This is a genomic window from Micromonospora reichwaldensis, from assembly GCF_031845925.1.
Classification (GTDB): domain Bacteria; phylum Actinomycetota; class Actinomycetes; order Mycobacteriales; family Micromonosporaceae; genus Micromonospora; species Micromonospora reichwaldensis.
On record NZ_JAVRFL010000050.1, the window covers coordinates 1 to 43,473 of the forward strand.

Below are 43,473 nucleotides of genomic sequence, written 5' to 3' on the forward strand. Positions count from 1 at the left end.
GCCCCGCTGAGGTTCACCAGCCCCGGGCGCGCCACTGGGGCAGCGCGGGGCGTTCCGCGCCGAGCGTGCTGTCCTTGCCGTGACCCGGGTAGAACCAGGTCTCGTCGGGCAGCCGGTCGAAGAGCTTGTGCTCGACGTCGTCGATGAGCGCGGAGAACCGCTCCGGATCCTTGTCGGTGTTGCCGACCCCGCCGGGGAAGAGGCTGTCGCCGGTGAACAGGTGCGGCGACCCCGCCGGGTCGCGGTAGAGCAGCGCGATGGAGCCGGGGGTGTGGCCCTTGACGTGGATCACCTCCAGCGCGCAGTCGCCCACGGGCACGCTGTCGCCGTCGGCGAGCGTCCCGGCCTCGATCGGCAGCCCGGCCGCGTCGTCGGCGTGCACCAGGGGGCGGGCGCCGGTCTTGGCGACCACCTCCTCCAGCGCCACCCAGTGGTCCATGTGCTGGTGGGTGGTGACCACCGTGGTCAGCCCCGCGTCGCCGACCAGTTCGAGCAGCCGGGGCGCCTCGTTGGCGGCGTCGATCAGCACCTGCTCGCCGGTGGCCCGGCAGCGCAGCAGGTAGGCGTTGTTGTCCATCGGGCCCACCGACACCTTCGTGATGGTGAGCCGGTCGAGCTCGCGTACGGCCGGCGCGCCGCCGGGCGTGACGTCTCCGCTGTAGGTCATGAGGTCGTCTATATCCATTCCGGTGGTTGCGGCAGGGGGCCGTCGGGGGTGACGGTCAGCACGGTGCCCGGGCTGCGGCCGATCAGCCAGGCGGCGAGTTCGGGGGCGGCACCGGTGACCGTGGGCGCGGCGGTCCGGTCGCCGACGACCAGTTCGTGCCGGCTGCCGTCGAAGCGCAGCACCATCGGCGGCACGTCGGCGCGGCCGGCGAGGTCACCGACCACCTCGTGCAGCAGCCGGTGGCCGAACGCCTCGGGCCAGTCGGCCGGCCGGTAGCCCGTGTCGAGGTCCACGTGGTGCACCTCGATCTCGCGCAGCCGGCCCCAGACCAGCATGGCTGCCGGCCAGGGGCCGCGCCGCGTCTGGACGGTGGCCGCCCACGCCTCGACCGGCATCGCGGCGACCGCCTCGGCGAACCGGACGGCCGAGCGGCGCAGGTCGTCCAGGTGGGCGGCGGGCGGGCGGGTGGCGCCGGCCTCGATGTCGGCGTCCCGGGCCGCCGCGGAGGCATACATCGCGATCGGCTCGCCGGTGCGGGCCGCGACGAGCAGATTGACGAAGCCGTCGGCGTTGCGGGCCAGATGGGCCAGGACGTGCCCCCGGCTCCACGCCGGCAGTAGCGAGGCGGCGGCGAGGTCGGTGTCGTCGAGGGCGGCGGCGGTCCGCAGCAGACGGTCCGTGGCCGCGTCCACCTCGCCCGTCAGCAGAAGCGGATCCGTGGTCACCCACCGACCCTATCCGCCGGGGGACTCCGCGTCGTCGGGGAAATCGCTTTCGGCGCGTCGCGGCGCGTCCTACCGTCGGCGTGGAACGCGGCACCGGACGGCGGGGAGGTGGTGACCATGCCGGCAGCAGCACGCGTGCGTCAACCGCTCCGACACCGATGAGGATGCCATGACCATCGACCTGACCGCCCTCGGCTGGGATGCCGAGCGGGCGGCACACGTACCGCGACGCGGCGGGCACCGACCGGGCCGGGTGGCCCGGGTGGACCGCGGCGTCTGCACCGTGCTCTGCGCGGACGGCCCGGTCCGCGCCACCCTGGGCGGGGCGGTCCTGGCCGCCGCCGCCCGCGACCTGACCCGTCTGCCCTGCGCGGGGGACTGGGTGCTGCTGGGCACCTGGCCCGACCGCAACGTCACCGTGGAGGCGGTGCTGCCGAGGCGCACCGCCCTCGTCCGGCGGACCGCCGGCAAGGACGCGAGCGGCCAGGTGCTGGCCGCCAACCTCGACGCCGCCGCCGTGGTGGAGCCCGTGCACCCCGAGCCGGACGTCGGCCGGATCGAACGGCTGCTCTCCCTGGCGCACGAGTCCGGCGCCCGGCCGCTGGTCGTGCTCACCAAGGCCGACCTGGCGGCCGACCCGGAGGCCGTCGCGCGCCAGCTCGCCGGGATCGCCCCCGGGGTGCCGGTGCTGGCCGTCAGCGCCGAGCACGGCACCGGGCTCGATCCGCTGCGCGCCGAGGTGGCGCCCGGCCGCACGCTCGGCCTGCTCGGCCCGTCCGGCGCGGGCAAGTCGAGCCTGGTCAACGCGCTGGCCGGGGCGGCGCTGATGCCGACGCAGGCGATCCGGCGCGTCGACGGCAAGGGGCGGCACACCACCACCTGGCGGGCGCTGCTCCCGGTGCCCGGCGGCGGCGCCGTGCTGGACACCCCGGGGGTACGGGCGGTCGGCCTGCTCGACGGCTCGGCGGGGCTGGACCGGGCGTTCGCGGACATCGCCGAGCTGGCCACCGGCTGCCGGTACGCCGACTGCGGGCACGACGGGGAGCCCGCCTGCGCGGTGCGTGAGGCGCTGGAGACCGGCGAGCTGCCGGCGCGGCGCTGGGAGAGCTGGCGCAAGCTCCAGCGGGAGCTGGCCTTCGAGAGCCGGCGGCGGGAGGTCCGGCTGGCCGCGCAGCGGCGTGGCGGCTGGCGCGCGGGCCGGCGGCGGGCGGCCCGCCCCTGACGGAGGTAGGCACGGGCGGGACCGGTCGACGACCGGTCCCGCCCGTTTCTTCAGGGCGCTGCGGACCGGCTTCTTCGCCCGCTGCGGATCGGCTTCCTCGGGCGCTGCGACCCGCTTCCTCGGGCGCGGCGGACCGGCTTCCTCGGGCGCGGCGGACCGGGCTGAGCTGGGGGAATGTGCCGGCGAGGGAAGTTGTCGTACCTCGGGGCTAGAGTTGCCGAGGCGCCTTTCTGCGCGCCCACAACCACTCAGACAACCGCTCAGACCAGCCTTGGAGCGGACAATTCCTCCTCATCTTCTTCACCCGGGAGTACACGGACAGTGGCCGACCGACTGATCATCCGTGGCGCGCGCGAGCACAACCTGCGTGACGTCAGTCTCGACCTGCCCCGGGACGCCCTGATCGTGTTCACGGGGCTTTCCGGGTCGGGCAAGTCGAGCCTGGCCTTCGACACGATCTTCGCCGAGGGGCAGCGCCGCTACGTCGAGTCGCTGTCGTCGTACGCGCGGCAGTTCCTCGGCCAGATGGACAAGCCGGACGTCGACTTCATCGAGGGCCTGAGCCCGGCGGTCTCCATCGACCAGAAGTCCACCTCGCGCAACCCGCGCTCGACGGTGGGCACCATCACCGAGGTCTACGACTACCTCCGGCTGCTCTTCGCCCGCATCGGCGAGCCGCACTGCCCGGTCTGCGGCGAGCGGATCTCCCGGCAGACCCCGCAGCAGATCGTCGACCGGGTCCTCGCGATGACCGAGGGCACCAAGTTCATGGTGCTCTCGCCGGTGGTGCGCGGCCGCAAGGGCGAGTACGTCGACCTCTTCGCCGAGCTCCAGGCGAAGGGCTACGCCCGGGCCCGGGTCGACGGCGTGGTGCACCCGCTGACCGAGCCGCCGAAGCTGAAGAAGCAGGAGAAGCACACCATCGAGGTGGTGATCGACCGCCTCACCGTCAAGCCGAGCGCCAAGCAGCGGCTGACCGACTCGGTCGAGGCCGCCCTGGGCCTGTCCAACGGCCTCGTCCTGCTCGACTTCGTCGACCTTCCCGAGGACGATCCGGACCGCGAGCGGCGCTACTCCGAGCACCTGGCCTGCCCCAACGACCACCCGCTCGCGATCGAGGACCTGGAGCCCCGGGTCTTCTCCTTCAACGCGCCCTACGGCGCGTGCCCCGAGTGCACCGGCCTCGGCACCAAGAAGGAGGTCGACCCCGAGCTGCTCGTCCCCGACCCGGAGCGCACCCTGCGCGAGGGCGCGATCCAGCCCTGGTCGACCGGGCACAACCTGGAATACTTCCTGCGCCTGCTGGAGGCCCTCGGCGCGGCCGAGCACTTCGACGTCGACACGCCCTGGCGGGCCCTGCCGTCGCGGGCGCAGAAGACGATCCTGCACGGGTCCGACGAACAGGTGCACGTGCGCTACCGCAACAAGTTCGGCCGCGAGCGCTCCTACTACACCGGCTTCGAGGGCGTGGTGCAGTGGATCGAGCGCCGGCACACCGACACCGAGTCGGAGTGGTCGCGCGAGAAGTACGAGGGCTACATGCGCGACGTGCCCTGCGCGGCCTGCGGGGGCGCCCGGCTCAAGCCCGAGGTGCTCGCGGTCACCCTGGCCGGCAGGAGCATCGCCGAGGTCTGCAACCTCTCCGTCGGCGAGGCCGCCGACCTGCTCGCCGGCATCGAGCTGACCGACCGGCAGAAGCTGATCGCCGAGCGGGTGCTGAAGGAGATCAACGCCCGGCTGAAGTTCCTGCTCGACGTCGGCCTCGACTACCTGTCCCTGGACCGCCCGGCCGGCACCCTCTCCGGCGGCGAGGCGCAGCGCATCCGGCTGGCCACCCAGATCGGCTCCGGCCTGGTCGGGGTGCTCTACGTCCTCGACGAGCCGTCGATCGGGCTGCACCAGCGCGACAACCACCGGCTGATCGAGACCCTGGTCCGGCTGCGCGGCCTGGGCAACACGCTGATCGTCGTCGAGCACGACGAGGACACGATCCGCACCGCCGACTGGATCGTCGACATCGGCCCGGGCGCGGGGGAGCACGGCGGCAAGATCGTGCACAGCGGCTCCGTGTCGGCGCTGCTGGAGAACCCGGAGTCGGTGACGGGGGCCTACCTGTCGGGCCGCCGGTCGATCCCGACGCCGCAGGGGCGCCGCGCCCAGACCCCGGACCGGGAGCTGGTGGTGCACGGTGCGCGCGAGCACAACCTGCGCAACCTGACCGTGTCGTTCCCGCTGGGCCAGCTCATCGCCGTGACCGGGGTCAGCGGTTCCGGCAAGTCGACGCTGGTCAACGACATCCTCTACACGGTGCTGGCCAACCAGATCAACGGCGCGCGGCTGGTGCCCGGCCGGCACACCCGGGTCTCCGGGCTGGAGCACGTCGACAAGGTGGTCGGCGTCGACCAGTCGCCGATCGGCCGCACCCCGCGCTCCAACCCGGCCACCTACACGGGGGTCTGGGACCACGTCCGCAAGCTCTTCGCCGAGACCACCGAGGCCAAGGTCCGGGGCTACGGTCCCGGCCGGTTCTCGTTCAACGTCAAGGGCGGCCGCTGCGAGGCGTGCTCCGGCGACGGCACCATCAAGATCGAGATGAACTTCCTGCCCGACGTGTACGTCCCGTGCGAGGTCTGCAAGGGCGCCCGCTACAACCGGGAGACCCTGGAGGTGCACTACAAGGGCAAGACCGTCTCCGACGTGCTGGAGATGCCGATCGAGGAGGCGGCCGAGTTCTTCTCCGCCATCCCGGCCATCCACCGGCACCTCAAGACGCTTGTCGACGTCGGCCTCGGCTACGTCCGGCTCGGCCAGCCCGCGCCCACGCTCTCCGGCGGCGAGGCGCAGCGGGTCAAGCTCGCCTCCGAGTTGCAGAAGCGCTCGACCGGGCGGACGGTCTACGTCCTCGACGAGCCGACCACCGGCCTGCACTTCGAGGACATCCGCAAGCTGCTGATGGTGCTCGAAGGGCTGGTCGACAAGGGCAACACGGTGATCACCATCGAGCACAACCTCGACGTGATCAAGACGGCCGACTGGCTGATCGACATGGGCCCCGAGGGAGGTCACCGGGGCGGCACGGTGCTCGCCACCGGCACCCCCGAGGAGGTCGCCGAGGTGCCCGGCAGCCACACCGGCCACTTCCTGCGCCAGGTGCTCAGGCTCGACGGCGACGCAAAGGGCGCGGCGGCGGCCACCTCCCGGGCGGCCAAGGCCAACGGCACCAAGTCCACCCGCCCCCGAAAGGCACCGGCCGGAGCGCGCTGACCGCACGCTCCGCAGGTCGCGTGGCCCCGGGCAGTCGCCCGGCCACGCCGTCACGGGGCGGATCGCCGACGGGGTCATCCGGGCGGGCCCACGGCCCACCCCGGGTGGCCCCTCGGTCGCCGATCAGGTGAACCGTCGGGCAGAGTGATCCGTGTACCCGAGTGTGGCCGCGGATCATGACCAGGCGGCGGCAGCCGAGAGAAGGGCGAGGCATGAGTGACGATCAGGGGCTGACCGGGCCGGCGACGCGGACGCGACGCGCCCTTCTCACGGGCGCGGGCGCGGTCGGCGCGGCGGTGGTCCTGGCCGCCTGCGGCAGCGACGACTCCGGTGACGGGGCGGCCCCGACCAGCGGCGGTCCGGCGGTGCCCAGCACCGGTGACGCCGGCGGCGGCGACCGCGAGGGCGCGCAGTCGCTGGCCCGTACGGCCGACATCCCGGTCGGCGGCGGCACCGTCTATCCCGCGCAGGGCGTGGTGATCACCCAGCCGCGCGAGGGCGAGTTCAAGGGGTTCGACTCGATCTGCACCCACCAGGGCTGCCCGGTGACGAACGTCGACGGCGGCACCATCAACTGCACCTGCCACTTCAGCAAGTTCTCGATCGAGGACGGCTCGGTGAAGGGCGGCCCGGCCACCAAGCCGCTGCCGCCGAAGAACGTCAAGGTCACCGGCGACCAGATCTCGCTGGCCTGACCCGTCGGGTGCGGCCGGCGTCCCGAACCGGGCCGCCGGCCCCGCTCAGTCCGCGGCGGCGCTCGCGTCGACCGCTGCCGGCCGCTCGACCGCCGACGGTCGCTCGCCTGCCGACGGTCGCTCGCGCAGGGCGGCCGGCGGCAGGCTCCGCTCCAGCAGCAGGATGCCGGCGACGCCGACGGCGTTGAGCAGCGCCAGCACCAGCCAGGGCGCGGCGGTGTCGACCTCGTACAGGGTGCCGAAGAAGGCCGGCGCGACCATCGAGGCGAGGGCGAAGGAGTACTGGAAGGCCGCCAGGTAGCGGCCCCGGGCGGCGATCGGGGCGGCGGCCGCGGCCAGCGCGGCGGACGCCGGCGCGTGCACCAGTTCCGCGACGGTGAACAGCAGCGTCGCCGCGACCAGCAGCGCGGCCACCACGCCGAGGCGCCCCGGGCCGAGGGTCGCCATGGCGAGGCCCCAGAGCATCCAGAGGGCGGCGGCCAGCGCGACCGCACGGGTGCGGCGGTGCTGCGGCAGGCGGGCGCCGACGGGCGCCGACAGCAGGGCGACGAGGAACGCGTTGCCGGCCAGGACGGCGGAGGTCAGCCAGGCGGGGCCCCGCAGGTCCGTGAGCATCATCGTGGGCAGGGCCAGGCCGAGCATCATGGTGCTCAGCGCGAAGACGGTGTTCAGGCCGATGAGGGCGAGGAACGGGCGGTCCCGCAGCAGCGTGGCGTACCCGCCCCGCCCGGATCCCGCCGGGCGGTCGGTGGCCGGCGGGATCCGCACCCGGGCGGCGATGAGCACCGCGGCGAGGGCGAAGCAGGCCGCCGCCGCGTAGGCCACCGCGCGGTAGGTGCCGGCCCGCCCGTCGGCCACCACCACGCCCGTGGTCAGGCCCCCCACCGCCAGGCCGGCGGTACGGGCGCCGTTGCTGATCGCGTACCAGGTGTCCCGGGCCCAGCCGCCCGGGCTGCCGTCGGCGTAGTCGGCGACCGCCGTGAAGACGGCGGACCAGAAGAACCGCACGCCGACGGCGACCAGCGCCGCAGCCACGAAGACGCCGACCGGCCCCCGCACCCAGGCGTACGCCAGATAGCCGGCGGCCTGGAGCAGCTGGGAGGCGACGACCACCGGCAGCGCCCCGAACCGGTCCGCCAGCGATCCCGCCCACAGCGGCACCGGCAGGGTGAGCACGGTCGCCGCGCTGAGCAGCACCCCGAGCAGCGCCAGGGGCACGTCGGTGAGCCGCAGGAAGTACACCAGCGACAGGGGCAGGAAGAGCCCGTTGCCGATCGAGTCGACGGTGAGCGCCGCCACGAGGACGGCGCCCCCTCGACTGCGCCCCGCGGGGTTCGCGCCCATGTCCCCGTGCTCCCCCCCCCCCGTATCGGCCGGCCAGGGGCGGATGGTAGCGGGGAGCGATTCCGGCGGGCACCGGAGTTTCGGGTTGCCGGGGGCCGGCGGGCGGGGCGGGGCGGGGACGCGGCGTCCGGGGAGCTGTCGGGGGTGCGGACTAGGCTTGCTGCCGTGGCTGACCCCTCGACCTACCGTCCCGCGCCCGGCACCATCCCGGAGTCACCGGGGGTCTACCGGTTCCGCGACGGCACGGGCCGGGTGATCTACGTCGGCAAGGCGAAGAACCTGCGCAGCCGGCTCAACTCCTACTTCGCCGACCTGTGGGGCCTGCACCAGCGCACCCAGCAGATGGTCACCACCGCCGAGTCGGTGGACTGGGTCACCGTCGGCACCGAGGTCGAGGCGCTCCAGCTCGAATACACCTGGATCAAGCAGTACGACCCGCGTTTCAACGTCCGCTACCGCGACGACAAGTCCTACCCCTACCTCGCGGTCACCCTCGACGAGGAGTTCCCCCGGTTGCAGGTGATGCGGGGCGCCAAGCGCAAGGGGGTGCGCTACTTCGGGCCCTACTCGCACGCCTGGGCGATCCGCGAGACGCTCGACCTGCTGCTGCGGGTCTTCCCGGCGCGCACCTGCTCGGCGGGGGTGTTCAAACGCGCCGGCCAGGTGGGCCGCCCCTGCCTGCTGGGTTACATCGGCAAGTGTTCGGCCCCCTGCGTCGGCAGCGTCACCCCCGAGCGGCACCGGGAGATCGTCGACGGTTTCTGCGACTTCATGGGCGGCCGCACCGACACGATGGTGCGCCGGCTCGAACGGGAGATGACCGACGCCAGCGAGCAGTTGGAGTTCGAGCGGGCGGCCCGGCTGCGCGACGACGTGGCCGCGCTGCGCCGGGCCATGGAGAAGCAGACCGTGGTGCTCGGCGACGGCACCGACGCCGACGTGGTGGCGTTCGCCGACGACCCCCTCGAAGCGGCCGTCCAGGTCTTCCACGTGCGCGACGGCCGGGTCCGTGGCCAGCGCGGCTGGGTGGTGGAGAAGACCGAGGAGCTGAGCACGGGCGACCTGGTGCACCACTTCTGCACCCAGGTCTACGGCGGCGAGCAGGGCGAGGCCGACGTGCCGCGCGAGCTGCTCGTGCCGGCGCTGCCCACCGACGCCGACGCGCTGGCCGACTGGCTCTCCGGTCACCGGGGCAGCCGGGTGAGCCTGCGGGTGCCGCAACGCGGCGACAAGCGGTCGCTGCTGGAGACGGTCGAGCGCAACGCCAAGGACGCCCTGGCCCGGCACAAGCTGCGCCGGGCCGGCGACCTGACCACCCGCAGCAAGGCGCTCGACGAGATCACCGAGGCGCTCGACATGCGCACCTCGCCGTTGCGCATCGAGTGTTTCGACATCTCCCAGATGCAGGGCACCGACGTGGTGGCCAGCATGGTCGTCTTCGAGGACGGGCTGCCCCGCAAGAGCGAATACCGGCGCTTCATCATCCGGGGCGCCACCGACGACCTCTCCGCCATGTCCGAGGTGCTGCGCCGCCGCTTCGCGCGCTACCTGGACGCCCGCGCCGAGACCGGCGAGGCGGGCGTCGAGCCGGCCGACGACCCCGTCGCCCCGGCCGGGCAGCCCGCGCCCGGTGCGCCCCACGAGTCCGGCGAGCCCCACGAGTCCGGTGGGGCCGACGAGTCCGGCGGGTCCGACGAGCGCACGGTCGGCGTCCTGATCGACCCGACCACGGGACGCCCCCGCCGGTTCGCGTACCCGCCGCAGCTGGTGGTGGTCGACGGCGGCGCGCCGCAGGTCGCGGCGGCGGCCCAGGCGCTCGCGGAGCTGGGCGTCGACGACGTGGCGCTGTGCGGCCTGGCCAAGCGGCTGGAGGAGGTCTGGCTGCCCGACGACGAGTTCCCGGTCATCCTGCCGCGCACCTCGGAGGGGCTCTACCTGCTGCAACGGGTGCGCGACGAGGCGCACCGCTTCGCCATCACCTTCCACCGCCAGCGGCGCTCCAAGCGGATGACCGAGTCGGCGCTCGACAGGGTGCCCGGCCTGGGGGAGGTGCGGCGCAAGGCGCTGCTGCGGCACTTCGGCTCGCTCAAGCGGCTCTCCGCCGCCACCGTCGAGGAGATCACCGAGGTGCCCGGCGTGGGCCGGCGCACCGCCGAGGCGATCCTCGCCGCGCTGGGCGGCGAGGCGAAGGCCCCGGCGGCGGACTGACCGCATCGGCCGGGCGGTGCGCGTTCGGCCGGCCGCCGGCTACTCGGCCAGGACGGCCAGGATCTGCTCGCCGTACTTCGCGAGCTTGTTCTCGCCGACGCCGCTGACCGCGGACAGCTCGGCCAGCGACGTGGGCGCGTCGGTGGCGATCTGCCGCAGCGTGGCGTCGTGGAAGATCACGTACGCCGGGACGCCCTGCTCCTTGGCGGTGGCCCCCCGCCAGGCGCGCAGCCGCTCGAAGACCCCGGCGGCGATCGGGGACAACTCGGCGACGACGGTGGCCGCCCCGCGTGGCTTCGCCGACCGGGACGAGGCGACCTTCTCCGGCTCGCGGCGCATCATCACCGTGCGGCGGCGGCCCAGCACCTCCGCGCTGGCCTCCGTGAGGGCCAGCGTGCCGTAGTCGCCCTCGACGGCCAGCAGCCCTTCGGCCAGCAGTTGCCGCACCACGCCGCGCCACTCGGCCTCGCGCAGCTCGCCGCCGATGCCGAAGACGGTCAGGGAGTCGTGGCCGTACTGGGTGACCTTGTCGGTCGTGCGGCCGAGCAGGATGTCGACGCAGTGCCCCGCACCGAAGCGCTGGTTGCGTTCCCGGTCGAGCCGGAAGATCGTGGAGAGCAGCTTCTGGGCCGCGACGGTGCCGTCCCAGGACTCCGGCGGGCTGAGGCAGGTGTCGCAGTTGCCGCAGGCGGCGGTCGCCTTCTCGCCGAAGTAGTCCAGCAGTTGGCCCCGCCGGCAGCGGACCGTCTCGCAGAGGGCGAGCATCGCGTCGAGGTGGGCGGCGAGGTTGCGCCGGTGGGCGAGATCCCCGTCGGAGGTCTCGATCATCTTGCGCTGCTGCACCACGTCCTGGAGCCCGTACGCCAGCCAGGCGGTCGACGGCAGCCCGTCCCGCCCGGCGCGACCGGTCTCCTGGTAGTAGCCCTCGACCGACTTGGGCAGGTCCAGGTGGGCGACGAAGCGGACGTCGGGCTTGTCGATGCCCATGCCGAACGCGATGGTCGCCACCATCACCAGGCCGTCCTCGCGCAGGAAGCGCTGCTGGTTGCGCGCGCGGGTCGCCGCGTCCAGGCCGGCGTGGTAGGGCAGCGCGGCGACGCCGTTGGCGGTGAGGAACTCCGCCGTCTTCTCCACCGAGGCGCGCGACAGGCAGTAGACGATGCCCGCGTCGCCGGGGTGCTCGTCGCGCAGCAGGCTCAGCAGCTGCTTGCGCGGCTCGCGCTTGGGCACGATCCGGTACTGGATGTTGGGCCGGTCGAAGCTCGCCACGAAGTGCCGGGCGTCGGTGAGCTTGAGCCGGGTCGCGATCTCGTCGCGGGTCGCGCTGGTGGCGGTGGCGGTGAGCGCGATGCGGGGCACGTCGGGCCAGCGCTCGTGCAGCATCGACAGGGCGAGGTAGTCGGGGCGGAAGTCGTGCCCCCACTGGGACACGCAGTGCGCCTCGTCGATGGCGAACAGGGCGATCCTGCCCCGGTCGAGCAGCTGCTGCACCCCGCGGGTGCCCAACGCCTCCGGGGCGAGGTAGAGCAGGTCCAGCTCGCCGCCGACGAACGCCCGCTCCACCACCCGGCGGGCGTCGAGATCCTGGGTCGAGTTGAGGAAGCCGGCCCGCACGCCGACCGCCGTCAGCGCGTCGACCTGGTCCTGCATCAGCGCGATCAGCGGGGAGACCACCACCGCCACGCCGTCGCGGACCAGCGCGGGGATCTGGTAGCACAGCGACTTGCCGCCGCCGGTGGGCATCAGCACCAGCGCGTCGCCGCCGGCCACCACGTGGTCGATCACCTCCTGCTGGAAGCCGCGGAAGGCGTCGTAGCCGAAGACCCGGCGCAGCACCTCCAGGGCGTCGGCGGAGCGCAGGTCGGTGGGGGAAGCCATCCGGGGATTCTACGAACCTCCCCCGACAGCCGGCGGACCCGAGCGGGCGGGTCGCGGATCAGGGCGGACCGCCGGACCGGAGCGTCGCGGTCCGGCGGCCTCCGGGCGCTCAGTCGGGCTGGGCGGAACGCTTGGCCAGCCCGCGCGGCGGCGGACGCCACCACGGCGGCGGCCAGGGACGTGCCGGCAACGCGCGGGCGGTGCGGGATAGAGTCGCTGATTGACCATGCGCGGCCGGGGGTGCCGGCCGCGGCGCCACGGCTTGGGGGTAGCGGGTGAGCGAGGCGCGTACGGCCGAGGAACGGGGCGCGACGGTGACCGGGCAGCAGACACCGACGGAGTCGGACACCACCCTGGTGGTGGTCACCGGGCTCTCCGGCGGCGGCCGCAGCACGGTGGCCAGGGCGTTGGAGAACGTCGGGTTCTACGTGGTGGACAACCTGCCGCAGGCGCTGATGCTCGACATGGCCGAGTTGGCGTTCAAGGCGGGCGGGGCGGCCCGGCGTACGGCGATGGTGCTGGACGTGCGCTCGCGCGCCTTCTCCACCGACCTGGCGGGGGCCATCCGGGAGCTGAAGGAGCGCGGCTTCTCGCCCCGGGTGGTCTTCGTCGACGCCGACGACGAGGTGCTGATCCGGCGGTTCGAGAGCGTCCGGCGCTCGCACCCGTTGCAGGGCGACGGGCGGCTCGCCGACGGCATCGCGGTCGAGCGCGGCCTGCTGGAAGAGGCCCGCGACCAGGCCGACGTGATCATCGACACCAGCCACCTCAACGTCAATCAGCTGCGTCGCCGCGTCGAGGAGCTCTTCGGCGGCGAGGACGCCCGCCGGCTGCGGGTCACCGTGCTCTCCTTCGGCTTCAAGTACGGCCTGCCGCCGGACGCCGACTTCGTGCTCGACGCCCGCTTCCTGCCCAACCCGTACTGGGTGCCGGAGCTGCGCGAGCACACCGGCCGGGAGGAGGCGGTCAGCTCGTACGTGCTGGGGCAGGAGGGCGCGGAGGCCTTCGTCGGGTCGTACGCCGACCTGGTCAACGCGACCACCGCCGGCTTCGAGCGGGAGGGCAAGCGCTACCTGACGGTGGCGGTCGGCTGCACCGGCGGCAAGCACCGCAGCGTGGCCATCGCCGAGGAGCTGGCCGCCCGGCTGCGCCACTCCGGTCTGGCCGCCAACGCCCAGCACCGCGACCTGGGGCGCGAGTGACGGCGACGCGTGTGGTCGCCTTCGGCGGCGGGCACGGCCTGTCCGCCTCGCTGCGTGCCCTGCGCCACTGCGCCCCCGAGCTGGATCTCGACATCACGGCGGTGGTCACCGTCGGCGACGACGGCGGCTCCAGCGGCCGGCTGCGGGCCGAGCGGGGCGGCCTGCCCCCGGGCGACCTGCGGCAGGCGCTGGTCGCGCTGGCCGGGGACCATCCGGCCACCCGGCGCAGTGCCAAGCTCTTCCAACACCGCTACGCCGAGGTGCCGCCCGCCGGCGGCCCGGCTCCCGCCGGGGGCGGATCGGCGGGGCGCCCCCGGGTCTCCGGTACCGGGCGGGCCCCTTCCGGCCCGGAGCCGGCCGGGGTCGCCGGAGGGGCGGCCGGCGGGATCGCCGGAGGACGTGCCGGTGCGGCCGGGCGGGCGGGCGCCGAGGCCGGCGGGCTGGCCGGGCACGCGGTGGGCAACCTGGTGCTCTGCGGGCTGATGGAGCTGCTCGGCGACCCGGTGGCCGCCCTGGAGCACGCCGGCGCGATGCTCGGCGCGGTCGGCCGGGTGCTGCCGATGTCGTGCGAGCCGGTGGGGATCGAGGCACGGGTACGCGGCGCCGACCCGAGGCGGCCGGACGAGGTGCGCACGATCACGGGCCAGCACCAGGTCGCGGTGACCACCGGCCGGGTGGAGTCGTTGCGGCTCACCCCGGTCGCGCCGGAGGCCTGCCCGCAGGCGGTCGCCGCGATCGGCGCGGCCGACTGGCTGATCTTCGGGCCGGGCAGCTGGTACACGAGCGTCCTGCCGCACCTGCTGGTGCCGCAGCTCGCCGCCGCGATCGTCGCCAGTCCGGCGCGGCGGCTCGTCACGCTGAACCTCGCCGCCGAGAAGGAGACCTCCGGGCTCTCCCAGGCCGACCATCTGGCCGCGCTGCGCTCGTACCTGCCGGAGCTGAGGGTCGACCGTGTGGTCGCCGATTCCAAGGCGGCGGGTGACCCCGAACCGGTCGAACGTGCGGCAGAATCGCTGGGTGCCCGCCTGGTCCTCGCTCCCGTCGCGGTCACCGACGGCACTCCCCGTCATGATCCGGCCGCCCTGGGCGCCGCACTGGTGCCTGTCCTGGGCGCCGATCGTTAGACACGTACGTAATCTCCGGCGACACGCCGGAACAGGTCCGTGAGGGGACGCACAATGGCGATGACGGCTGCGGTCAAGGACGAGCTGAGTCGGGTCGACGTGCCCAAGCCCTGCTGCCGGCGGGCGGAGATGGCGGCGCTGCTGCGCTTCGCCGGCGGGCTGCACATCGTCTCCGGTCGGGTCGTGGTGGAGGCCGAACTCGACACGGGGGCGGTGGCCCGGCGGCTGCGACGGGAGATCGCGGAGGTCTACGGCTACCCGAGTGAGATCCACGTGCTCGCGTCCGGTGGCCTGCGCAAGGGCAGCCACTTCATCGTGCGGGTGGTCAAGGACGGTGAGGCCCTCGCGCGGCAGACCGGGCTGCTCGACGTGCGGGGGCGTCCCGTGCGGGGGCTGCCGCCGCACGTCGTCGCCGCGAACGTCTGCTGCGCGGTGTCGGCCTGGCGCGGCGCGTTCATGGCGCACGGCTCGCTGACCGAGCCGGGCCGCTCCAGCGCGCTGGAGATCACCTGCCCGGGCCCGGAGTCCGCGTTGGCCCTGGTGGGCGCGGCCCGCCGGATCGGCATCACCGCCAAGAACCGCGAGGTGCGCGGCGTGGACCGGGTGGTGGTCAAGGACGGCGACGCGATCGCCGCGCTGCTCACCCGGATCGGCGCCCACTCCAGCGTGCTGGCCTGGGAGGAGCGCCGGGTGCGCCGCGAGGTGCGGGCCACCGCCAACCGGCTGGCCAACTTCGACGACGCCAACCTGCGCCGCTCGGCGCGGGCCGCGGTCGCCGCCGCCGCCCGGGTGACCCGGGCGCTGGAGATCCTCGCCGAGGATGCGCCCAACCACCTCACCTCCGCCGGCCGGCTGCGCCTGGAGCACCGGCAGGCCTCGTTGGAGGAGCTGGGCGCCCTGGCCGATCCGCCGCTGACCAAGGACGCGATCGCGGGCCGGATCCGCCGGCTGTTGGCGCTGGCCGACAAGCGGGCCCGGGACCTGGGCATCCCGGATACGGAAGCGGCAGTCACGCCCGACATGCTCGTGGTCTGATAGGACGGTGCGGGTCGGCGGCGCCGGTGGGGTCACCACCCGGCGCTGCGCTGCGCCGCACGCTCGGATAAGGTCGCTGCGTACGGCAAGGGGGCCGGCACAGGCACTCCTCGCCGTACACACCGCCTCGGGCGGTCAGGTCCTTCGAGACCGCGGCGGGGTGGCCGAGATGAACCGTCAACGGCCGGCTCCAACGGTCGGCGCACACACCTCCGCCGGCCCGGGTCTTACGCCGGCGGACCAGAACGCAAGGAGATGGGACCTGTGACCATCCGGGTTGGCATCAACGGCTTCGGCCGGATCGGCCGCAACTTCTTCCGGGCAGTGCTGGCGTCCGGCGCTGACATCGAGGTCGTGGCGGTCAACGACCTGACCGACAACGCGACGCTCGCCCACCTGCTCAAGTACGACAGCATCCTGGGTCGCCTGCCGCACGAGGTGAAGGCCACCGCCGACGAGATCACCGTGGGCGGCAAGACCATCAAGGCGTACGCCGAGAAGGACCCGTCGAAGCTGCCGTGGGGCGACGCCGGCGTGGACGTGGTCATCGAGTCCACCGGCTTCTTCACCGACGCCACCAAGGCGAAGGCGCACGTCGACGGCGGGGCCAAGAAGGTCATCATCTCCGCCCCGGCGAAGAACGAGGACGTCACGGTCGTCATGGGCGTCAACCACGACCAGTACGACCCGGCCAAGCACACCATCATCTCGAACGCCTCCTGCACCACCAACTGCCTGGCGCCGATGGCGAAGGTCCTGCACGACACGTTCGGCATCCAGCACGGCCTGATGACGACGATCCACGCGTACACCCAGGACCAGAACCTCCAGGACGCGCCGCACTCCGACCTGCGTCGGGCCCGCGCCGCCGCCCTGAACATCGTGCCGACCTCGACCGGCGCGGCGAAGGCGATCGGCCTGGTGCTGCCGGAGCTGAAGGGCAAGCTGGACGGCTACGCGCTGCGCGTGCCGATCCCGACCGGCTCGGCCACCGACCTCACCGTCGACGTCGCCCGGGAGACCACCGTGGACGAGGTCAACGCCGCGCTGAAGGCCGCCGCCGAGGGCCCGCTCAAGGGCATCCTGGTCTACAACGAGGACCCGATCGTCTCCTCGGACATCGTCACCGACCCGGCGTCGTGCATCTTCGACGCGCCGCTGACCAAGGTCGTCGGCAACCAGGTCAAGGTCGTCGGCTGGTACGACAACGAGTGGGGCTACTCGAACCGCCTGGTCGACCTGGTCAAGCTGGTCGGCCAGTCCCTGTGAGGAAGCTGGCGGTCACGAACGGAGGCCTGGCCTAAGTGAGCATCCGTACCCTCGACGACCTGCTCGCCGAGGGGGTGTCGGGTCGGCGCGTGCTGGTGCGCGCCGACCTGAACGTCCCACTCGACAAGCAGTCCGGTGACATCACTGACGACGGCCGCATCCGGGCCGTGCTGCCGACGCTGAGCGCCCTCACCGGAGCCGGCGCCAAGGTTGTCGTCTGCTCGCACCTGGGCCGCCCGAAGGGCGCGCCGGACCCGCAGTTCAGCCTGCGCCCCGTCGCCGGGCGGCTCGGGGAGCTGCTCGGTGCGCGGGTGCACTTCGCCACCGACACCGTCGGCGAGTCCGCCCGCTCCACCGTGGACGCGCTCGCCGACGGCGAGGTCGCGCTGCTGGAGAACCTGCGTTTCAACAAGGGCGAGACCAGCAAGGACGACACCGAGCGGGCCGCCTTCGCCGACCAGCTCGCCGCCTTCGGCGACGCGTACGTCGACGACGCGTTCGGCGCGGTGCACCGCAGGCACGCGAGCGTCCACGACGTGCCGGCCCGGCTGCCGCACGTCGCGGGCCGGCTGGTGCTGCGCGAGGTGGAGGTCCTGTCCCGGCTGACCGGCGAGCCGGAGCGCCCGTACGTCGTGGTGCTCGGCGGTTCGAAGGTCTCCGACAAGCTGGCGGTGATCGAGGCGCTGCTGCCGACGGTCGACCGGCTGCTCATCGGCGGCGGGATGTGCTTCACCTTCCTCAAGGCCCAAGGCCACGAGGTGGGCTCCTCGCTGTTGGAGGAGGAGATGGTCGAGACCTGCCGCAGCCTGCTGGAGCGCTCCGAGGGCAAGATCATGCTCCCGGTCGACGTGGTGGCCGCGGACGCGTTCGCCCCGGACGCCGCGCACGACACCGTGCCGGCCGACGGCATCCCCAGCAAGCGGGTCGGGCTCGACATCGGGCCGGAGACGGTCGCCGGCTTCGCCGCCGCCCTCAAGGGCGCGCGGACGATCTTCTGGAACGGCCCCATGGGCGTGTTCGAGATGCCGGCGTTCGCCCACGGCACCCGCGGGATCGCCGAGACCATCGCGAAGAGCGAGGCGTTCACCGTCGTCGGTGGCGGTGACTCCGCCGCCGCAGTGCGGGCGCTCGGGCTGGACGAGTCGTCCTTCGGGCACATCTCCACCGGCGGTGGCGCCTCCCTGGAATACCTGGAGGGCAAGACCCTCCCCGGCATCGCGGCCCTGGAGAACTGATGGCGAGCGTCACCCGCCGGCCCCTGATGGCCGGCAACTGGAAGATGAACTGCAACCACCTCGAGGCCAACCTGCTGGTGCAGAAGCTGGCGGCCAGCCTCACCGAGAAGCAGCTCACCGACGTCGAGACGGTGGTCCTGCCGCCGTTCACCGACCTGCGTACGGTGCAGACCGCCGTCGACGGCGACAAGCTGCTCATCGGCTACGGCGCGCAGGACCTCTCGCCGCACGCGTCGGGCGCCTACACCGGGGAGATCTCCGGCTCGATGCTGGCGAAGCTCGGCTGCACCTACGTGGTGATCGGGCACTCGGAGCGGCGGGCCTACCACCACGAGGACGACGCGCTCGTCAACGCCAAGGTGCAGGCGGCGCTGACCAGCGGGCTCACCCCGATCCTCTGCGTGGGGGAGGGGCTCGACGTCCGCGAGCAGGGCACCCACGTGGCGCACTGCAGCGAGCAGCTCGACGGCGCCCTGAAGGGGCTCACCGCCGAGCAGGTGGAGAAGGTCGTGGTGGCGTACGAGCCGGTCTGGGCGATCGGCACGGGCAAGACGGCCACCCCGGAGGACGCCCAGGAGGTGTGCGGCGCGGTCCGTCAGCGCCTGGCCGAGTCCTTCGGCCAGGACACCGCCGACAAGGTCCGGGTCCTCTACGGCGGGTCGGTCAAGTCGTCGAACGTCGCGGCGATCATGGCTCAGCCGGACGTCGACGGGGCGCTCGTGGGCGGCGCGAGCCTGGACGCCGAGGAGTTCGCGAAGATCTGCCGGTTCCCGGAGCACATCTCCCGCTGATCGCTCGCTATCCTTGACTCCGCCCGTCCGTCGGTCGGTGCCACCGTGCCCGATCTGCCCGGGCGAGGATCGTAACGAGAGGACTGACCCCAGCCATGCCGATCTGGTTCGCATACACGTTGATCGTGTTGCTGGTCATCACGAGCGTTCTGTTGACCATGCTGATCCTGCTGCACCGCGGTAAGGGCGGCGGGTTGTCGAGCATGTTCGGCGGTGGCGTCAGCTCCAGCCTCGCCGGTTCCTCGGTGGCGGAGAAGAACCTCGACCGCTACACCGTCCTGGTGGGCATCGTCTGGTTCGCCTGCATCGTCGGGCTGGGGCTCTGGCTCCGCCTCCAGATGGCCAGCGGCACGGTCTGATCCCGCCAAGTCGTACAATCTGCGCGCGGTCCGTCGTCGACGGGCCGCGCGCAGGCCGTTCCACCCGCTGCACCGCGTCGCCCGCCGCCCCCTCCGCGGCGGTTCCCCTCCGACGACAGGAGCGAGCAGCCGTGCCCATCGGCAACGTCATCCCGGGCACCCGGGTCGGATCCGCGCCCGAACGCCACCAGCCGGCCCCCTGCCGGACAGTGACCTACTGGTGCCGCAACGACCACCACACCCCGATCCGGCTCGCCGCCGAGGTCGAGGTGCCGGAGGTGTGGGACTGCCCGCGTTGCGGCCTCCCCGCCGGCCAGGACGCGCAGAACCCGCCGGGCCGCGTCCGGCCCGAGCCCTACAAGACCCACCTGGCGTACGTGAAGGAGCGGCGCACCGCCGAGGAGGGCGAGGCCATCCTGGCCGAGGCCCTCGCCGCCCTGCGCCGCCGCCGGGGCCGTCCCGCCGGCTAGGCGGGTGTAAGGAAGGGCCCCTTCTTAACGCATAGCGTTAAGAAGGGGCCCTTCCTTACACCTCAGCGCAGGCTGCGGAAGCGGGCCGGGACGTCGGCCGCCGCGGCCCGGTCCAGCAGCCAGAGGGTCCGGCCCGTGCCCTGCACGCCGGCCGCCGGCAGTTGCACCGGCCCCGCCCCGGCCAGCGCCATGCCGACCGCCCGTGCCTTGTCGGCCCCGCCGGCCACCAGCCAGACCTCCTCGGCCGTGTTGATCGCCGGAAGGGTCAGCGTGGTCCGCACCGGCGGGGGCTTCGGGCTGCCCCGCACCGCGCTGACCGGTCGGCTGTCGTGGTGCACCGGGTGCTCGGGGAAGACGGAGGCGACGTGCCCGTCCTCGCCGACGCCCAGCATCAGCACGTCGAAGTGGGGGAGCGCGGCGTGTCCCGGCCGCGCCGCGCGGGCCAGTTCCTCGGCGTAGCGGGCCGCCGCCTCCTCCGGGTCGGGCCCGGCCGGACCGTCGGAGGCCGGCATCGGGTGGACCCGGGCCGGGTCCAGCGGCACCGCGTCCAGCAGCGTGGTGCGGGCCTGGGTCTCGTTGCGCTCGGGGTCGCCGGCGGGCAGGAAACGCTCGTCGCCCCACCAGACGTCCACCCGGGACCAGTCCACGGCGTCGCGGGCCGGTAACGCCGCCACCGCCCGGTGCACCGCCGCGGCTATCCGCCCGCCGGTCAGCACCACCGACGCCTGGCCCCGCTCGGCCTGCGCGTCGAGCAGCTTGACCACCAACCGGGCGGCCACCGCCTGGGCCAGCAGGTCGGCGTCGGCGTGGACGGCGACACTCGCCTCACTCATCTGTGTGCCTTCGTTTCTCCGGCCGCCGCGCGGCCGGTCCTCCGTGGTGCCCCGGGCAGTCGGGCGCTCAGTGCTCGGCGCTCGTTCCCACGTGCGCGGTGACCCCCGCCTCGGCCCGCTGGGCCGTGGCCGGGTCCTTCCAGACGTGCACCCGCTGCGGCGGGCGCTGGTCGAGGCCGGTCAGCCCGGCCGCCGTGCCCAGCGCCTCCGCGTACACCTGGTCGGCGTCGAGCCGGCGCAGCTCCTCGGCCAGTTCGTCGCCGAGCGGCCGACGGACGAGCGGCAGCTGCCGGTCCTCCTGGCCGGTACGCCGGAACGTCGCCACGCTGTCGTCCCGGCTCAGCGTCAACGTGTCGCCGTTGGCGCAGCGCAGCTGCACCTCCCGCATCCGCGGCGACGCGTCGGTGTGCTCCCACACCGGCTCGATGCCGAGCCGCGCGGCCAGCCAGCCCTGCATCAGGGCGGCGGTCGGGTCGGTGGGCGGGCCCACCACGGTCGCCTCGGTCACCTTGGCCTGGGTGGTGTCGAACGCCCCCGCCACGAGCGTGCGCCACGGGGTGATCCGGGTCCACGCCAGGTCGGTGTCGCCGGGCGCGTAGTCCCGGGCCCGCTGGCGCATCGCCTCGATCGGGTCGGCGGCCTGCGCGCAGTCGGTGATCCGCCGGTCGGCCACCACGCCGAGGAAGTCCGTGGCGATCTCGGCCGGCGGCTCGCCGTGCCACCACGTCACCACCGGCACGTCCGGCACCAGCAGCGGCATCACCACCGACTCCGCGTGCAGGGCGAGCCGCCCGTACATCCGGGTGACCACCGCCTCGCACGGGCCGAGCCGGCCGCCGACGACGATCTCCGCGTCCAGCCGGTTGCGCTCACGCTCCACGTCGGTGCGGACCACCACCAGCAGCCGGCAGGGGTGGGCGGCGGCCGCTATCGTCGCCGCGGCCTCCGCCTCGCGGACCCGCTTCTCGTCCACCACCACGATCAGGGTGAGCGCCATGCCGCTGGCCACCCCGCCCGCGCTGCGCCGCTCGGCGGCCAGCGCCTTGACCACCTCGTTCCCGGTGGTGTCCCACAGGCCGATCAATGGAGCCTCCTGGTCTGCTCGCTGCGCCCGGTCACGGCGCCTGCCTTCGTTCGCGACTGCGGGGCTCGCAGAACCGGCTCACTCGCCGCGCTCACGGCGCCTGCCTTCGTTCGCGACTGCGGGGCTCGCAGAACCGGCTCACTCCTCGCGCTCACGCCCGCCGCCACGCCCGGCCCTCGCGGGCCAGCATCTCGTCGGCGGCGCGGGGACCCCACTCGCCGGCCCGGTACGGTTCCGGCTTCGTGTCCGCCCACGCGCGCTCCAGCGGGTCCACCACCTGCCAGCTCTGCTCGACCTCGGCGGCGTCCGGGAAGAGGGTACGGTCGCCGATCAGCACGTCCAGCACGAGCCGCTCGTACGCCTCGGGGCTGGCCTCGGTGAACGCCTCGCCGTACTGGAAGTCCATCGCGATGTCGCGGACCTCCATCGTGGTGCCGGGCACCTTGGAGCCGAACTTGAGCACGACGCCCTCGTCCGGCTGCACCCGGATCACGAGCTGGTTGTTGCCGAGCGACTCCATGTCGGCTTCGTTGAACGGCAGGTGCGGCGCCCTCTTGAACATGATGGCGACCTCGGTGACGCGGCGCGGCAGCCGCTTGCCAGCCCGGATGTAGAACGGCACCTCCGCCCAGCGGCGGTTCTGGATGCCGAGCCGGACGGCCACGTAGGTCTCCGTGGTCGAGTCCTCCGGGACGCCCTCCTCCTCCAGGTACCCGACGGCACGCTCGCCCCCCACCCAGCCGGGCAGGTACTGGCCGCGCACGGTGCCCTCGGCGACGTCCTTCGGCAGGGTGATCGCCCGGAGCACCTTGAGCTTCTCCGTGCGGATCTCGTCGGCGTCGAAGCTCGTCGGCTCCTCCATCGCCACCAGCGCCAGTAGTTGGAGCAGGTGGTTCTGGAACACGTCGCGGGCCGCGCCGGCCGAGTCGTAGAAGCCGGCGCGGGTGCCGATGCCGACGTCCTCGGCCATGGTGATCTGCACGGAGTCGACGTACTTGGAGTTCCACAGCGGCTCGAACAGGTTGTTGGCGAACCGCAGGGCGAGGATGTTCTGGACGGTCTCCTTGCCCAGGTAGTGGTCGATGCGGAAGACGTCCTCGCGGGTGAAGACGTCGTCGACCAGGTCGTTGAGCGCCTTCGCCGAAGGCAGGTCGTGCCCGAACGGCTTCTCCACCACCACCCGGCGCCAGCCGCCGGACTTGGCGTTGTCGGCCATCCCGGTGCGGGCCAACTGCTTGAGGACCACGGGGAACGCCGCCGGAGGGATGGAGAAGTAGAAGGCGGCGTTGCCCGGGATCCCGTGCGTCTGACGCAGCTCGTCCAGCATCTCGGAGAGGTGGTCGAACGCGGCGTCGTCGTCGAACGAGCCGCCGACGAACTTGATGTTGCCCACCAGCCGCGCCCACACCTCCTCCCGCCAGGGAGTGCGGGCGTGCTTCTTGGCGGCCTCGTGGGCGAGCGACTCGAAGTCCCCGTCGCCCCAGTCCCGGCGGGCGAAGCCGAGCACGGCGAAGCCCGGGGGCAGCAGCCCCCGGTTCGCCAGGTCGTACACGGCGGGCAGGAGCTTCTTGCGGGCCAGGTCGCCGGTGACGCCGAAGATCACCAGAGCGCACGGCTCCGGGATCCTCGGCAGCCGGCGGTCCTGCGGGTCGCGCAGCGGGTTCACGCCGCCTCCTCGCTCCGCGTCATCCACGGTCCTCATCGTCACGCCCGCAACGCCCCGACGGCATCGAGCAGCTGGGCCACGCCCGCCGACCGGTCGGTCAGGTGCAGCCGGACCACGGGGCGCTTCCGCTCGGCCAGGGCCTGCCGGTCGCCGGTGGCCTGCGCCGCCTGCAGCTCCCCGAAGGTGTAGGGCCTGCCCGGCACCGGCAGGTCGTCGACGACCGCGCCGGTGAGCTGGAGGTAGCTGCCGACCTGCGGACCGCCCTTGTGGTACTGGCCGGTGGAGTGCAGGAAGCGCGGGCCCCACCCGAAGGTGACCGGCCGGCCGGCGGCACCGGCCAGCAGCGGCCGCAGCCGGGCCGCGTCGGCGTCGGCGAACCGGTCGAGGTACGCCATCACCGCGAGGTAGCCGTCGTCGCCCGTCGCGTCGACGAGCTGGCGGAGCACGCCGGCCAGGTCGCCGGGGGCGCCCTGCGGCGCGTACACCTCGATCGCGCCCTCGGTGAACGACGGCGTCTCCGCCGGCGGACCGGAGTCGAGGATGCGGTTGGTGTTCTCCTTGGACTCGGTGACGTTGGGCTGGTTGAACGGGTCGATGCCGAGCACCACGCCGGCGATCGCGGTGGCGTACTCCCAGGCCAGGAAGTGCGCGCCGAGCGGGCCGTTGACGGCCACGTCGGCGTCGGCGCCGCCGCCGGGGACGGCGCCGGCGGGCAGCGCGCCGCCGTAGGTCACGGTGAGCACGTCGTCGCCGGCGGCGCCGGGACTCTGCGGCGACTCCACGACGACCGGCAGGATGCCGACCCCGGCCTTGCCGGTGGACTCGGCGATCAGCTGCTCGGCCCAGTCGCCGAGGCCCTCGATGCCGGTGCCGTCGGAGATCAAAGCGACCTTGTCCCGGCCCATGGTGGCCGCTGCCCCAAGGGCCGCGCCGAGCGCCAGGGCCGGGTTGTCGCGGTCCCCGCCCAGGGAGGCCGCCAGCGCCTCCGCCTCGTCGAGCAGCTCGGCCACCTCGACGCCGGCCAGCGCCGACGGGACCAGCCCGAACGCGGTCAGTGCCGCATACCGGCCGCCGACGTTCGGGTCGGCGAGTACGGTGAAGGCACCCATCTCGGCGGCGGTGGCCTCCAGCGGCGAGCCGGGGTCGGTGACGACGACGAAGTGCCGGCCGGCCTCCGCCTCGGTCATCCCCGCGTCGAGGAACGCCTGCCAGTAGGCCCGGCGGTGGCTGTCGGTCTCGACCGTCGAACCGGACTTGCTGGCCACCACGACCACGGTGCGCTCCAGCCGGTCGGCCAGCGCCGCCCGGATCTGCCCCGGGTCGGTGGTGTCGAGCACCGTCAGCTGCTTGCCGAGGGTACGGGCGATGACCTCGGGGGCCAGCGACGAGCCGCCCATCCCGGCGAGCACCACGTGGTCCAGGTCGGCCAGCTCCGCCTTCAGCTCGGCGAGCTGGGGGAGCAGCTCGCGGCTGCGCAGGTGGGTGTCCACCCAGCCGAGGCGGATCTTCGCCTCCGCCTCGGCGTCCGGACCCCACAGGGTCGGGTCCTTCGCGGCCAGCTTGCCCGGCGTGCCGGCGTTCACCAGCGCGTCCCGGGTGGAGGCGGGAGCCGACTTGTCGACGGCGTCGGCCCCGTGCACGGAGAGCCCGGCGGCGGCCTCGACCGCCCCGGCGAGCAGGTCGCTCACGCGTTTCCTCCCGCCTGCTGCGCGGCCTGCGCGTTGTCCTTCGCGGCGTCGCTCGGGTTGCCGGCGCCGCGGCCCGCGGCCGCCAGCGACTTGCGGACGCCGTCGAGCAGTTCCTGCCAGCTCGCCTCGAACTTCTCCACGCCCTCGCGCTCCAGGGTCTCGATGACGTCGGCCATGTCGATCCCGACCGACTCCAGGTCCGCGAAGACCTTGCGGGCCTCGTCGTACGAACCGGTGATGGTGTCGCCGCGGGTCTCGCCGTGGTCGGCGTACGCGTGCACGACCGGCTCCGGCATGGTGTTGACCGTGCCGGGGGCGATCAGCTCCTCGACGTAGATGACGTCCCGGTAGTCCGGGTTCTTGGTCGAGGTGGAGGCCCACAGCGGCCGCTGCGGGTGGGCGCCGGCGTCGGCGAGGGCCTGCCAGCGGTCCGAGGAGAACACCTCGCTGTAGCGCTCGTACGCGAGCTTGGCGTTGGCGACGGCGGCCTTGCCGCGCAGCGCCTTGGCCTCGTCGGAGCCGAGCTTCTCCAGCCGCTTGTCGACCTCGCTGTCGACGCGGGAGACGAAGAACGACGCGACCGACCCGATCTTCGACAGGTCGTGCCCGTTCGCCTTCGCCTGCTCCAGGCCGGCCAGGAACGCCTCCATCACCTGCGAGTAGCGGTCCAGCCCGAAGATCAGCGTGACGTTGACGCTGATCCCCTCCGCCAGGGTGGCGGTGATCGCCGGCAGGCCGGCCTCGGTGGCCGGGATCTTGATGAAGAGGTTCGGCCGGTCGACCAGCCACCACAGCGCCTTGGCCTCGGCGACGGTCCTGTCGGTCTCGTGGGCCAGCCGCGGGTCCACCTCGATGGAGACCCGGCCGTCGACCCCGCCGCTGCCCTCGTACGACGGGCGCATCACGTCGCACGCCCACCGCACGTCGTACGTGGTGAGCATGCGTACGGCCTCCTCGACCTCCACCCCACGGGAGGCGAGGTCGCGCAGCTGCCAGTCGTACTCGTCGGCGTCGCTCAGCGCCTTGGCGAAGATCGTCGGGTTGGTGGTCACCCCGGCCACGTGCTTCTCCCGGCGGAGCTGGTCCAGCCCGCCGGAGGACAGCCGTACCCGGGAAAGGTCGTCGAGCCAGACCGCCACGCCTGCGGCGGTGAGTTCACTCAGCCTGTCCGTCATGCCGTCCACGCTCCCCTCAGTTGCCGGTGGTGAAACCGGTGATGTCGCCCATCCGGGTCAGTGCCGCGTGCGCGGCGGCCACGATCCGGTCGGGGGTGAATCCGAACTGCTCGAAGAGCACGGAGTGCGGGGCACTCGCGCCGTAGTGCTCCAGGCTGACGCTCTCGCCGCAGTCGCCGACGATGCCGCGCCACGACATGGCGATGCCCGCCTCCACGCTCACCCGTGCCTTTACCCCGCGCGGCAGCACCGACTCCCGGTACGCCTCGTCCTGCGCGAAGAACCACTCCTGGCAGGGCATCGAGACGACCCGGGTCGGGGTGCCGTCGGCCTCCAGCCGCTCGCGGGCGGTCAGGCAGAGCTGCACCTCGGAGCCGGTGCCGACGAGGATGACCTGCGGCTTGCTGTTGGACGCCTCGGCCAGCACGTAGCCGCCCTTGGCCACGCCCTCGGCGCCGGCCAGGGTCGACCGGTCCAGCGTCGGCAGCGTCTGCCGGCTCAGCGCCAGCGCGGTCGGCCGGTCGGTGTGCTCCAGAGCCTGCCGCCAGGCCCACACGGTCTCGTTGGCGTCGGCCGGCCGGACCACGTCCAGGCCGGGGATGGCGCGCAGCGCGGTCAGGTGCTCCACCGGCTGGTGCGTCGGGCCGTCCTCGCCGAGGCCGATCGAGTCGTGCGTCCAGACGTAGACCACCGGCAGCTTCATCAGCGCGGCGAGCCGTACCGCCGGGCGCATGTAGTCGCTGAAGACCAGGAAGGTGCCGCCGTACGGGCGGGTGCCGCCGTGCAGCGCGATGCCGTTGAGGATGGCGCCCATGGCGTGCTCGCGGATGCCGAAGTGCAGCGTGCGGCCGTACTCGTGGCCGGGGAAGTCCTTGGTGGCGTGGACGGCGGGGACGAAGGACGGCTCGCCCTTCATGGTGGTGTTGTTGCTCTCCGCCAGGTCGGCCGAGCCGCCCCACAGCTCCGGCAGCACTCCGGCGAGCGCCTCCAGGACCTTGCCGGAGGCCGCCCGGGTGGCGACGCCCTTGGCATCGGCCGGGAACTCCGGCAGCGCCTCGGTCCAGCCGGTCGGCAGGACCCGCCCGGCCATCCGGTCGTAGAGTGCGCGGCGCTCCGCGTTGGCCTTCGCCCAGCCGTCGAACGCCGTGGTCCACTCCTGCTGGGCCTGCGCGCCGCGCTCCATCACCGTGCGGGCGTGCCCGAGCACCTCCTCGTCGACCTCGAAGGAGCGGGCCGGGTCGAAGCCGAGCAGCTGCTTGGTGGCCGCCACCTCGTCGGCGCCCAGCGCCGAACCGTGGATCTTGCCGGTGTTCTTCTTGTTGGGCGCGGGCCAGCCGATGATGGTGCGCAGCGCGATGAACGAGGGGCGGGCGGTCTCGGCCTTCGCCGCCAGCAGCGCCCGGTGCAGGGCCTCCACGTCCTCGTGGTAGTCGCCCTGGTCGGCGTCGCCGGCGCGCCAGTCGACGGTCTGCACGTGCCAGCCGTACGCCTCGTAGCGCGCCGCGACGTCCTCGCTCTTGGCGATGCGGGTGTCGTCCTCGATCGAGATCTCGTTGTCGTCGTAGATCACCGTGAGGTTGCCGAGCTGCTGGTGCCCGGCGAGCGCGCTGGCCTCGTGGCTGATGCCCTCCTCGATGTCCCCGTCCGAGGCGATGCACCAGATGTCGTGGTCGAAGACCGACCGGCCCGGCTCCGCCTCCGGGTCGAACAGGCCGCGCTCGCGGCGGGCCGCCATCGCCATGCCGACCGCGTTGCCGAGGCCCTGCCCGAGCGGCCCGGTGGTGGTCTCCACGCCGGGGGTGTGCCCGTGCTCCGGGTGGCCCGGGGTCAGCGAGCCCCACTGCCGCAGCGACTTGAGGTCCTCCAGGGCCAGCGGGTAGCCGGAGAGGAAGAGCTGGATGTAGAGGGTGAGGCTGGAGTGGCCCGCGGAGAGCACGAAGCGGTCCCGGCCGGGCCAGTTCGGGTCGGCCGGGTTGTGCCGCATGACCCGGTTGAAGAGCAGGTAGGCCGCGGGCGCGAGACTCATCGCGGTGCCCGGGTGGCCGTTGCCGGATTTCTCCACGGCGTCCATGGCCAGCACGCGGACGGTGTCGACGGCCCGGCGGTCGAGGTCGGACCAGTTGAGTGCGGGGTGCTCGGGTCGGTTGGCAGCCACGATGGTTGTGCTCCTCGGCAGATGGGCGGAACCCTCAGTGATGACCCTATCGAGCGGTCCTAAACGTCCGCCCAGGGATCTCCGCATGCCGGTCTGTACTGGTCCGCGCCGGTGCGCGGTGCTGCCCCGACGGTGTGACGGCCCGCACCGTTGTCGGGTCGCCCGGGCAGCCAAAACGACGACGCGTAGTCTGTGGTCCGGCGTGTGGCCCCAGTCGGGTCCGGCCGATCCGACCTCCCCTGCCGACGCCGGAAGGTGGCAATCCGTGAGCATGATCACCGAGCGCCCCGTCAGCAACTCTGCCGGGCAGCCGCCGGTGCGAACTGCGGCGGAGGCGTCGGCGGTGGCCCGCCGGGACGTCCGCGCGGTGGTCGCGGCCTACGTGACGCTGACCAAGCCGCGGATCGTGGAGCTGCTCCTCGTCACCACGGTGCCGGCGATGATGCTCGCGGACGGCGGGATGCCGTCGCTCTGGTTGGTGGCCGTGGTGCTGGTCGGCGGCTCGCTCGCCGCGGGCGCGGCCAGCGTCATCAACTGCTACATCGACCGGGACATCGACCAGCTGATGCGGCGCACCAAGCGCCGCCCGTTGCCGACGCACACCGTGACGCCGCGTAACGCGTTGATCTTCGGGCTGGTGCTGGCGACGGTGTCGGTCGCGATGATGGCGGCGTTCACCAACCTGCTGGCCGCCGGGCTCACGCTGGCCGCGATCGTCTACTACGACGTCGTCTACACCCTCTGGCTCAAGCGCACCACGACGGCGAACACGTTCTGGGGCGGGGCCTGCGGGGCGGCGCCGGTGCTGATCGGCTGGGCGGCGGTCACCGGGACGCTCTCCCCGGCCGCGTGGGCGCTCTTCGCGGTGGTCTTCTTCTGGCAGATGCCGCACTTCTACCCGCTGGCGATGAAGTACAAGGACGACTACGCCCGGGCCGGCATCCCGATGCTGCCGGTGGTGGCCTCCACGCGGCGGGTCAACGCCGAGATCATCGGCTTCGCCTGGCTGACCGTGGCGTCCTCGCTGGCCGTGTGGCCGCTGGGGATGAGCCTCATCTACGGCGTGCCCGCCGTGGTGGTCGGCGCCATCTTCGTGGTGGAGGCGCACAAGCTCGCCCGCCGGGTGGCGCGGGGGCAGGCCGTCAAGCCGATGCGGCTGTTCCACTGGTCGACGACCTACCTGACCATCCTCTTCGCCGCCGTCGCGCTCGACGCGCTGATCTGACACCGGGCCGCGCCCGCCGCTCCGGCGGGCCGCCGCGCCCGGCCGGGTCCCGGCCTGGTCCGTCCCGCCGGTCCCGGCGGCCCGGAGGCCGTACCGGCAAATCATCATCGTGCATGGCTTGTCCGGGTTTCTTGTCACATCGGTGACGCCGCCGGTATGGTTCCAGAACCGCTCGGATGGCCCGGGCCGGCCCGGTTCGGGACCACCTTTTGGTGGGATAAGTCCGGACAAGACCGGTCATTCCGCCTGTGGTTCTCCTTAAACCTGCGGGTAATTGGCATCACAAAAGGTTCATGGTTCTCGCCCGCCCGGGTGCAAGTCTGCTTACGCTTCCCGACATGGCAGATGGTTCCGATACGACGCTGACGGCCGAGCAGACCCCCGGGCAGACCCCGCAGGGCCTGGTCGCGGGCATCAAGTCGTTCGCCGCCGGTCACGGCGGGGCGAAGGCGGTCATCGAGTACGTCGGCAAGCGTGGCGCGCGCATCGTCCTCGTGGGCGAGGACGGGGTGTGGGGCGACCAGTTCGCCGACGACACCGTCGTGGCGCGGCAGGCCTGCGCGAAGGCGGGAGTCACCGTCGAGAACGCCTGGGAGCGTGAACTGATGGACCAGATGCGTCCGAGCAACGACCTCTGGCGGTCGATGGCCCGGCGCACGATGGCCCGTTGACATAACTTGACCGATCACCACCAGTCGACCCGGGGGAAACCCCGGGTCGCTCTCGTCACCTGTGCCGACCTGCCCGACCTCGACCCCGACGACCGGCTGCTGCTCGACCCGCTGGCGCGCCGCGGCGTGACCGCCGAGGCGGTGGACTGGGCCGACCCGGCGGCCGACTGGGCCGCGTACGACCTGGCGGTGCTCCGCTCGCCCTGGGACTACGCGCTGCGCCGCGACGAGTTCGTCGCCTGGGCGTCGCGGGTCCCCGCCCTGGCCAACCCGGCCGACGTGGTGCGCTGGAACACCGACAAGCGGTACCTGGCCGAGTTGTCCGCGGCCGGGGTGCGCACCGTGCCGACGTCCTGGGTCGCGCCGGGGGAGGACTGGCGACCGCCCGCCGCCCGCGGCGAGTACGTCGTCAAGCCGGCCGTCAGCGCGGGCAGCCAGGACACCGGCCGCTACGACCTGGCCGATCCGCACCACCGGGAGCTGGCCGTGGCGCACGTGCGGCGGCTGTCGGACGCCGGGCGGCTGACCATGGTGCAGCCGTACCTCGAGGCTGTCGACACGGCCGGCGAGACGGCGCTGCTCTTCCTGGCCGGGCCGGACGGCCCGACGTTCAGCCACGCCATCCGCAAGGGTCCGATGCTGACCGGCCCGGACCTCGGCGCCGACGCGCTGTACCGGCCCGAGGAGATCACCGCCCGCACCGCCACCCCGGAGCAGTTGGCGGTGGCGGAGCGGGCTCTCGCGGCGGTGCCCGGCGGGCCGGGACGGCTGCTCTACGCCCGGGTGGACCTCATCCCGGGCCCGGACGGCGCGCCGGTCCTGGTGGAGCTGGAGCTGACCGAGCCGTCGCTGTTCCTCGGCCACGCCGACGGTGCCGCCGACCGCCTGGCCGACGCGGTCCTGACCCACCTGGGCCGCGCCGCCGGCTGACCGTCGGGGCGGGTGGGGGAGCGCTCAGGTGCGCAGCCGGACGGGCCGGGGCGCGGTCAGGCGGCGACGGGGACGGCCCGGTCGGCGGCGTCCGGGGTCGGCGACGGCGCGACCGGGCGGCGCTCGCGGGTGGACCACTGCACCGACAGGGTGGCCAGCAGCACCAGGCAGGAGCCCAGCATGTGCGCGCCCACCAGCAGCGCCGGCAGGTTCGTGAAGTACTGCACGAACCCGATGAGGCCCTGGCCCAGCTCGACGGCGACGAGCACCAGCGCGGCCCGCGCGGCCCGCTGCGCGCCGACCGCGCGGAAGGCGAAGACCAGCGCCACGGACAGGCCGATCAGCAGGAAGACGCTGTCGGCGTGCACCTGGGAGATCGTCTCCGGGTCGAGCCCGTTGCGGGCGGCGCCGTGGTCGCCCGCGTGCGGGCCGCTGCCGGTCACCCAGGTGCCGATCACCAGCACCGCCGCGCTGACCACGGTGGTGAGCGCGGCGAGGGTACGCAGCGGGGCGGGCACGACGGCCTCCGCCGGGCCCACCGGGTCCTTGATCCGCCGCCACAGCGCGTACGCGGCCGCGATCACCAGCATCGAGGCGAGGAAGTGCAGGCCCACCACCCACGGGTTGAGGTCGGTGAGCACGGTGATCCCGCCGATGACCGCCTGCGCGGGGATGCCGAGGAGCACGGCGACCGCGAGCGGGACCAGGTCCCGGCGCCGGGGGAGGTGCAACAGCACGGCCAGCAGCACCGCCAGCGCGATGAAGCCGACCGCGAAGGTGAGCAGGCGGTTGCCGAACTCGATCACTCCGTAGATGCCCATCTCCGGTGTCGTCACGTACGACTCCTCGGTGCACCGGGGCCAGGTGGGGCAGCCGAGGCCGGACCCGGTGAGCCGGACGGCCCCGCCGGTGACGACGATGCCCACGTTCGCGATGATCGAGGCGAGCGCGAGACGGCGCAGCAGGGCGGTGGAGACCGGGAACCGGACGGATCGCTTCACGGCGCAAATCCTACGCACCGTAGTGGAGCCCGATCGGGTGACTCCGTCCGTGCGGTGGTTCGGATCACCGGGACCCGGGTTTGCGGGCCCCGGACGAATTACGTAACGTTGGCGTTGTGAAAAACGCGGCGGCGCTCTCCGGGCACCAGCCGGCGGTCGTCCCGGCCGCCGGTCAGTCCGCGTCCGTCGCGGATCTCTCCACCCGTGACCGGGTCACCCAGCTGCTGCTGGAGCGGGGCGCGACCACCGCCGCGCAGCTCGGCTCGGCGCTCGGGCTCAGCCCGGCCGCGATCCGGCGGCACCTCGACGCGATGCTCGCCGACGGCGACGTCGTCGCCCGCGAGCAGACCGTCCGGGGCCACCGCGGCCGGGGCCGGCCGGCGAAGGTCTTCGTGCTGACCGACGCCGCCCGGGTCCGCTGCGGCACCCACCACTACGACAACATGGCCACCGCCGCCCTGCGCTGGATCGCCCGCAACGGCGGCGCCGCGGCGGTCGAGGCGTTCGCCACCGATCAGGTCGCCGCGCTGGAGACCCGCTGCCGGGCCGCCATGGAGGACGCCGGCGACGACCCGCTCGCGCGGGCCGAGGCACTCGCCGGAGCGCTGACCGCCGAGGGTTACGCTGCGAACGCGTCCACGATCGCCACCGGTGGCCAGCTCTGTCAGCACCACTGCCCGGTGGCGCACGTGGCCGCCGAGTTCCCCCAGCTGTGCGAGGCCGAGACCGCGGTGATCTCCCGCCTGGTCGGCACCCACGTGCAGCGCCTGGCCACCATCGCGCACGGCGACGGAGTGTGCACCACGCACATTCCCACCCAGCCGGGGCGTGCCCGTTCCGGTAAGACCGTCACCACTGTGAGGACAGATAGATGACCGAGCAGATCGTCCAGCCCCTGACGCAGGAAGAGCAGCTCGCCGCCCTGGGTCGCTACGAGTACGGCTGGTCCGACCCGGACGTCGCCGGGGCGGTCGCCCAGCGCGGCCTCAACGAGGCGGTGGTGCGGGACATCTCGGCCAAGAAGAGCGAGCCGGCCTGGATGCTCGACCTGCGGCTGAAGGGCCTGCGGCTGTTCGGCCGCAAGCCGATGCCGGCCTGGGGCGCCGACCTCACGGGGATCGACTTCGACAACATCAAGTACTTCGTGCGGTCCACCGAGAAGCAGGCCACCAGCTGGGAGGACCTGCCCGAGGACATCAAGAACACCTACGACCGGCTGGGCATCCCCGAGGCGGAGAAGCAGCGGCTGGTCGCCGGCGTCGCGGCGCAGTACGAGTCCGAGGTCGTCTACCACAAGATCCGTGAGGACCTCGAGGAGCAGGGTGTCGTCTTCCTGGACACCGACACCGCCCTGCGCGAGCACGAGGACGTCTTCAAGGAGTACTTCGGCACGGTGATCCCGGTCGGCGACAACAAGTTCGCCGCGCTGAACACCTCCGTGTGGTCCGGCGGCTCGTTCATCTACGTGCCGAAGGGCGTGCACGTGGAGATCCCGTTGCAGGCCTACTTCCGGATCAACACGGAGAACATGGGCCAGTTCGAGCGGACGCTGATCATCGTCGACGAGGGCGCGTACGTGCACTACGTCGAGGGCTGCACCGCGCCGCTCTACTCCTCCGACTCGCTGCACAGCGCGGTCGTGGAGATCATCGTCAAGAAGAACGCCCGGTGCCGCTACACGACCATCCAGAACTGGTCGAACAACGTCTACAACCTGGTCACCAAGCGCGCCGTCTGCCACGAGGGCGCGACCATGGAGTGGGTCGACGGCAACATCGGCTCCAAGGTCACCATGAAGTACCCGGCGGTCTACATGACCGGCGAGCACGCCAAGGGCGAGGTGCTCTCGGTGGCCATGGCCGGCGAGGGGCAGCACCAGGACGCGGGCGCCAAGATGGTGCACGCCGCGCCGCACACCTCCTCGACCATCATCTCCAAGTCGATCGCCCGGGGCGGCGGCCGCACCTCGTACCGGGGCCTGGTCCAGGTGCTGGAGGGCTCGCACAGCAGCCGCAGCACGGTCAAGTGCGACGCGCTGCTGGTCGACACCATCTCCCGCTCGGACACCTACCCGTACGTCGACATCCGCGAGGACGACGTGTCGATGGGGCACGAGGCGACCGTCTCCAAGATCAGCGACGACCAGCTCTTCTACCTGATGAGCCGGGGCCTGAGCGAGGACGAGGCGATGGCGATGATCGTTCGCGGCTTCATCGAGCCGATCGCCAAGGAGCTCCCGATGGAGTACGCCCTGGAACTCAACCGCCTGATCGAGCTCCAGATGGAGGGCGCGGTCGGCTGACGCCGCCGCCCCAGTTCAGGACACCGTCGTCGCAGAACAGACCAAGGAAGAGATGACTACCCAGGCTTCCGCGCCGCCCAGCACCAAGTCGCAGGCGCTCCGCTCGTACGACGTCGCCGACTTCCCGGCCCTGACCGGCCTGGAGGAGGAGTGGCGCTTCACCCCGCTCAAGCGGCTGCGCGGGCTGGTCGGCGCGTCGCCGGCCGCCACCGGCGCGGTCCGCCACGAGCACGGCGACCTGCCCGAGGGTGTGACCGTCGGGCGGATCGGCTCCGACGACCCGCGGGTGGGCAGCGTGCTCACCCCGGTCGACCGGGTCAGTGCGCTGGCCTACGGTGGGGCCGACCAGGCGCTGCTGGTCCAGGTCGCCCGCGACGCCGTGGTGGCCGAGCCGGTGAGCCTGCGGGTGGTCGGCGAGGGCGTCGAGGGCCTGGCCTTCGGGCACACCTTCGTGGAGGTGGGCCGGTTCGCCGAGGTGACCCTGGTGGTGGAGCACGTCGGCTCGGCCACGCTGGCCGACAACGTCGAGGTGTCCGTGGCCGACGGGGCGAAGCTGACCCTGGTCACCGTCGCGGACTGGGCCGACGACGCCGTCCAGGCCCAGCACCTGAAGGTCCGGCTGGGCCGCGACGCGAAGGTGGTGCACGTCCAGGTCTCCCTCGGCGGCGACCTGGTCCGGCAGTACACCTCGGTGGAATACACCGACCGGGGCGGCGAGGCCGAGCTGTACGGCCTCTACTTCGCCGACTCGGGTCAGCACCTGGAGCACCGCCAGCTGGTCGACCACACCGTGCCCGACTGCCGCAGCTACGTCGGCTACCGGGGCGCCCTGCAGGGCGAGAGCGCGCGCACCGTCTGGGTGGGCGACGTGCTGATCCGCGCCGAGGCGACCGGCACCGACACGTACGAGATCAACCGGAACCTGCTGCTGACCGACGGCGCGCGGGCGGACTCCGTACCCAATCTGGAGATCGAGACCGGCGAGATCGCCGGTGCCGGGCACGCGAGCGCGACCGGCCGCTTCGACGACGAGCAGCTGTTCTACCTGATGGCCCGGGGCATCCCGGAGGCCGAGGCGCGGCGCCTGGTGGTCCGCGGCTTCTTCGCCGAGCTGATCAACAAGATCCCGGTCGAGTCGCTGCGGGAGCGCCTGGGCGACGCCATCGAGCGCCGGCTGGCGAGCGGGAGGAGTGAGCTTGCGAGCCCCGCACTCGCGAGCGAAGACCTCACGACCAAGGCCGGTGCCTGATGATCCGCCTCTGCGCCACCGAGGACGTGCCGAAGGGCACCGTGGTCAGCGCGGACGTCGACGGCACCCCGATCGCGCTGGTGCACGGCGAGGACGGCGTCTTCTACGCCGCCTACGACGAGTGCTCGCACGCCGCGGTCGCCCTCTCCGAGGGGGAGGTCGAGGGCTGCACGCTGGAATGCTGGCTGCACGGATCCCGTTTCGACCTGAGGACCGGCGAGCCGACCGGGCTGCCCGCCACCGAACCCGTTCCCGTCTATCCCGTCGAAGTCCGAGACGGCGACATCTACGTCAGTCTCACGCCGAGCAATGGAGTGACCCGATAATGAGCACCCTGGAGATCCGCGACCTGAAGGTGTCGGTCAAGCTGCCCGAGGGTGAGCTCAAGCCGATCCTGGCCGGTGTCGACCTGACCGTCCGCTCGGGTGAGACCCACGCGATCATGGGCCCGAACGGCTCCGGCAAGTCCACCCTGGCCTACTCGATCGCCGGCCACCCCAAGTACGAGATCACCGGCGGCTCGGTGACCCTCGACGGCGAGGACGTGCTGGCCCTGTCCGTGGACGAGCGCGCCCGCGCCGGCCTCTTCCTGGCCATGCAGTACCCGGTCGAGGTCCCCGGCGTCTCGGTGGCGAACTTCCTGCGTACCGCCAAGACCGCCATCGACGGCCAGGCGCCCAAGCTGCGCACCTGGGGCGGCGAGCTGCGCGGGGCCATGGAGCGCCTCCAGATGGACCCGGCGTTCGCCCAGCGCAACGTCAACGAGGGCTTCTCCGGCGGCGAGAAGAAGCGGCACGAGATCGTGCAGCTGGAGCTGCTCAAGCCGAAGATCGCGATCCTCGACGAGACCGACTCCGGCCTCGACGTGGACGCGCTGCGCGTGGTCAGCGAGGGCGTCAACCGGGTCCGCGACACCGGCGACACCGGGATGCTGCTGATCACCCACTACACCCGGATCCTGCGCTACATCAAGCCGGACTTCGTGCACGTCTTCGTCGCCGGCCGGATCGTCGAGCAGGGCGGCCCGGAGCTGGCCGACAAGCTCGAGGAAGAGGGCTACGAGCGCTACGCCGCCGGGGCCGGCGCGGCGCGGGCCTGAGTCCTCTCGGAAGAATGGGTGGGCCGGTCGACATGACTTCCATCGCGATCCCGTCGGGGATGCCGCAGTACGACGACGTGCCGCGTTACGACGTGGCGAAGGTGCGCGCCGACTTCCCGATCCTCGACCGGGAGGTCAACGGGCACCGGCTGGTCTACCTCGACAGCGCCAACACCTCGCACAAGCCGCGGCAGGTGCTCGACGTGCTCGGCGAGCACTACGCGATGCACAACGCCAACGTGTCCCGCTCGGTGCACACCCTGGGCACCGAGGCCACCGAGGCGTACGAGGGCGCGCGGGCGAAGATCGCCGCGTTCATCAACGCGCCGAGCGTGGACGAGGTGGTGTTCACCAAGAACTCCACCGAGGCGATCAACATCGTGGCGTACGCGTTCTCCAACGCCTCGCTGCGGCCCGACGCCGACCCCCGCTTCCGGCTCGGCCCCGGCGACGAGGTGGTGATCTCCGAGATGGAGCACCACTCGAACATCGTGCCGTGGCAGCTGCTCTGCGAGCGCACCGGCGCGACCCTGCGCTGGTTCCCGGTCACCGACCAGGGGCGGCTGGACGAGTCGGGGCTGGCGGACCTGGTCACCGAGCGGACGAAGATCGTCTCGCTGGTGCACACGTCCAACATCCTCGGCACGGTCAACGCCACCGCGCGGATCACCGCGCGGGTCCGCGAGGTGGGCGCGCTGCTGCTGCTCGACTGCTCCCAGTCGGTGCCGCACATGCCGATGGACGTGGTCGACTACGACGCCGACTTCATCGTCTTCACCGGGCACAAGATGTGCGGGCCGACCGGCATCGGCGTGCTCTGGGGCCGGACCGAGCTGCTGGCGGCGATGCCGCCGGTGCTGGGCGGCGGGTCGATGATCGAGACGGTCACCATGGCCCGCTCGACCTTCGCCGCGCCGCCGGCCCGGTTCGAGGCGGGCACCCCGCCGATCGCCGAGGCGGTCGCGCTCGGTGCGGCCGTCGACTACCTCGCCGGCATCGGGATGCGGGCCATCCAGTGGCACGAGAAGGAGCTGACGGCGTACGCGCTGGACGCCCTCGCCACGGTGCCCGGCCTGCGGATCTTCGGGCCGGCCGTGCCGGTGGGCCGGGGCGGCACCATCTCGTTCGCCCTCGGCGACATCCACCCGCACGACGTCGGGCAGGTGCTCGACTCGCTCGGCGTGCAGGTGCGCGTCGGCCACCACTGCGCCAAGCCGGTGTGCACCCGCTTCGGCGTGCCGGCCATGACGCGGGCCTCGTTCTACCTCTACACCACCACCGAGGAGATCGACGCCCTGGTAGCGGGCCTGGAGCAGGTGCGGAAGGTGTTCGAGTGAGCGGCGACGCGGGAGCCCGCGGATCGACGGGAGTTCAGCCTGATGCAGCTTGAATCTCTTTACCAGGAGATCATCCTGGACCACTACAAGCACCCGCACGGTCGCGGCCTGCGCGATCCGGACGCCTCGGGCGCCCGGGTCGCCGAGGCGCACCACGTCAACCCGACCTGCGGTGACGAGGTCACCGTGCGGGTGGCCACCGACGGCGACGTGCTGCACGACGTCTCGTACGACGGCATGGGCTGCTCCATCAGCCAGGCGTCGGCGAGCGTGCTGCACGAGCTGCTGGTGGGCCGGGACGCGGGCGACGCGTTCCGGGTGCACGAGGCGTTCGTCGAGTTGATGTCCGGCCGTGGCCAGGTCACGCCGGACGAGGACGTGCTCGGTGACGGGGTAGCGTTCGCGGGCGTCGCCCGCTACCCCGCCCGGGTCAAGTGCGCGCTGTTGCCGTGGATGGCGTTCAAGGACGCCGCGGCACGCGCCGGTGTGGGCGTGAGCCCGACGGAGGTTGAGGCATGAGCAGCGAGGACACCGCCACCGCGGCGACCCCGGCGACCGAGGGCGCGGCCGTGCCGGCGGCTCCGGCCACGGAGGCCGCCGCACCGGCCACGGACGGGGCGCCGGCCGCCGCGTCGGCGGCCAAGGGCAAGGCCGCCGTCGCCGACGTCGAGGAGGCGATGAAGGACGTCGTCGACCCCGAGCTGGGCATCAACGTGGTCGACCTCGGCCTGGTGTACGGCGTGCACGTCGGCGACGACAACGTCGCCACCCTGGACATGACGCTGACCTCGGCGGCGTGCCCGCTGACCGACGTGATCGAGGACCAGGCCCGGCAGGCGCTGACCACCGGACCGGGCGGCGGCCTGGTCGACGACATCCGGATCAACTGGGTGTGGCTCCCGCCGTGGGGGCCGGACAAGATCACCGACGAGGGGCGCGACCAGCTCCGCTCCCTCGGCTTCAACGTCTGACCCGTTTCTCGACGAGCGCGTCGCCCCTCAAGGGGCGGCGCGCTCGCCCGTTCCCACCCGCCCCCGGTCGCCGGCGTCGACCTGGCTGCGGGAGCTGTCGTCCCGGCGGCGGGAATCCGGTGGCGCGGGGCGGCAGGCGGGGCCGAGGATGAGCGGGTGATCGAGACGTACCCGCCGAGGACCGTACCCGTCGTCGCCGCCGCGTGGCGACAGCGGACCGCGTCCGGCCGCGTCCCGATCCGCCACCGACCGTCGTGACCGGCGCGTTCCTGGCCGGCCTGGTCGCCGGCTACGGCGTAGCCATCCCGGTCGGCGCGATCGCGGTCCTCATCCTCGGGCTCAGCGCCCGCACCTCGTTCCGGGTCGGTGCCGCCGCCGCGTTCGGGGTGGCCACCGCCGACGGGCTCTACGCCGCCGTGGCGGCCCTCGGCGGGGCCGCCGTCGCCGGGCTGATCGCTCCGGTCGCCGGGCCGCTGCGGCTGTCCGCCGCACTGGTGCTGCTCGCCCTCGCCGGTCACGGCGCCTGGCGCGCGCTGCGTCCCCGCGTCGCGACCGGGGCCGCCGGTGTCCGCCGGGGCATGGACACCCCGGTGCGCGCCTTCGCCGGGGTGCTCGCGTTGACCCTGCTGAACCCCGCGACCGTGGTCTACTTCGCCGCGCTCGTACTGGGCCGCACGGACCGCGCCGGGCCGGATCCGCTCGCCGCCGGTCTCTTCGTGCTCGGCGCGTTCGTCGCCTCGGCGAGCTGGCAGCTGTTGATCGCCGGCGGGGGCTCCCTGGTCGGCCGGGTACTCACCGGCCCGCGCGGTCGGCTCGTGACCGCGCTGCTCTCCAGCGCCATCATCGCCGCACTGGCCGTGGCGATGCTGCTGTCCGGCTAGCCGAGCCGGTCGTCCGCTGCCCGGCTCGGGCTGGTGCTGCCGTCGCTGCCCGGCTGGGTCCGGGTCGGTGGCCTGCCGCCCGGCGGGGGCGGCGGCCCGCCGCCGCGCGTCCACCCACCCACGGCGGTCAGCCGGCGTCGACGTGCCGTAGGTTCGGGCATATGAGCAGCCGACCGGCCGCCGGAGGCGGCCGCTGGGTCGAGGTGGATCCCGCTCGGGTCGCCCGGTGGGTCGAGGGCTTCGCCGACCGGCACGGCCCGCCCACCACCACCGTCGAGGCGTACGGGCTGCTGCTCGCCGCCCCGGACGGCGCGACCGCCGAGCTGCACGCCCCGCCCGGCGCGCCGGCCACCCCGGACCTGCCCGGCTTCGTGGCCGCCGCGACCGCGCCGCGCCGGATCGGGCTGCTGCTCGCCCGCAAGGGCGCGGTGGCGGTGGGCGTCGCGGCGGGGGAGGAGCTGGTCGTCTCCAAGGTGGACACCCGCTACGTGCAGGGGCGCACCGCCGCCGGGGGCTGGTCCCAGCAGCGCTTCGCCCGGCGGCGCGACAACCAGGCGAAGGCGGCGCTGGGCGACGCGGCCGACCTGGCCGTACGGCTGCTGCTGCCGGAGGCGCCGTCGTTGCGCGCGGTGGTCTGCGGCGGCGACCGGCGGGCGGTGGACACCGTGCTCGCCGACCGGCGCCTCGCCCCGCTGGCGGCGCTGCGCGCGGAGCGGCTGCTGGACGTGCCCGAGCCCCGGCACGCCGTGCTGGTCGGCGCGATCGCGGCGGCCCGGGCGGTCCGAATCCTGGTGCGTGAGCCCGCCCCGTCCTGAGCGGCGACCGCGTCGGGAGCGACGCCGACGGCCATCGCCGACCCGGTCGACCTCACACACGACGGCGGCCGGCAGGCAAGGCCCGCCGGCCGCCGAGGGGCGGTCTCCGGTCCGGTGCTCAGAGGCTGCCGCGGAAGGTGTCGCAGGACTTCGGGTCGCCGGTGTCGTAGCCCCGGGTGAACCACTCCTTGCGCTGGGCGGAGGAACCGTGGGTGAACTCATCCTGGTTCACCGGCCGGTTGGCCCGCTTCGAGATGGCGTCGTCGCCGATCTTCTCGGCGGCGTCAACGGCCTGCTGGATGTCCTGCTCGCTGATGCTGGTGAAGATCTTCTGGCCGCTCGCGTCGGCGGTGCCGGTGGCGTTCTTCGCCCACGCGCCCGCGTAGCAGTCGGCCTGCAACTCCAGCTTCACCGAGAGCTGGTTGGCGTTGTCCGGGTCGCGCTGCTGCTGGCGGCGCATCTGGGCCTCGGTGCCGAGCAGGTCCTGCACGTGGTGGCCGTACTCGTGGGCGAGCACGTACGGCTGGGCGAACTCGCCGGAGGCGCCGAGCTGCTGGGCGAGCACCTGGTAGAAGGTGAGGTCGATGTAGACCTGGTCGTCGGCGGGGCAGTAGAACGGGCCGACGCCGGAGTCGGCCTGTCCGCAGGCGGTGTTGACGCCCTGGCTGAAGAACACCGTCTTCGACGGGCGGTACTGCTCGCCGAACGCCTCGGGCAGGGCCTTCTGCCAGTACGCCTGGATCGAGTTGACGTAGAGCGTGTTGCGGCAGTCGAGCTGCTGGAGTGCGTCCTCGGCCGCGCACTTCTGCTCCAGTGACGAGTTGTCGCCCTGCGGCTCGTCGCCGCCGCTGGTGGCCGCGTTCAGGCCGAAACCGCCGCCGACGAGCGCGACGAGCACGGCGATGACGAGGCCGACGATGCCGCCCCGACCGCCGCCGATCGGGATGGGTATGCCGCCCAGCCCGCCGCCCCCGCCGGATCCTCGCCGATCGTCCACCTGGCTGGTGTCGACCCGCGCATTCTCGTTCAGCTCCATGTCTACCCCGATCACCGATTTGATCCGTTTTGGTGGTTGCGGTACCGGACCGGGTCCGGACGGCGATTCGGTACCCGATGATCTTGATCGGTAATCCGGCGGGGTGGTCCGGCGGCGCCCGGTACACTTGGGCCCGTGCTGCTCTGCGAAGGCTGAACCGCCCCGCGCCGACGGGCCTCGTGCTCGCCGGCGCTTTCGCGTGCCCTGAGTCAGCCCTTCCAGACCCCGAGAGCGAGTCCTTCGACATGATCACTGCCACCGGCCTGGAGCTGCGCGCCGGCGCCCGCATCCTGCTGTCCGACACCACGCTGCGGGTGCAGCCGGGTGACCGGATCGGCCTGGTCGGCCGCAACGGCGCCGGCAAGACCACCACGCTGAAGGTGCTCGCCGGCGAGGGCCAGCCGTACGCCGGTCAGCTCGATCGCCGCAGCGCCATCGGTTACCTCCCGCAGGACCCCCGCACCGGCGACCTCGAGGTCACCGGCCGCGACCGGGTGCTCTCCGCCCGGGGCCTGGACGTGCTGATGGCCCAGATGAAGGAGATCGAGACCAAGCTCGCCGACGGCGCCGACGACCGGCTGGTCCGTCGCTACGGCGCGCTGGAGGACCAGTTCGCCTCCCTCGGCGGGTACGCGGCCGAGGCCGAGGCCGCCCGGATCTGCGCCAACCTCGGCCTGCCGGACCGGGCGCTGGCCCAGACCATCGGCACGCTCTCCGGCGGTCAACGCCGCCGCATCGAGCTGGCCCGGATCCTGTTCCGCGACGCCGGCGAGAACGGCGGCGGCATCCTGCTGCTCGACGAGCCGACCAACCACCTCGACGCCGACTCGATCACCTGGCTGCGCAGCTTCCTCGCCAACCACAAGGGTGGCCTGATCGTGATCTCCCACGACGGCTCGCTGCTGGAGTCGGTGGTCAACAAGGTGTGGTTCCTCGACGCCACCCGCTCCGTGGTCGACGTCTACAACCTGGGCTGGAAGGCGTACCTGGAGGCCCGCGAGACCGACGAGCGGCGCCGCCGCCGGGAGCGGGCCAATGCCGAGAAGAAGGCCGGCGCGCTGATGGCGCAGGCCGACAAGATGCGGGCCAAGGCCACCAAGACCGTCGCCGCGCAGAACATGGCCCGCCGGGCCGAGAAGCTCATCTCCGGCCTGGAGGAGGTACGCGTCTCCGACCGGGTGGCGAAGGTGCGCTTCCCGAACCCGGCCCCCTGCGGCAAGACCCCGCTCACCGCGACCGGCCTGTCGAAGTCGTACGGCTCGTTGGAGATCTTCACCGACGTGAACGTGGCGGTCGACCGGGGCTCGCGGGTGGCCATCCTGGGGCTCAACGGCGCCGGCAAGACCACCCTGCTGCGGATGCTCGGCGGCCTGCTGGAGCCGGACACCGGCGAGGTGCACGCCGGTCACGGCCTGCGGCTCGGCTACTACGCGCAGGAGCACGAGACGCTCGACGTGGACCGTACGGTGCTGGAGCACATGCGCAGCGCCGCCATCGAGCAGACCGACACCGACCTGCGCAAGATCCTCGGGGCGTTCCTGTTCTCCGGCGACGACGTGGACAAGCCGGCCGGGGTGCTCTCCGGTGGCGAGAAGACCCGGCTCGCGCTGGCCACCCTGGTCTGCTCCGGCGCGAACGTGCTGCTGCTCGACGAGCCGACGAACAACCTCGACCCGGTCAGCCGGGAGCAGGTGCTCGACGCCATCGCCCGCTACCCGGGGGCGATCGTGCTGGTCACCCACGACCCCGGCGCGGTCATGGCGCTGAAGCCCGACCGCGCCATCCTGCTCCCCGACGGCGACGAGGACGCCTGGAGCGACGACCTCCTCGAACTGGTCGAACTGGCCTAACCCACCCACCCCACCCC

Annotated in this window: 38 protein-coding genes; 26 read left to right on the forward strand and 12 right to left on the reverse strand. The window is 72.9% G+C overall.

Annotated features, from left to right (window positions below; all coding sequences use genetic code 11):
* Positions 1-13: 13 nt before the first annotated feature.
* Both RM555_RS28415 and RM555_RS28420 read right to left on the reverse strand, forming a co-directional pair.
* On the reverse strand, positions 14-667 hold the full coding sequence (locus RM555_RS28415) for an MBL fold metallo-hydrolase (protein ID WP_311414599.1): 654 nt from the start codon (positions 665-667) through the stop codon (positions 14-16).
* Positions 668-675: 8 nt separating this feature from the next.
* On the reverse strand, positions 676-1,392 hold the full coding sequence (locus RM555_RS28420; RefSeq protein ID WP_311414600.1) for a maleylpyruvate isomerase family mycothiol-dependent enzyme: 717 nt from the start codon (positions 1,390-1,392) through the stop codon (positions 676-678).
* A 169-nt stretch (positions 1,393-1,561) separates the two neighbouring features.
* Between RM555_RS28420 and rsgA the strand changes: the two genes are divergently transcribed.
* The 3 genes from rsgA (at position 1,562) to RM555_RS28435 (ending at position 6,573) form a co-directional block, all read left to right on the forward strand.
* On the forward strand, positions 1,562-2,614 hold the full coding sequence (gene rsgA / locus RM555_RS28425) for a ribosome small subunit-dependent GTPase A (protein ID WP_311414601.1): 1,053 nt from the start codon (positions 1,562-1,564) through the stop codon (positions 2,612-2,614).
* A 321-nt stretch (positions 2,615-2,935) separates the two neighbouring features.
* Positions 2,936-5,878, forward strand: coding sequence for an excinuclease ABC subunit UvrA (uvrA, locus tag RM555_RS28430; protein WP_311414602.1), 2,943 nt, complete (start codon positions 2,936-2,938; stop codon positions 5,876-5,878).
* Positions 5,879-6,090: 212 nt separating this feature from the next.
* On the forward strand, positions 6,091-6,573 hold the full coding sequence (locus RM555_RS28435) for a Rieske (2Fe-2S) protein (protein ID WP_088999351.1): 483 nt from the start codon (positions 6,091-6,093) through the stop codon (positions 6,571-6,573).
* A 45-nt stretch (positions 6,574-6,618) separates the two neighbouring features.
* Here RM555_RS28435 and RM555_RS28440 read toward each other — a convergent pair whose 3' ends face one another.
* Complete coding sequence (locus tag RM555_RS28440; protein WP_311414603.1) at positions 6,619-7,917, reverse strand: MFS transporter; 1,299 nt, start codon at positions 7,915-7,917, stop codon at positions 6,619-6,621.
* A gap of 165 nt (positions 7,918-8,082) precedes the next feature.
* On the opposite strand from RM555_RS28440, the gene uvrC reads away from it, so the two are divergent.
* Positions 8,083-10,125, forward strand: a complete 2,043-nt coding sequence (gene uvrC, locus RM555_RS28445) for an excinuclease ABC subunit UvrC (RefSeq protein WP_311414604.1) — start codon at positions 8,083-8,085, stop codon at positions 10,123-10,125.
* A 39-nt stretch (positions 10,126-10,164) separates the two neighbouring features.
* On the opposite strand, the gene recQ is transcribed toward uvrC, so the two are convergent.
* Positions 10,165-12,003, reverse strand: a complete 1,839-nt coding sequence (gene recQ / locus RM555_RS28450) for a DNA helicase RecQ (RefSeq protein WP_311414605.1) — start codon at positions 12,001-12,003, stop codon at positions 10,165-10,167.
* 314 nt (positions 12,004-12,317) lie between these two features.
* Here recQ and rapZ point away from each other — a divergent pair, with 314 nt between their 5' ends.
* The 8 genes from rapZ to RM555_RS28490 all read left to right on the forward strand — a co-directional run bounded on the left by rapZ (position 12,318) and on the right by RM555_RS28490 (position 19,488).
* Positions 12,318-13,205 (forward strand): RNase adapter RapZ, encoded by an 888-nt coding sequence (gene rapZ / locus RM555_RS28455; protein ID WP_311414627.1) that lies wholly within the window; start codon positions 12,318-12,320, stop codon positions 13,203-13,205.
* Positions 13,202-14,329 (forward strand): gluconeogenesis factor YvcK family protein, encoded by a 1,128-nt coding sequence (locus tag RM555_RS28460; RefSeq protein ID WP_311414606.1) that lies wholly within the window; start codon positions 13,202-13,204, stop codon positions 14,327-14,329. Before rapZ ends, RM555_RS28460 begins: the two co-directional genes overlap by 4 nt.
* A gap of 54 nt (positions 14,330-14,383) precedes the next feature.
* The gene (gene whiA / locus RM555_RS28465) at positions 14,384-15,364 is read left to right on the forward strand and encodes a DNA-binding protein WhiA (RefSeq protein WP_088999356.1); all 981 of its coding nucleotides are present in this window, start codon (positions 14,384-14,386) and stop codon (positions 15,362-15,364) included.
* 264 nt (positions 15,365-15,628) lie between these two features.
* A complete protein-coding gene (gap, locus tag RM555_RS28470; protein ID WP_151453343.1) occupies positions 15,629-16,633 on the forward strand; it encodes a type I glyceraldehyde-3-phosphate dehydrogenase in 1,005 nt (334 codons plus the stop codon).
* 35 nt (positions 16,634-16,668) lie between these two features.
* Positions 16,669-17,868, forward strand: a complete 1,200-nt coding sequence (locus tag RM555_RS28475; RefSeq protein ID WP_311414607.1) for a phosphoglycerate kinase — start codon at positions 16,669-16,671, stop codon at positions 17,866-17,868.
* Entirely contained in the window at positions 17,868-18,659 is a 792-nt protein-coding gene (tpiA, locus tag RM555_RS28480) for a triose-phosphate isomerase (RefSeq protein WP_311414608.1), read from the forward strand. The genes RM555_RS28475 and tpiA overlap by 1 nt, the downstream gene beginning before the upstream one ends.
* A 95-nt stretch (positions 18,660-18,754) precedes the next feature.
* Entirely contained in the window at positions 18,755-19,018 is a 264-nt protein-coding gene (secG, locus tag RM555_RS28485; RefSeq protein ID WP_088999360.1) for a preprotein translocase subunit SecG, read from the forward strand.
* A 131-nt stretch (positions 19,019-19,149) separates the two neighbouring features.
* Entirely contained in the window at positions 19,150-19,488 is a 339-nt protein-coding gene (locus RM555_RS28490) for an RNA polymerase-binding protein RbpA (RefSeq protein ID WP_311414609.1), read from the forward strand.
* 62 nt (positions 19,489-19,550) lie between these two features.
* Here RM555_RS28490 and pgl read toward each other — a convergent pair whose 3' ends face one another.
* The 6 genes from pgl to tkt form a co-directional block, all read right to left on the reverse strand.
* Positions 19,551-20,321 carry a 6-phosphogluconolactonase gene (gene pgl, locus RM555_RS28495; RefSeq protein WP_311414610.1) on the reverse strand — a complete coding sequence of 257 codons (771 nt, stop codon included), beginning with the start codon at positions 20,319-20,321 and terminating at the stop codon, positions 19,551-19,553.
* A gap of 67 nt (positions 20,322-20,388) precedes the next feature.
* Positions 20,389-21,405 carry a glucose-6-phosphate dehydrogenase assembly protein OpcA gene (locus RM555_RS28500; protein WP_311414611.1) on the reverse strand — a complete coding sequence of 339 codons (1,017 nt, stop codon included), beginning with the start codon at positions 21,403-21,405 and terminating at the stop codon, positions 20,389-20,391.
* Between the two features lie 151 nt (positions 21,406-21,556).
* Positions 21,557-23,107 (reverse strand): glucose-6-phosphate dehydrogenase, encoded by a 1,551-nt coding sequence (gene zwf, locus RM555_RS28505; RefSeq protein WP_311414612.1) that lies wholly within the window; start codon positions 23,105-23,107, stop codon positions 21,557-21,559.
* 2 nt (positions 23,108-23,109) lie between these two features.
* A complete protein-coding gene (locus RM555_RS28510; RefSeq protein ID WP_311414613.1) occupies positions 23,110-24,759 on the reverse strand; it encodes a glucose-6-phosphate isomerase in 1,650 nt (549 codons plus the stop codon).
* On the reverse strand, positions 24,756-25,934 hold the full coding sequence (gene tal / locus RM555_RS28515) for a transaldolase (protein ID WP_311414614.1): 1,179 nt from the start codon (positions 25,932-25,934) through the stop codon (positions 24,756-24,758). The genes RM555_RS28510 and tal overlap by 4 nt, the downstream gene beginning before the upstream one ends.
* A 16-nt stretch (positions 25,935-25,950) precedes the next feature.
* The gene (gene tkt, locus RM555_RS28520; protein ID WP_311414615.1) at positions 25,951-28,089 is read right to left on the reverse strand and encodes a transketolase; all 2,139 of its coding nucleotides are present in this window, start codon (positions 28,087-28,089) and stop codon (positions 25,951-25,953) included.
* A gap of 265 nt (positions 28,090-28,354) precedes the next feature.
* On the opposite strand from tkt, the gene RM555_RS28525 reads away from it, so the two are divergent.
* The 3 genes from RM555_RS28525 (at position 28,355) to RM555_RS28535 (ending at position 30,915) form a co-directional block, all read left to right on the forward strand.
* Complete coding sequence (locus RM555_RS28525; protein ID WP_311414616.1) at positions 28,355-29,314, forward strand: heme o synthase; 960 nt, start codon at positions 28,355-28,357, stop codon at positions 29,312-29,314.
* 338 nt (positions 29,315-29,652) lie between these two features.
* Positions 29,653-29,985 carry a hypothetical protein gene (locus RM555_RS28530; RefSeq protein WP_311414617.1) on the forward strand — a complete coding sequence of 111 codons (333 nt, stop codon included), beginning with the start codon at positions 29,653-29,655 and terminating at the stop codon, positions 29,983-29,985.
* 6 nt (positions 29,986-29,991) lie between these two features.
* Entirely contained in the window at positions 29,992-30,915 is a 924-nt protein-coding gene (locus RM555_RS28535) for an ATP-grasp domain-containing protein (protein ID WP_311414618.1), read from the forward strand.
* 56 nt (positions 30,916-30,971) lie between these two features.
* Here the strand turns inward: RM555_RS28535 and RM555_RS28540 are convergent, their stop codons facing one another.
* Positions 30,972-31,934: a COX15/CtaA family protein gene (locus tag RM555_RS28540; protein WP_311414619.1), complete on the reverse strand. Its 963-nt coding sequence runs from the start codon at positions 31,932-31,934 to the stop codon at positions 30,972-30,974.
* Positions 31,935-32,032: 98 nt separating this feature from the next.
* On the opposite strand from RM555_RS28540, the gene RM555_RS28545 reads away from it, so the two are divergent.
* From RM555_RS28545 to RM555_RS28590, 10 genes are all read left to right on the forward strand, one after another.
* Positions 32,033-32,791 carry a helix-turn-helix transcriptional regulator gene (locus RM555_RS28545; RefSeq protein ID WP_311414620.1) on the forward strand — a complete coding sequence of 253 codons (759 nt, stop codon included), beginning with the start codon at positions 32,033-32,035 and terminating at the stop codon, positions 32,789-32,791.
* Positions 32,788-34,218, forward strand: coding sequence for a Fe-S cluster assembly protein SufB (sufB, locus tag RM555_RS28550; protein WP_311414621.1), 1,431 nt, complete (start codon positions 32,788-32,790; stop codon positions 34,216-34,218). The genes RM555_RS28545 and sufB overlap by 4 nt, the downstream gene beginning before the upstream one ends.
* Before the next feature lie 52 nt (positions 34,219-34,270).
* Positions 34,271-35,467 carry a Fe-S cluster assembly protein SufD gene (sufD, locus tag RM555_RS28555; RefSeq protein ID WP_311414622.1) on the forward strand — a complete coding sequence of 399 codons (1,197 nt, stop codon included), beginning with the start codon at positions 34,271-34,273 and terminating at the stop codon, positions 35,465-35,467.
* The gene (locus RM555_RS28560) at positions 35,467-35,793 is read left to right on the forward strand and encodes a non-heme iron oxygenase ferredoxin subunit (RefSeq protein ID WP_151453359.1); all 327 of its coding nucleotides are present in this window, start codon (positions 35,467-35,469) and stop codon (positions 35,791-35,793) included. The genes sufD and RM555_RS28560 overlap by 1 nt, the downstream gene beginning before the upstream one ends.
* Positions 35,793-36,566 carry a Fe-S cluster assembly ATPase SufC gene (gene sufC, locus RM555_RS28565; protein ID WP_121400692.1) on the forward strand — a complete coding sequence of 258 codons (774 nt, stop codon included), beginning with the start codon at positions 35,793-35,795 and terminating at the stop codon, positions 36,564-36,566. Before RM555_RS28560 ends, sufC begins: the two co-directional genes overlap by 1 nt.
* Before the next feature lie 32 nt (positions 36,567-36,598).
* Positions 36,599-37,903 (forward strand): cysteine desulfurase, encoded by a 1,305-nt coding sequence (locus RM555_RS28570; protein ID WP_311414623.1) that lies wholly within the window; start codon positions 36,599-36,601, stop codon positions 37,901-37,903.
* A gap of 42 nt (positions 37,904-37,945) precedes the next feature.
* Positions 37,946-38,422: a Fe-S cluster assembly sulfur transfer protein SufU gene (gene sufU / locus RM555_RS28575; protein ID WP_132240320.1), complete on the forward strand. Its 477-nt coding sequence runs from the start codon at positions 37,946-37,948 to the stop codon at positions 38,420-38,422.
* Positions 38,419-38,874: a metal-sulfur cluster assembly factor gene (locus RM555_RS28580; RefSeq protein WP_311414624.1), complete on the forward strand. Its 456-nt coding sequence runs from the start codon at positions 38,419-38,421 to the stop codon at positions 38,872-38,874. Before sufU ends, RM555_RS28580 begins: the two co-directional genes overlap by 4 nt.
* A gap of 254 nt (positions 38,875-39,128) precedes the next feature.
* Positions 39,129-39,755 (forward strand): LysE family transporter, encoded by a 627-nt coding sequence (locus tag RM555_RS28585; RefSeq protein ID WP_311414628.1) that lies wholly within the window; start codon positions 39,129-39,131, stop codon positions 39,753-39,755.
* A 161-nt stretch (positions 39,756-39,916) separates the two neighbouring features.
* The gene (locus RM555_RS28590; RefSeq protein ID WP_311414625.1) at positions 39,917-40,570 is read left to right on the forward strand and encodes an acVLRF1 family peptidyl-tRNA hydrolase; all 654 of its coding nucleotides are present in this window, start codon (positions 39,917-39,919) and stop codon (positions 40,568-40,570) included.
* Between the two features lie 118 nt (positions 40,571-40,688).
* Here RM555_RS28590 and ypfJ read toward each other — a convergent pair whose 3' ends face one another.
* On the reverse strand, positions 40,689-41,606 hold the full coding sequence (ypfJ, locus tag RM555_RS28595) for a KPN_02809 family neutral zinc metallopeptidase (RefSeq protein WP_311414629.1): 918 nt from the start codon (positions 41,604-41,606) through the stop codon (positions 40,689-40,691).
* Between the two features lie 245 nt (positions 41,607-41,851).
* On the opposite strand from ypfJ, the gene RM555_RS28600 reads away from it, so the two are divergent.
* Positions 41,852-43,456 (forward strand): ABC-F family ATP-binding cassette domain-containing protein, encoded by a 1,605-nt coding sequence (locus tag RM555_RS28600; RefSeq protein ID WP_311414626.1) that lies wholly within the window; start codon positions 41,852-41,854, stop codon positions 43,454-43,456.
* The last annotated feature ends 17 nt before the right edge of the window (positions 43,457-43,473 follow it).

Bases quoted from the DNA above. Each gene is read 5' to 3' on its own strand.
- RM555_RS28415 (WP_311414599.1), bottom strand. From the start codon at position 667: ATGACCTACAGCGGAGACGTCACGCCCGGCGGCGCGCCGGCCGTACGC.
- rsgA (WP_311414601.1), top strand. From the start codon at position 1,562: ATGACCATCGACCTGACCGCCCTCGGCTGGGATGCCGAGCGGGCGGCA.
- RM555_RS28435 (WP_088999351.1), top strand. From the start codon at position 6,091: ATGAGTGACGATCAGGGGCTGACCGGGCCGGCGACGCGGACGCGACGC.
- RM555_RS28440 (WP_311414603.1), bottom strand. From the start codon at position 7,917: ATGGGCGCGAACCCCGCGGGGCGCAGTCGAGGGGGCGCCGTCCTCGTG.
- recQ (WP_311414605.1), bottom strand. From the start codon at position 12,003: ATGGCTTCCCCCACCGACCTGCGCTCCGCCGACGCCCTGGAGGTGCTG.
- whiA (WP_088999356.1), top strand. From the start codon at position 14,384: ATGGCGATGACGGCTGCGGTCAAGGACGAGCTGAGTCGGGTCGACGTG.
- tpiA (WP_311414608.1), top strand. From the start codon at position 17,868: ATGGCGAGCGTCACCCGCCGGCCCCTGATGGCCGGCAACTGGAAGATG.
- secG (WP_088999360.1), top strand. From the start codon at position 18,755: ATGCCGATCTGGTTCGCATACACGTTGATCGTGTTGCTGGTCATCACG.
- pgl (WP_311414610.1), bottom strand. From the start codon at position 20,321: ATGAGTGAGGCGAGTGTCGCCGTCCACGCCGACGCCGACCTGCTGGCC.
- zwf (WP_311414612.1), bottom strand. From the start codon at position 23,107: ATGAGGACCGTGGATGACGCGGAGCGAGGAGGCGGCGTGAACCCGCTG.
- tal (WP_311414614.1), bottom strand. From the start codon at position 25,934: ATGACGGACAGGCTGAGTGAACTCACCGCCGCAGGCGTGGCGGTCTGG.
- RM555_RS28530 (WP_311414617.1), top strand. From the start codon at position 29,653: ATGGCAGATGGTTCCGATACGACGCTGACGGCCGAGCAGACCCCCGGG.
- sufB (WP_311414621.1), top strand. From the start codon at position 32,788: ATGACCGAGCAGATCGTCCAGCCCCTGACGCAGGAAGAGCAGCTCGCC.
- sufD (WP_311414622.1), top strand. From the start codon at position 34,271: ATGACTACCCAGGCTTCCGCGCCGCCCAGCACCAAGTCGCAGGCGCTC.
- RM555_RS28560 (WP_151453359.1), top strand. From the start codon at position 35,467: ATGATCCGCCTCTGCGCCACCGAGGACGTGCCGAAGGGCACCGTGGTC.
- sufC (WP_121400692.1), top strand. From the start codon at position 35,793: ATGAGCACCCTGGAGATCCGCGACCTGAAGGTGTCGGTCAAGCTGCCC.
- RM555_RS28570 (WP_311414623.1), top strand. From the start codon at position 36,599: ATGACTTCCATCGCGATCCCGTCGGGGATGCCGCAGTACGACGACGTG.
- sufU (WP_132240320.1), top strand. From the start codon at position 37,946: ATGCAGCTTGAATCTCTTTACCAGGAGATCATCCTGGACCACTACAAG.
- RM555_RS28580 (WP_311414624.1), top strand. From the start codon at position 38,419: ATGAGCAGCGAGGACACCGCCACCGCGGCGACCCCGGCGACCGAGGGC.
- RM555_RS28590 (WP_311414625.1), top strand. From the start codon at position 39,917: ATGAGCAGCCGACCGGCCGCCGGAGGCGGCCGCTGGGTCGAGGTGGAT.
- ypfJ (WP_311414629.1), bottom strand. From the start codon at position 41,606: ATGGAGCTGAACGAGAATGCGCGGGTCGACACCAGCCAGGTGGACGAT.
- RM555_RS28600 (WP_311414626.1), top strand. From the start codon at position 41,852: ATGATCACTGCCACCGGCCTGGAGCTGCGCGCCGGCGCCCGCATCCTG.